Annotated in this window: 48 protein-coding genes (1 of these 48 only partly in view); 33 read left to right on the top strand and 15 right to left on the bottom strand. The window is 73.0% G+C overall.

The window, feature by feature from the left end; all coding sequences use genetic code 11:
* Window positions 1–1041 carry the 5' portion of an MFS transporter gene (locus tag ACFWIA_RS17425; protein WP_387005529.1) on the bottom strand. It extends 249 nt beyond the left edge of the window, so 1041 of the gene's 1290 nt are visible here — the first part of the coding sequence; the start codon lies at window positions 1039–1041; its stop codon lies beyond the left edge, outside the window.
* A gap of 97 nt (window positions 1042–1138) precedes the next feature.
* Here ACFWIA_RS17425 and ACFWIA_RS17420 point away from each other — a divergent pair, with 97 nt between their 5' ends.
* The 13 genes from ACFWIA_RS17420 (at window position 1139) to ACFWIA_RS17360 (ending at window position 18606) form a co-directional block, all read left to right on the top strand.
* Window positions 1139–2062 carry a LysR family transcriptional regulator gene (locus tag ACFWIA_RS17420; protein ID WP_387005526.1) on the top strand — a complete coding sequence of 308 codons (924 nt, stop codon included), beginning with the start codon at window positions 1139–1141 and terminating at the stop codon, window positions 2060–2062.
* Window positions 2063–2805: 743 nt separating this feature from the next.
* Complete coding sequence (gene asnB, locus ACFWIA_RS17415; RefSeq protein WP_387005523.1) at window positions 2806–4665, top strand: asparagine synthase (glutamine-hydrolyzing); 1860 nt, start codon at window positions 2806–2808, stop codon at window positions 4663–4665.
* 80 nt (window positions 4666–4745) lie between these two features.
* Window positions 4746–6116, top strand: a complete 1371-nt coding sequence (locus ACFWIA_RS17410) for an aspartate aminotransferase family protein (RefSeq protein ID WP_387005520.1) — start codon at window positions 4746–4748, stop codon at window positions 6114–6116.
* 3 nt (window positions 6117–6119) lie between these two features.
* Entirely contained in the window at window positions 6120–7145 is a 1026-nt protein-coding gene (locus tag ACFWIA_RS17405) for an ABC transporter permease (RefSeq protein WP_387005518.1), read from the top strand.
* A complete protein-coding gene (locus tag ACFWIA_RS17400; protein WP_387005515.1) occupies window positions 7142–7978 on the top strand; it encodes an ABC transporter permease in 837 nt (278 codons plus the stop codon). Before ACFWIA_RS17405 ends, ACFWIA_RS17400 begins: the two co-directional genes overlap by 4 nt.
* The gene (locus tag ACFWIA_RS17395) at window positions 7975–9738 is read left to right on the top strand and encodes an ABC transporter ATP-binding protein (RefSeq protein ID WP_387005512.1); all 1764 of its coding nucleotides are present in this window, start codon (window positions 7975–7977) and stop codon (window positions 9736–9738) included. Before ACFWIA_RS17400 ends, ACFWIA_RS17395 begins: the two co-directional genes overlap by 4 nt.
* Window positions 9735–11342 (top strand): ABC transporter substrate-binding protein, encoded by a 1608-nt coding sequence (locus ACFWIA_RS17390; RefSeq protein WP_387005509.1) that lies wholly within the window; start codon window positions 9735–9737, stop codon window positions 11340–11342. Before ACFWIA_RS17395 ends, ACFWIA_RS17390 begins: the two co-directional genes overlap by 4 nt.
* A 41-nt stretch (window positions 11343–11383) precedes the next feature.
* On the top strand, window positions 11384–12748 hold the full coding sequence (locus ACFWIA_RS17385) for an LLM class flavin-dependent oxidoreductase (RefSeq protein WP_387005507.1): 1365 nt from the start codon (window positions 11384–11386) through the stop codon (window positions 12746–12748).
* Between the two features lie 115 nt (window positions 12749–12863).
* Entirely contained in the window at window positions 12864–13568 is a 705-nt protein-coding gene (locus tag ACFWIA_RS17380) for a hypothetical protein (protein ID WP_387005504.1), read from the top strand.
* A 5-nt stretch (window positions 13569–13573) separates the two neighbouring features.
* Window positions 13574–14767 (top strand): 3-deoxy-7-phosphoheptulonate synthase, encoded by a 1194-nt coding sequence (locus ACFWIA_RS17375; protein WP_387005501.1) that lies wholly within the window; start codon window positions 13574–13576, stop codon window positions 14765–14767.
* A gap of 31 nt (window positions 14768–14798) precedes the next feature.
* Window positions 14799–15875, top strand: a complete 1077-nt coding sequence (locus ACFWIA_RS17370; RefSeq protein ID WP_387005499.1) for an AMP-binding protein — start codon at window positions 14799–14801, stop codon at window positions 15873–15875.
* The gene (locus ACFWIA_RS17365) at window positions 15876–17288 is read left to right on the top strand and encodes an aldehyde dehydrogenase family protein (protein ID WP_387005497.1); all 1413 of its coding nucleotides are present in this window, start codon (window positions 15876–15878) and stop codon (window positions 17286–17288) included.
* Between the two features lie 280 nt (window positions 17289–17568).
* Window positions 17569–18606, top strand: a complete 1038-nt coding sequence (locus ACFWIA_RS17360) for an NUDIX domain-containing protein (protein ID WP_387005495.1) — start codon at window positions 17569–17571, stop codon at window positions 18604–18606.
* A gap of 129 nt (window positions 18607–18735) precedes the next feature.
* On the opposite strand, the gene ACFWIA_RS17355 is transcribed toward ACFWIA_RS17360, so the two are convergent.
* The gene (locus ACFWIA_RS17355; protein WP_387005492.1) at window positions 18736–20091 is read right to left on the bottom strand and encodes a dipeptidase; all 1356 of its coding nucleotides are present in this window, start codon (window positions 20089–20091) and stop codon (window positions 18736–18738) included.
* 198 nt (window positions 20092–20289) lie between these two features.
* Between ACFWIA_RS17355 and ACFWIA_RS17350 the strand changes: the two genes are divergently transcribed.
* The 7 genes from ACFWIA_RS17350 (at window position 20290) to ACFWIA_RS17320 (ending at window position 27276) form a co-directional block, all read left to right on the top strand.
* Entirely contained in the window at window positions 20290–21492 is a 1203-nt protein-coding gene (locus ACFWIA_RS17350) for a geranylgeranyl reductase family protein (protein WP_387005489.1), read from the top strand.
* 109 nt (window positions 21493–21601) lie between these two features.
* On the top strand, window positions 21602–22888 hold the full coding sequence (locus tag ACFWIA_RS17345) for a histidine kinase (protein ID WP_387005486.1): 1287 nt from the start codon (window positions 21602–21604) through the stop codon (window positions 22886–22888).
* The gene (locus ACFWIA_RS17340) at window positions 22885–23550 is read left to right on the top strand and encodes a response regulator (protein WP_387005483.1); all 666 of its coding nucleotides are present in this window, start codon (window positions 22885–22887) and stop codon (window positions 23548–23550) included. The genes ACFWIA_RS17345 and ACFWIA_RS17340 overlap by 4 nt, the downstream gene beginning before the upstream one ends.
* A 112-nt stretch (window positions 23551–23662) precedes the next feature.
* Entirely contained in the window at window positions 23663–24619 is a 957-nt protein-coding gene (locus tag ACFWIA_RS17335; RefSeq protein ID WP_387005480.1) for a hypothetical protein, read from the top strand.
* Window positions 24620–24810: 191 nt separating this feature from the next.
* Complete coding sequence (locus ACFWIA_RS17330) at window positions 24811–25206, top strand: MarR family winged helix-turn-helix transcriptional regulator (protein WP_387005477.1); 396 nt, start codon at window positions 24811–24813, stop codon at window positions 25204–25206.
* 257 nt (window positions 25207–25463) lie between these two features.
* Complete coding sequence (locus ACFWIA_RS17325) at window positions 25464–26738, top strand: nitrous oxide reductase family maturation protein NosD (RefSeq protein WP_387005474.1); 1275 nt, start codon at window positions 25464–25466, stop codon at window positions 26736–26738.
* Window positions 26739–26784: 46 nt separating this feature from the next.
* Window positions 26785–27276: a MarR family winged helix-turn-helix transcriptional regulator gene (locus ACFWIA_RS17320; RefSeq protein ID WP_387005471.1), complete on the top strand. Its 492-nt coding sequence runs from the start codon at window positions 26785–26787 to the stop codon at window positions 27274–27276.
* A gap of 23 nt (window positions 27277–27299) precedes the next feature.
* Here the strand turns inward: ACFWIA_RS17320 and ACFWIA_RS17315 are convergent, their stop codons facing one another.
* Window positions 27300–28466 (bottom strand): MFS transporter, encoded by a 1167-nt coding sequence (locus tag ACFWIA_RS17315; RefSeq protein ID WP_387005556.1) that lies wholly within the window; start codon window positions 28464–28466, stop codon window positions 27300–27302.
* A gap of 292 nt (window positions 28467–28758) precedes the next feature.
* Complete coding sequence (locus ACFWIA_RS17310; protein WP_387005469.1) at window positions 28759–29538, bottom strand: DeoR/GlpR family DNA-binding transcription regulator; 780 nt, start codon at window positions 29536–29538, stop codon at window positions 28759–28761.
* Window positions 29539–29689: 151 nt separating this feature from the next.
* Here ACFWIA_RS17310 and ACFWIA_RS17305 point away from each other — a divergent pair, with 151 nt between their 5' ends.
* The 4 genes from ACFWIA_RS17305 (at window position 29690) to ACFWIA_RS17290 (ending at window position 33739) form a co-directional block, all read left to right on the top strand.
* Window positions 29690–30574, top strand: coding sequence for an SIS domain-containing protein (locus ACFWIA_RS17305; RefSeq protein WP_387005466.1), 885 nt, complete (start codon window positions 29690–29692; stop codon window positions 30572–30574).
* Between the two features lie 136 nt (window positions 30575–30710).
* Window positions 30711–31583 carry a ketose-bisphosphate aldolase gene (locus ACFWIA_RS17300; RefSeq protein WP_387005463.1) on the top strand — a complete coding sequence of 291 codons (873 nt, stop codon included), beginning with the start codon at window positions 30711–30713 and terminating at the stop codon, window positions 31581–31583.
* A gap of 162 nt (window positions 31584–31745) precedes the next feature.
* Complete coding sequence (locus ACFWIA_RS17295; protein ID WP_387005461.1) at window positions 31746–32276, top strand: two-component system response regulator; 531 nt, start codon at window positions 31746–31748, stop codon at window positions 32274–32276.
* Between the two features lie 221 nt (window positions 32277–32497).
* Window positions 32498–33739 (top strand): ROK family protein, encoded by a 1242-nt coding sequence (locus ACFWIA_RS17290; protein ID WP_387005458.1) that lies wholly within the window; start codon window positions 32498–32500, stop codon window positions 33737–33739.
* 35 nt (window positions 33740–33774) lie between these two features.
* Here ACFWIA_RS17290 and ilvY read toward each other — a convergent pair whose 3' ends face one another.
* Window positions 33775–34632 carry an HTH-type transcriptional activator IlvY gene (gene ilvY, locus ACFWIA_RS17285; protein ID WP_387005455.1) on the bottom strand — a complete coding sequence of 286 codons (858 nt, stop codon included), beginning with the start codon at window positions 34630–34632 and terminating at the stop codon, window positions 33775–33777.
* Window positions 34633–34844: 212 nt separating this feature from the next.
* Here ilvY and ACFWIA_RS17280 point away from each other — a divergent pair, with 212 nt between their 5' ends.
* Window positions 34845–36269, top strand: coding sequence for a ketol-acid reductoisomerase (locus ACFWIA_RS17280; RefSeq protein WP_387005553.1), 1425 nt, complete (start codon window positions 34845–34847; stop codon window positions 36267–36269).
* Window positions 36270–36284: 15 nt separating this feature from the next.
* Here ACFWIA_RS17280 and ACFWIA_RS17275 read toward each other — a convergent pair whose 3' ends face one another.
* Window positions 36285–37445 (bottom strand): NAD(P)/FAD-dependent oxidoreductase, encoded by a 1161-nt coding sequence (locus tag ACFWIA_RS17275; RefSeq protein WP_387005550.1) that lies wholly within the window; start codon window positions 37443–37445, stop codon window positions 36285–36287.
* Window positions 37446–37882: 437 nt separating this feature from the next.
* Between ACFWIA_RS17275 and ACFWIA_RS17270 the strand changes: the two genes are divergently transcribed.
* Window positions 37883–38191, top strand: a complete 309-nt coding sequence (locus tag ACFWIA_RS17270; RefSeq protein WP_387005454.1) for an SHOCT domain-containing protein — start codon at window positions 37883–37885, stop codon at window positions 38189–38191.
* Window positions 38192–38232: 41 nt separating this feature from the next.
* On the opposite strand, the gene ACFWIA_RS17265 is transcribed toward ACFWIA_RS17270, so the two are convergent.
* On the bottom strand, window positions 38233–38748 hold the full coding sequence (locus ACFWIA_RS17265) for an ATP-binding protein (protein ID WP_387005452.1): 516 nt from the start codon (window positions 38746–38748) through the stop codon (window positions 38233–38235).
* A 216-nt stretch (window positions 38749–38964) separates the two neighbouring features.
* Window positions 38965–39318 (bottom strand): hypothetical protein, encoded by a 354-nt coding sequence (locus ACFWIA_RS17260; protein WP_387005450.1) that lies wholly within the window; start codon window positions 39316–39318, stop codon window positions 38965–38967.
* A gap of 220 nt (window positions 39319–39538) precedes the next feature.
* Between ACFWIA_RS17260 and ACFWIA_RS17255 the strand changes: the two genes are divergently transcribed.
* Window positions 39539–40762, top strand: coding sequence for a PLP-dependent cysteine synthase family protein (locus ACFWIA_RS17255; protein WP_387005448.1), 1224 nt, complete (start codon window positions 39539–39541; stop codon window positions 40760–40762).
* Between the two features lie 5 nt (window positions 40763–40767).
* Here ACFWIA_RS17255 and ACFWIA_RS17250 read toward each other — a convergent pair whose 3' ends face one another.
* Complete coding sequence (locus ACFWIA_RS17250; protein ID WP_387005446.1) at window positions 40768–41241, bottom strand: SRPBCC family protein; 474 nt, start codon at window positions 41239–41241, stop codon at window positions 40768–40770.
* 80 nt (window positions 41242–41321) lie between these two features.
* Window positions 41322–42161 (bottom strand): DeoR/GlpR family DNA-binding transcription regulator, encoded by an 840-nt coding sequence (locus ACFWIA_RS17245; RefSeq protein ID WP_387005443.1) that lies wholly within the window; start codon window positions 42159–42161, stop codon window positions 41322–41324.
* A gap of 379 nt (window positions 42162–42540) precedes the next feature.
* Between ACFWIA_RS17245 and ACFWIA_RS17240 the strand changes: the two genes are divergently transcribed.
* Window positions 42541–45033, top strand: coding sequence for a hypothetical protein (locus tag ACFWIA_RS17240; RefSeq protein ID WP_387005441.1), 2493 nt, complete (start codon window positions 42541–42543; stop codon window positions 45031–45033).
* A 32-nt stretch (window positions 45034–45065) separates the two neighbouring features.
* Here ACFWIA_RS17240 and ACFWIA_RS17235 read toward each other — a convergent pair whose 3' ends face one another.
* The 3 genes from ACFWIA_RS17235 to ACFWIA_RS17225 all read right to left on the bottom strand — a co-directional run bounded on the left by ACFWIA_RS17235 (window position 45066) and on the right by ACFWIA_RS17225 (window position 49023).
* A complete protein-coding gene (locus ACFWIA_RS17235) occupies window positions 45066–47516 on the bottom strand; it encodes a right-handed parallel beta-helix repeat-containing protein (RefSeq protein WP_387005438.1) in 2451 nt (816 codons plus the stop codon).
* A 174-nt stretch (window positions 47517–47690) separates the two neighbouring features.
* Complete coding sequence (locus ACFWIA_RS17230) at window positions 47691–48515, bottom strand: MOSC domain-containing protein (RefSeq protein ID WP_387005435.1); 825 nt, start codon at window positions 48513–48515, stop codon at window positions 47691–47693.
* A 61-nt stretch (window positions 48516–48576) separates the two neighbouring features.
* Entirely contained in the window at window positions 48577–49023 is a 447-nt protein-coding gene (locus ACFWIA_RS17225; RefSeq protein ID WP_387005432.1) for a DUF6643 family protein, read from the bottom strand.
* 340 nt (window positions 49024–49363) lie between these two features.
* On the opposite strand from ACFWIA_RS17225, the gene ACFWIA_RS17220 reads away from it, so the two are divergent.
* Window positions 49364–50614, top strand: a complete 1251-nt coding sequence (locus ACFWIA_RS17220; protein ID WP_387005547.1) for a TerD family protein — start codon at window positions 49364–49366, stop codon at window positions 50612–50614.
* A 54-nt stretch (window positions 50615–50668) separates the two neighbouring features.
* On the opposite strand, the gene ACFWIA_RS17215 is transcribed toward ACFWIA_RS17220, so the two are convergent.
* Window positions 50669–51853, bottom strand: a complete 1185-nt coding sequence (locus ACFWIA_RS17215; RefSeq protein ID WP_387005545.1) for a glycosyltransferase — start codon at window positions 51851–51853, stop codon at window positions 50669–50671.
* A gap of 67 nt (window positions 51854–51920) precedes the next feature.
* Here ACFWIA_RS17215 and ACFWIA_RS17210 point away from each other — a divergent pair, with 67 nt between their 5' ends.
* Window positions 51921–52727, top strand: a complete 807-nt coding sequence (locus tag ACFWIA_RS17210; protein ID WP_387005429.1) for a glutamate racemase — start codon at window positions 51921–51923, stop codon at window positions 52725–52727.
* Window positions 52728–52800: 73 nt separating this feature from the next.
* Complete coding sequence (locus tag ACFWIA_RS17205; RefSeq protein ID WP_385494450.1) at window positions 52801–53364, top strand: hypothetical protein; 564 nt, start codon at window positions 52801–52803, stop codon at window positions 53362–53364.
* Window positions 53365–53385: 21 nt separating this feature from the next.
* On the opposite strand, the gene ACFWIA_RS17200 is transcribed toward ACFWIA_RS17205, so the two are convergent.
* The gene (locus ACFWIA_RS17200; RefSeq protein WP_387005426.1) at window positions 53386–54381 is read right to left on the bottom strand and encodes an O-antigen ligase family protein; all 996 of its coding nucleotides are present in this window, start codon (window positions 54379–54381) and stop codon (window positions 53386–53388) included.
* A gap of 252 nt (window positions 54382–54633) precedes the next feature.
* Between ACFWIA_RS17200 and lnt the strand changes: the two genes are divergently transcribed.
* Complete coding sequence (gene lnt, locus ACFWIA_RS17195; protein WP_387005423.1) at window positions 54634–56259, top strand: apolipoprotein N-acyltransferase; 1626 nt, start codon at window positions 54634–54636, stop codon at window positions 56257–56259.
* A gap of 51 nt (window positions 56260–56310) precedes the next feature.
* Window positions 56311–56784 carry an NUDIX domain-containing protein gene (locus tag ACFWIA_RS17190; RefSeq protein ID WP_387005421.1) on the top strand — a complete coding sequence of 158 codons (474 nt, stop codon included), beginning with the start codon at window positions 56311–56313 and terminating at the stop codon, window positions 56782–56784.
* Window positions 56785–57671 lie beyond the last annotated feature (887 nt).

Genomic DNA, 57671 nt, shown 5'->3' with positions numbered 1-57671 from the left:
GTGCTCGACGCGGTGCGGCGCGGCCTGGGTCATCCAGATCTGGCAGGCCACGGACAGTCCGCCGTAGGCCAGGCCCCACAGTGCGACGCTGATGCCGGTGAGCACGGAGACGGTGCTGAAGAGGGCGAGCAGCGCGATGGCCGCGCCGATGCCGGCCGTCAGCCCGAGCACCGTGCCCAGCGCGCGGCGTGCCGCCACGGCGCCGGCGGCGAAGTTGCCGACCAGCCCGAACAGGCCGTACACCAGCAGCACCAGGGCGATGGGGCCGGGGGACAGTTCGGTGCGCTCTTCGAGGACCGGCCGTACATAGGTGTAGGCGGCGAAGTGCGCGGTGACCAGGAACAGGATCAGCACCAGCCCGATCACCACCGCCGGGGTGCGCAGGAGTGGTTCGTGGCGGCCCTGCTCGTCCGAGCCGGGCGCAGCGGCCGGGCGGGGCAGGCGGGGCAGGACCAGGACCAGTCCTACGGCGAGCGCCACCGCGGCGACGGAGAGCGCGCCGAAGGCGACGCGCCAGCTGAACGCGTTGCTGACGAAGGTGCCCAGCGGCACACCGACGACGGAGGCCGCCGCGACCCCGCTGACCACGGAGGACACCGCCAGCGCGATGTTGCGCTGGGCCACGAGCCGGGTCGCCACCGCGGCCGAGAGGCCCCAGACGGCTCCCATTCCGAGGCCCAGGACGACCCGGGAGACCACGAGCAGCCCGAAGCCCTGGGCCACCGCGCTCAGGGCGTTGCCCGCCGCCAGCACCACCATGGCCACGGCGAGCACCACGCGTCGATCGAGCGCACCCAGCAGACGGGGGACGGCCGGGGCGGTGACCGCGGTCACCAGACCGGTGATGGTCAGGCTGAGACCGGCCGTTCCCGGGGCGACGTCCAACCCGTCGGCCATCGGGGTCAGCACTCCCACCGGCAACATCTCGGAGGTCACGACCACGAACGTACTCAACGACAACACCAGGACCCCTAGCCATTGCCAGGGGGTCGTGCGATCCGGTTCCGAGCCGGTGCGTGGCACCGGTGCATGCGCGTCCATGCCACCAATCAAGCAGCGCACCGGGGCCGGAACAACAGCGATCTCCTCAAGGTTCCATGAGCTAGAGTAATCAATCACGGGTGCTGAAGGGGATGCGATGAACCAGGTCCACATCCAGGAGATCGAGTGCCTGCTCGTCCTCTCCGAGGAACTGCACTTCGGCCGGACGGCGACCCGGCTCGGGTGTTCGCAGAGCCGGGTCAGTCAACTCGTGGCCGCTCTGGAACGCCGGGTCGGCGTGCGGCTCGTCGACCGGACCAGTCGCAGCGTGGCCCTCAGCCGGTTCGGCGCCCAGTTCGTCAACGAGGTGCGCCCCGCCTACGACACCTTGACGACGGTGATCGCCCAAGCCCGTGAGCGCGCCAGCAGCGGTGCCCTGCGTCAGCTGCGCATCGGCTTCCACGGCAGCGTCTACGAGGAGGTCACCGAGGCGTTCCGCAAGCTCCGGGCCCAGGACGACGTCACGATGGCGCTGAGCGAGATCCCCCTGGGCTCGCCCTTCACGGCGGTGCTCAGCGGCCGGCTCGACGCGGTGGTGGTGGAACTCCCGGTGAACGAGCCCGCGTTGACCGTTGGCTACCGCTTCCCCCCGCAGGACCGACTGCTCGCCGTCGCCAACTCCCACCCGCTGGCCGAGGCCCAGCGCGTGCACGTCGAAGAGCTCGCCCGACTGGACGTCCTGCATCCCGTCGGGGACGCCCCCGACTACTGGATGGCGGCGCGGGTGCCCCGCTCCACCCCCGCCGGCGCGCCGATCCGTTCCACTACCGGGATCACCACCGTTCAGGAGGGGCTGGCGCTGGTGGCCGGGGGTGAGCACGGGATGTTGGTCTGCCGTCCATTGGCGGAGCGGGCCACCCGCAGCGACGTGCAGTACCTGCTGATCGACGGTCTTGACGAACCGTCACAGATGGCCCTGGTGTGGCGGACCGATCGCGGCAGTCGGCAACTGCTCTCGCTCGCGCGTCTGTTGGACGGGGAGTTCGCCCGGGAGAGGATTCCGGAGGGGCTTCCCGCGTGAGTCAATTCCCCTGCTGACCTGGGTAGTTGTGGCAGAGGACGGTTGGCTGGGGGTGCCGTGCGAGCCCCGTTCCTGAGGCGCCGTGATGCGTGCGGCGGGTGAGTGCGGAGCAGGCGACGGGGCGTTCCCCGCCCCCGCCAACTCCCTTGATTCCCCGCCATCTCACATTGTGGAAAGCTCAAGAGAAGTCCTTGTGCCGGCCAATCATGCACTGCGATCATCGCCGCATGAGCACTCCGACCCGCATCGCTGACACGCCATCCGGCGTGCACCGCGGCTCGGTCCTGTGCGTCTGTTGTTGGGCCTGAACCCCCTTTCTGCACGGTTCGGTTCCCGATCTCTGCTGGTCAGCCGCGCATCATCGCGCCGCATCAGCACTGACGCACTCGGAGTCACCACGGTGAACGGCATCGCCCACATAGGTATACCCCCCTGGTCAGCCGGGCGGGCGCCGCACCATCACCCCACGGCCCGTCACTCGGGTGGCGCCGTCCGGGTCCGTTCCCTGTCCACCGATGCGCGCGCGGGGCGGAACTCCGGTCCCGGATACGAGTCCTGTTGTCGCCCCGCGCTCCGTCAGCTCCGCCCGACGGAGCCTGACGCCTTCGTGCTCACGCCGGACGAAGGACGGCGTCGCCCCTAAGGGGCCTCGCACGACACTCACCGGTTCCCCCTGTGCCGATGCCACGGCACCCCCAGCCCACATGCGGGTTCGCGGGCCATGAGAAACGAGAGGATCCTTCATGTGCGGCATAGCCGGCTGGGTTGACCTAGCAGGACTCGGTCCGGACGCCCGGGCCATTGCCGAGAAGATGAACGACGCACAGGTCCACCGGGGCCCGGACGGCTCCGGTGTGTGGCTCTCCCGGCAGGCGGTGATCGCCCACCGAAGGCTTTCGGTGATCGACATCGAGAACGGTGAGCAGCCGATGCTGTTCCCCCCGTCGGGCCCCGAGGCCCGGTTCGCCCTCTCCTACAACGGCGAGCTGTACAACCACCGGGAACTCCGGGTGGAGTTGGCCGCCCGGGGCCACCGCTTCCGCACCTCCAGCGACACCGAAGTCGTCCTCGCCGCCTGGGTGGAGTGGGGGGTGCGCGCCGTCGAACACTTCAACGGCATCTTCGCCTTCGCAATCTGGGACGACCGGGAAGAGACGCTGTGGCTGGTGCGCGACCACCTGGGCGTGAAGCCGCTGCACTACCACCGCGACGGCGACCGGCTGATCTTCGGCTCCGAGGCGAAGGCGATCCTCGCCCACCCCGACGTGGTCACTTCGGTGGACGAGGACGGACTACGGCAACTGGTGCTGCCGTTGCTGAAGTTCCCCGGAACCAACCCGTACCGCGGAATCTCGGAGGTGCTGCCCGGACAGGTCCTGGAGTTCTCCCGGTACGGCGTTCGCACGATTCGCTACTGGGACGTCCGGGACTTCATCGGTCGACCGGCCCGGGCGGACGACCTCGACTCCGCGGTGGAGGGGCTGCGCACGCTGTTGCACGACGCGGTCGCCCGGCAGACCATCGCCGACGTGCCGCTGTGCACGTTCCTCTCCGGCGGGCTGGACTCCTCGGCGGTCACGGCCCTCGCGAACGGCCTGCCGGGGCGCACCTCCCCGGTGAGTTCCTTCTCGGTGGACTTCACCGACGTCGCGGACTCGACCGACTCGCGCTCCGCGCTGGACCGTCGTTACGCACGGGAAGCCGCGGACCACATCGGCTCGCGCCACTCGAACATCGTGCTGGACAGCCAACTGCTCGCCAGCGGCGCGGTGCGGGACGCCACGGTGCGCGCCCGGGACCTCCCCAACGGCTTCGGCGACCTCGACACCAGCCTGCTCCTGCTGTGCCGCGCGGTCCGTGAACACGCGACCGTCGCCCTGTCCGGCGAGGCGGCCGACGAGATCCTCGGTGGCTACCTGTGGTTCCAGGAACCCCGGGCCGTGGAGGCGCAGACGTTTCCGTGGATGGCGGACAGCCCCGCCCACGGCTATCTGCACCAGCGCGTCCTCAGCACGATCGATCCGGGGCTCGCGCGCCAACTGCGCCTGGACGAGTACCTGCGCGACGAGTACGCCACCGCGATCGGCGGCCTCACCTTCGACCCGTCGATCAGCGCGCGGGAGCGCCGCCACCGGGAGATCATCCACCTGGCCATCACCTACTTCCTGCCGATGCTGCTGGACCGCACCGACCGGCTGAGCATGGCCGGCGGCCTGGAGGTCAGGGTCCCGTTCTGCGACCACCGGATCGTCGAACACCTGGTGACGCTGTCCCGGCACGTCCACAACGCGGGCGGTCGGGAGAAGGGCGTCCTGCGCGACGCGGTGGCCGACCTGCTCCCGCCCGGTGTGCTGGAGCGCCGGAAGTCGCCCTACCCGACCACCCCGGACCCCGACTACTCGCGCCAGCTCGACCGGCAGCTCACCGAGGTCCTCGCCGACCCGCCGGACGGGCTCGCGGACATCTTCGCCCCGCACGTACTGACCCCCGGCGGCCTCACCGACGCGGCGAGGTCACACGGCCTCGTCAGCAACTTCGAGGGCGAGGTCGTCCTGAACTTCGCCTCGTGGCTGCGCCAGTACGCACCGAAGCTCGCGATCTAGAACTCCACCCCTACCGCTCGAACCACCCACGAGTACACCGCTGTTCGTCCACCACGGAATGACACCCTGGGAGTGCGACCTTGTCCACCTCTGACATCCAGCAGCAGACCCGTGACCACCTTTGGCTGCACTTCACCAACCACGCGAAGCTCTCCGCCGGCGGCGAGGTCCCGGTCATCACCCGCGCCGAAGGCGCCTACCTCTGGGACGACCGGGGCAACCGGTTCCTGGACGGCCTCTCCGGGCTGTTCGCGGTCAACGCCGGCCACGGACGCCCCGAACTCGCGGAGGCCGCCGCCCGGCAGATCCGCGAACTCGACTACTTCCCCATCTGGAACGCGGTGCACCCGCGCGCGGCGGAACTGGCCGAGGCACTCGCCGAGCGGGCCCCCGGCGACCTGAACCGGGTCTTCTTCACCAACAGCGGCAGCGAAAGCGTGGAGACCGCCTGGAAACTGATCAAGCAGTACTTCAAGGCCATCGGACAGCCCGGCCGCCACAAGGTGATCAGCCGCACGATCGCCTACCACGGCACCACCCAGGGCGCCCTGGCCATCACCTCCCTCCCCGGACTGCGGGCCCCCTTCGAGCCACTCGTACCCGGCGCCCACAAGGTGCCCACCAACGACATCTACCGCGCCCCCGAGCACCTGCGCGACGACGAGGAGGCGTTCGGGCTCTGGGCCGCGGACCGGATCGCCGAAGCGATCGAGTTCGAAGGACCGGACACCGTCGCCGCGATCTTCCTCGAACCCGTGCAGAACTCCGGTGCCGCGATCCCGCCGCCCCGCGGCTACTTCGAACGGGTCCGCGAGATCGCCGACCGGTACGGGGTGGTCCTCGTCGCCGACGAGGTCATCACCGCCTTCGGCCGCATCGGCGACTTCTTCGCGATCAACCGCTACGGCATCACCCCCGACATCATCACCGGCGCCAAGGGCATCACCTCCGGGTACATACCCGCCGGCGCGACGATCGTCAGCGACCGCCTGTTCGAGCCGTTCACGAAGAAGGAGAACACCTTCGTCCACGGACTCACCTTCGGCGGGCACCCGGTCGCCGCCGCCGTCGGGCTGGAGAACATCGCGATCTTCGAACGCGAAAAGCTCAACGAGAACGTCCGCGCGAACGAGGACCTGTTCCGCACCACCCTGGAGAAACTCCTCGACCTGCCGATCGTCGGCGACGTACGCGGCGCCGGCTACTTCTGGGGCGTGGTGCTGGTCAAGGACAAGCACACCCGGGAACCCTTCACCGCCCCCGAACGCCGCCGCCTCCTGGACGAACTGCTCGCACCGGCGCTCCGCGAGGGCGGACTCCACGCCCGGCTCGACGAACGGGGCGACCCCGCGATCCTCCTGGCACCCCCGGCCATCGTCGGCGAAGCCGAGTTCACCTTCATCGAACAGGTGCTGCGCGCGGCCCTGACCGAAGCGTCCCTGAGGTTCTGAGGCATGGCGAAAACCCTGCACCCGGCACCACCCGGGAACACCACCCCGAAACGGCTGCCCGCGAGCCGGACCACCGCCGCGTACGTGCTGCGCCGCTGCGGCTACGGCGTGGTCGTGGTGTTCTCGGTCTACACCCTGTCGTTCTTCCTGCTCTACGCCCTGCCCAGCGACCCGGTCGCCCTCATGCTGGAACGCCGGTCCGCGGGGGCCGGCGGCGGCACGGCGGAACAGGTCGCCGCACTGCGCGCCCAGTACGGGCTCGACCAGCCGTTGTTCGTCCGCTACCTCGACACGCTCGGGCAACTCCTCCGCTGGGACCTGGGCACCTCCTTCCAATCGGGCAAACCGGTGCCGGAGGTCCTCGCGGCGGTGGCCCCGAACACCATCAGCCTCGCGGCCGGCGGCCTCGCCCTCGCGGTGCCGCTGTCCCTCGCGCTCGCCCTGGCCACCTCCTGGCGGCGCGACGGCTTCCTGCACCGCACCCTGGTGAACGTTCCGGCGCTGATCGCGTCGATCCCGGCGTTCTGGCTGGGCCTGCTGCTGGTGCAACTGTTCTCCTTCACCCTCGGGTGGGTGCCGTCAGCGGGCGGGACCGGCCTGTCCGGCCTGGTGCTGCCCGCGGTCGCGCTGGCCTTCCCGGTGTCCGCGTCGTTGACGGCCGTCCTCGTCCGCAGCCTCGACGACGTCCAGCAGGCGGCCTTCGTCGAACTGCTCCGGGCCCGGGGGCTGCCCTGGGGCCGGGTGTACCTCGCCCACGTGGTGCGCAACGCGCTGCTGCCCTTCGTGACCCTCGCCGGACTGACCGTCGGCGGAGTGCTGGTCGGCACCGTGATCACCGAGACGGTGTTCGCCCGGGCGGGCCTGGGCCGGCTGCTCGCCTCCTCCGTGGAGACGCAGGACGCCCCGGTGATCCTGGCGATCGCGGTGCTCGCCGCGCTGGTCTTCGCCGCCGTGAACCTCGCCGTCGACCTGCTGTACCCGGTCCTCGACCCGAGGACCCGGCACCGCAGCGGGGGAGTGCCCGCATGACCGCGACGACCGTTCCCCCCGCACCGGCACGGACCCGGACCTCCGTTCCGTGGGCGGCGCTGATCACCCTCGGCCTGGTGGCCGTCGCCGCGCTGCTCCCCCGGAGCATCGCCCCTGCAGACCCGTACGCCCAGGACGTCTCCCGACGTCTGCAACCCCCGTCCGCCGAGCACTTCTTCGGCACGGACGAACTCGGACGCGACCTGTTCAGCCGGGTCGTCCACGGAACCCAGGCCAGTCTGTCGATCGCGCTCCTCGCGCTGGCGTTCGCCTTCGGCCTGAGCATCGTGGTCGGCCTGGTCGCGGGCTACTTCGGGGGCGTCGTGGACCGGGTGCTGATGGCCACGGTGGACGTCCTGCTCGCCCTGCCCTCCCTGCTGATCTCGCTGCTGATCGTCTCGGGCCTGGGCACCGGCCCGGTCAACCTCGCCGTCGCCGTCGGCATCGCCTCGGTGCCCGCCCTGGTCCGGGTCACCCGTGCCGAGGTGCTGCGCGTCAGCGCCCAGACCTTCGTGGAGGCGGCGAAGGGCTTCGGGCTGCCCCGGTACCGCATCCTCCTGCGGCACGTCCTGCCCCACGCCCGGGGACCGATCACCGCGCTGGGCGCACTGGAGTTGGCGACGATGGTGCTGTCGGTCTCCGCCCTGAGCTTCCTGGGGTACGGCACCCAACCGCCGGACCCGGAGTGGGGGAGCCTGATCGCCGGTGGCCGCAACCACTTCGCCACGGCGTGGTGGCTCACCACCCTGCCCGGCGTGGTGCTCGCGGGCGTGGTGCTCGCGCTGCACCGCCTGGGACGGGCGCTCGGCGCGTCGGAAGCGGGGCTCGCATGAGTGCCCCCACCCGGCCGACGACCGGGCCCGATCCCCTGCTCCGCCTCGAAGGGCTCCGGGTGGCCTACCCCGGAGGCCGGGGACGCGCCGCCACGGTCGCCGTCGACGACCTGTCCGTCACCGTCCCGCGGGGGCGTGCGGTCGCCCTCGTCGGTGAGTCCGGCTCCGGCAAGTCCACGACCCTGCACGCGCTCCTCGGCATCGCGGCGCGCACCGCCCGGGTCGACATCGCCCGGCTGGAGTTCCAGGACGCCACCGGTGAACTCCGCCGGATCACCGACCCCCGCTCCCTGCGCGGCCGGTCGGTCGGACTCGTCCCCCAGGACCCCATCCGCTCGCTCGATCCGCTGATGCGGATCGGCGCGCAGTTCGCCGAGCTGTACCGGCACTTCCTGCGCCTCACCGACAAGGAGGAGAGCCGCGCCCGGACCGTCGCCGCGCTGGAAGCCGTCGGCGTCGACCGGCCGGAGCTACGACTGCGCCAGTACCCGCACGAACTGTCCGGAGGACAGCGGCAACGCATCCTGATCGCCCTCGCCCTGATCGGCGAGCCCCGTCTGCTGCTCGCCGACGAACCGACCTCCAACCTGGACGCCACCGTCCAGCGGCGGGTGCTGGACCTCTTCGACGAGGTGCGGGAGAGCCGGGACCTGTCGATGCTGCTGGTCACCCATGACATCGCGGTGGCCGGTGAACGCGCCGAGCACGTCCTGGTGATGCGGGACGGTCGCGTCGTCGAGTCCGGGCCGACCCAGCAGGTCCTCGGCGACCCGCAGGACGCCTACACCCGACAACTGCTGACCTCCCAGCCCAGCAGGTTGCCGGCCCGCCCCGCGGCGCAGGTCGCCGAGGACGCGCCACCGCCCGTGCTCGAAGCGCGCGGGCTCGGCAAGTCGTTCGTCAGCGAACGGGGCCACGAACGGGTCCACGCCGTGCAGGACGTGAGCCTCGGCCTGCACCGCGGACGGACCGTTGCGATCGTCGGCGAGTCGGGGGCGGGGAAGTCCACCCTGCTGCGGCTGCTGACCGGACTCGAAGCCGCCGACAGCGGCACCGTGCTCCTCGACGGTCAGGAACTGCGCCCCGTCCGACGGGCCCGCGCGGAGTTCGCCCGCCGGGTGCAACTCGTCTACCAGAACCCCGCGCGCAGCCTGAACCCCTCGCTGGCCGTCGGCCGCGCCGTCACGGAACCGTTGGAAGCGCACGGCGTCGGCAGCAAGCGGTGGCGCGCCCAGCGCGCCCGGGAACTCCTCGAACAGGTCGACCTGCCGGCAGACCTCGCCGACCGCCGCCCCACCCAACTGTCCGGCGGACAGTTGCAGCGGGTGGCGATCGCCCGGGCGCTCGCCCTCGACCCGGACGTCGTCGTGCTCGACGAACCCGTCTCGGCGCTCGACCAGGCCGTGCAGTTCGCCCTGCTGGAACTCCTCGGCGAACTCCAGGCCCGCCGCGGCATGGCCTACCTCCTGGTCTCCCACGACCTCGGGGTGGTCCGCGCCGTCGCCGACGAGGTGCTGGTCATGCACCGGGGGCGGGTCGAGGAACGCGGCCCCACCGAGGCCGTGTTCGAGGCCCCCACCAGCCCGCACACCCGGGCCCTGCTGGACGCGGTCCCCGCGCTCCGGCTCGCTCCGCCCGCCGACCCCACCACCACTGCCCGTCCCTCCACCGCTTCCGACCCTGCCGTCCCCTCCACTCCTCTGACCTCTTTCACCTCCCCTACCTCTCGCACCTCTCCAGACAGGACACCTTCACCATGACCCGCGCGCCCCTGACGCGCCTGCTCGCCGCCACCGGAGCAGCAACTCTCCTCCTGACGGGCTGCTCCGCCGGAGTCGATGCCTCCTCCGGCAACACGGACACGACCCATCTGCGCGTGGCGTACGGCTGGTACCCGACCTGCTTCGACTACGCGCAGTCCAACCCGTTCGCGCTCTTCGGCCGACAGGTGCTGGACACCCTGCTCAGCGAGGACCCCACCACCGGCCAGCTCGAACCGTATCTGGCCGAGTCCTGGAAGACCCTGGACGGCGGACGCGCCTACGAGTTCACGATCCGTGACGGAGTGACCTTCAGCAACGGCGAGAAGCTGACCGCCCAGGTCGTCGCGGACAACTTCGAAAAGCTCTGGGACCTGGCCGAGCAGGGCGTCTCCCAGACGCCCGGCGCCTACCTCCGCGGCTACGAACGCGCCCGGGCCGTCGACGGGCGCAAGGTGCGCATCGAGTTCAAGGAGCCCAACGCCGGCTTCCTCCAGGCCAACAGCGAGGGCCAGTTCGGGATCATCGCCCCCGAGTCCCTGGCGAAGAGCCCGAAGGAACGCTGCGCGGAGGGCACCGTCGGCTCGGGACCCTTCGTGCTGGACGAGGCCGTGCAGGACGAACGCGTCGAGTACGTCCAGCGCAAGGACTACGACTGGGCCCCCGAGACCTACGGACGCAAGGGCGCGTCCGCACTGGAGCGGGTGACCGTCCAGATCGTGCCCGAGGAGAGCCTGCGGGCCGCCGGTGTCGTGTCGGGGGAGTACGACCTCGCCTACTCGATGACCGAGACGGGACTCGCCCAGGCCGAGAAGCAGAGCGGCGTCACCACCGTCCTCGCCGCCAACCGCGGCGTGGTGAACACCTTCGTCGCCAACACGGCCGACCCGGTCATCGCCGACCCGGCGGTCCGTCAGGCCATCCAACACGGCATCGACCGCAAGGAGTTCGTCGACACGTTCTACGGCGAGGGCGTCGAACCCGCCACCAGCGTGGTGTCCCGCGGGCACCCGTCGTACGAGGAACACGGCGATCTGCTCCGTTACGACCCCGACCACAGCCGCAAGCTCCTCGACCGGGCCGGCTGGAAGAAGGGCGACGACGGCGTCCGGGCCAAGGACGGCCGCCGACTGAAGGTGTCGCTCACCTTCGCCGGCACCGACATCGGCACCGCCGCGTCGGGCTGGGAGTACGTGAAGGACAACCTCGCCGACCTCGGCATCGCGGTCGAACTCAACCGGGTGTCCGAGGCGGAACAGGCGGACCTCCGCAAGTCCGGTGACTGGCAACTCGCCGTCTACCAAGGGGCCAGCCGCGGCGACGCCGACGGCATCGCCGCCTTCTACCACACCGATCTCGCCCCCTGGGGCGGGCAGGCCCCCCGACCGGCCGTCGACTCGCTCCTCGCCCGACAGGCCGCCACCGCCGACCCGGCGAAGCGCCGCGCCCTGGTCGACGACGCGGTGACCAGGATCCTCAAGCAGGCCTACGGCATCCCGCTGTTCGACTCCGCGCAGGTCCTGTTGGCGCGGACGAACGTCAAGGAGCTGACGTTCCCCGTCAACTCCTGGGAACCGATCTTCCACCGCGTCAAGAAGAACTGACCCGCGCAGCACCCGAACAGACCCCACAGCGAGAGGGAAAGATGTCAACCTCGTCACCGGCCGCCACCTCGGCGGCCGGGCCCCCACGACAGACCGGAAGCGGCCCGACGGTGCTGCTCAACGCGCAGTACCTGCCCACGAGTCGGGACTGGCGGACGGCGGCGGGCCGCGCCGACTCCCCGTTCCGGGTGGACACCTTCCTGCGGGCCGCCCAGCAGGCGGAGGCCGCAGGAGTGGACGCCCTGTTCCAGGCCGACTTCTCCGGAGTGAACCGTGCCGGGCTGCGCGCGGGCCCCCCGCTGACCGTGTTCGAGCCGTTCCAGATGGCGGCGCTGATCGCCAGCGCCACCACCCGGATCGCGGTGATGCCGACCGTCTCCACGATGTACACGCACCCCTCCGCGTTCGCGCGCAGCCTCGCCAGCCTGGACCGGATATCCGCCGGGCGGGCCTGGGTCAACGTGGTGTCGTCCTTCCGGTCGGGCACGGCCCTCGGCGTCCAGCGCCAGGTGCCCCGGGACCGACGCCACGTCCAGACCGAGGAGTTCATCCAGGTGGCCCGTCAGCTGTGGGCGAGCTGGCCGCCGGAGGCGAACCGGCCCGACCGGGCGACGGACCGCTTCGTCCGCGAGGACCTCATCACGGACGTCACCCACCACGGCGAGTTCTACGACCAGACCGGCCCCATCGACATGGCGCCCTACTCGCCCGCGTTCCCGTTCACCCTGGAGGCCACTTCGTCGCTGGAGGGGCTGCGGCTGGCCGCCCGCACCGCCGACGGCGTCTTCGCGGGAACCGCCACCCTCGGCGCGGCGAAGGAACTGCGACGCATCCTCCGCCGCGAGGCACGGGCAGCAGGACGCCCCGAGGACGCGGTCGCCCTGCTGCCCGGCAGCTACGTGCACATCGTCGGCACCGAGGACGAGGCCGAACGCCTGCTCCGCGCCCAGCGCGCGCACGCCGGCGCCCACGGCGGGCGGCTCGCCCTCGACGAAGTGCGGGCCCGGTACCCCGGACTCCACCTGGACGGCCTCGGTCCGGCCGACCGGCTGCCCGCCCGGGTGCTCCCCGAGGACCCCGACGAGGTCTTCGCGACGCACGGTTCGCGGTACCTGCCGCTGTGGGACCTCGCCCGGGCGGGCGGGCGGACCGTCGGGGAGTTCGCGGCGGCGGCGGTCGGCCTCGCCGAGCACGCACGGTTCGTGGGCACCCCCGAGCAGATCGGGGACGAGATGCGCCGGTGGTACGACGAGGGCGGTGTCGACGGCTTCCAACTGATCCTCGGCAACGACTTCGACGCGCTCTGCGAAGGCGTCGTCCCGCGACTGCGGGGGAGCGGCACCCCGGCCCCGCACGGCGCTCCGCACCGCCGACCGGCCACCACGGGCTCCTCCCCGCGACTCTAGGAGACCGGCGCCCACCCGAACGCTCCGGTGTCCCGACGGACCCGTCGGGACACCCGGGCGTGCGCGATCCGTCCACCCGCAGAGCACGTCCAGGAAACAGGAGAGGTAGCCACGCATGACCGATTGCAAGCGGGCGTCCACCGTCGACGCGGACACGCGCGCAGTGCCCCCCGAGGAGACGCCCCCCGACGCCGCCCGCACCGCCCTGTGGAAACGCCGCCTGTTCGAAGGGGAGGCCGGCCTGACCCGGTTCGTCGTCGAGGCCCGGGCGGGGCTCCACATGCAGGACCTCCTGAGGGTCAAGCACGCCATCTTCGAGGGACTGCCGGAGGGCGAAGGGGAAGAGGAGTGGAAGGCGGCCTTCTTCCGCGGGCAGGCCCTGATGGAGAAGTTCGTCGTGGGGCACTTCGGCCTCGACGACCTCGCCTCCTGGGCGGCGTCCAACAGCACGATCTACGCGGCCGTCGACCCCGCCCCCAAGCACGACGCCGTCGTCCCGCTGGAACGGCTCAACGCCCAGGCGGACCTCTACGGCTCCGACACCGAGTGGGTCGAGAACGGACCCGAGCGCGCCGTGCTGCGCATCCGGCGCTGCGCCATCTGGGAGTACCGCGAACTGGCCCGCGAACGCGGTGTCACCTTGACGCTCCGGTCCCCGTGCGAGTACTGCGTGCCGGCGACCACCGGAATGATCACCAAGAAGGGACTGCGCGCCGCACACGAACTGACCGAGGGCCCGAGCGGCAACGGATGCGTGTGGACCACCTCCCGTGCACGCCCCCGACCCGCCGGCGGCCACCACCCCGATTCCGAAGGATGACTTCCATGACCGGACCCACCACCGGACTCGACAGCCACGCACTCGCAGAGACGAACTGGGACCGATTCCGCGGGCTCCCCGCACGCCAACAGCCCGACTGGCCCGACCGCGAAGCCCTGCGGGCCACTCTGCGCGCCCTTCCGCCCCAGGACCTCGTCAGCCCCCGATCCGTCACCGAACTCCGCAGCGAACTGGCCCAGTTGGACGCCGGAGGAGGGCTGATCCTGCAACTCGGCCACTGCGTCGAGAACATCGACGACGACGTGGACGCCGACACCCGCAGCATGATCGCCTTCCTCACCCACTTCCGGTCACACCTACGGACGCACACCGGGCGCCACGTCATCGGCGTCGGGCGCCTCGCCGGCCAGTACGCCAAGCCCCGTTCCCAGGACCACGAGGTGGTGGGCGGAGTGAGCCTGCCCAGCTACCGCGGCCCCATCGTCAACTCCCCCCGCCCCGACCGGAAGGCCCGCAGACCCGCACCGGCCCGCATCGCCCAGGCCCACGCCGCCGCCCAGACCTCCTACGCGGCCATCGCGGACCACCACCGGGCGACCGCGAACCTCGATCCGATCTGGACCAGCCACGAGATGCTCCTGCTCGACTACGAGCTGCGCTTCCTCCGCCGCGGCGAGTCGGGGCACCACCTCGCCACCACCCACTGGCCGTGGATCGGCGCCCGCACCCGACAGCCCGACGGGGCGCACATCGCCGTCGCGGCCACCCTGAGCAACCCCGTCAGCGTGAAGGTCGGACCCGACCTGACGCCGGACGAGGCGGCGGAGTTGGCGGTCCGGCTGAATCCCCGTGACGAGCCGGGCAAGCTCACCTTCATCGCCCGCATGGGACACCGGAACATCGAGCAACTGCGCCCCCTCGTACGGAGCGTGCACCGCCGGGTCGAGAACGTGCACTGGATCAGCGACCCGATGCACGGCAACACGGTCACGGGCACCCACGGCTTCAAGACCCGCCACGTCGAGCACGTCGTCGACGAGCTGACGCAGTTCCAACGCATCCTCGTCGACGCCGGGCACCGCCCCGCCGGACTCCACCTGGAGGCCACGCCCGAGGACGTCCACGAGTGCACCCAGGACGGCCACGAGCCGCACGACCCGGCCCGCTACCGGACCTTGCTGGACCCCCGTCTCAACCCCGAACAGACCGCGCGGGTCCTGGGCAGCTGGTTCGTATGAGCCGACACCGGCCCCCGACAAGGAGCACCCCATGACCGCTTCGTTCCTCGCCCTCGAAGACTCCGCGACGATCGACCCCGACGCGTACCTGCACGCCGCCCTGCACTGGCACTTCTCGCCCGACACCGGCTCACCGCTGTGGCTGGAGCTGGCCAAGACGCTCGACTTCGACCCCCTCACCGACATCCGCTCCTACGCCGACCTCGCCAGGTTCCCCGACATCGCCGAGCACCTGCGGGACCGGCCCGTCGCCGACCTCGTCCCGCAGGGACTGGCGCACGAACCCGTCCCCTCCGTGTTCGAGACCGGCGGAACCACCGGTGCGCCCAAACGCCTTCCCTACACCGAGCGTTGGGTGCGCCGGGCCCTCGAATGGAAGACCGCCGAACTGCGCGAGGCGGGCTTCCCCAGCGGCCGGCCGTGGCTGGTGGCGATGCCCTCGGGCCCGCACGCCTTCGGACACACCACCCGCCTCCAGGCCAAGGCCCTGGGGTCCGTCCTGCACACCGTGGACCTCGACCCGCGCTGGGTGAAGAAGCTGATCGCCGCGGGCGAGAGCCCCGACCCGTACCTCGCGCACCTGGTCGACCAGCTCGGCCACGTCATCCGCAGCCAGGACATCGCCGCCATCACGACCACCCCACCGATCTTCTCCGAACTGCTCCTCCACGACGAACTCGCCGACCGGCTGCGGGGGACCCTGAAGTACCTGGCCTTCGCCGGAGCGCACCTCGACGACGACACGTACGACCTCATCGCGGACGCCCTGCCCGACACGGTGATCCAGAACATCTACGGCAGCACCATGGTCCTCACCACCGCACGGGCACGCCCCACCGAGGACGCGTCCGACACCGTCTACGACGGCTACTCCCCGTTCGTGGTCTTCGCCGTCGTCGACCCCGAGACCCGGCTCCCCGTGGCCTACGGGGAACGGGGACAGGTACGCATGACGCACCTCAGCAGCGGGGTCTTCATCCCCAACAACCTGGAACGGGACTCGGCGATCCGGGTGCCCGCACCGGAAGGGGCCGTCGGGGACGCCCTAGGGTCGCCACAACCGCTCGCCGCGTTCGACGGGGAGCCGGTCATCCAGGGGGTGTACTAGATGGGGGCCCCGTCCCGCGTCCCGTCCCGCGTCGCCCCACAGGCCGAAGACGTCCTGGAACTCCCGCTGTTGACGCACCGAGGACGGCTCAGCACCCGGGCCCGGGAGACCGTCCACGCCCTCGACGGTTCCCCGCTGGCCTCCCTCTCGCTCAGCCCCGACCTGCTCCTCTCGCAGAGCGTCCGGGCCCAGGCCGCCGCCGCCCCGCTGCCCGCCGGGGAACGCGCCGCAAGGCTCGTCGAGGCGTCCCGACGGTTCCTGGACGACGTCCTCGGCGGACTCTCGTTCGCGGAACACTGCGCGTACGTCAACCGCGTGTCCGGCCACAACGCCCCGCTCACCGAGGAGTTGGGGCGCGCCGTCGCCGTGGCCATCGCGGAAGCACCCGACCGGGCCGACCGCGCCCGGCCCCACGGCTCGGTCCGCACCTGGCAGGAGGCCGCCGACGGAACGGGCAGCGGCGTGTGGACCCGACGGGGCGAGACGCTCGCCGCCGTGCTCTCCGGCAACACGCCCACGATCCAGAACGGCTGGCTCCAGGCGCTGGCCCTCGGGTACCGGGTCGCGGTGCGCCCCTCGCGCCGTGAACCCTTCACCGCCCACCGGGTCATCGAGGCGCTCCGGGCGGCGGGCTTCCCGGACACCGCCGCGGTGTACCTCCCGACCACGCACGGGGGAGTGTCCACCCTGCTGCGCCGCGCCGACCTCGGTCTCGCCTACGGCGGCGACGAGATCGCGCACGCCTACGGCTCCTCACCGACGGTCAAGGTCGGCGGGCCTGGCCGTTCCAAGACGCTCGTCGCCCGCGACCGGCTCTCCCCGGCGACCCTCGCCGCCGTGGCCGACTCGGTGAGCGCCCTCTCCGGCTCCGCCTGCGTGAACACCACCGCGGTGCTGGTGGAGGGCGACCACGAACAGTTCGCCCGTGACCTCGCGGCGGTGCTGCGGGCGCGCGCCGGCGCACACCAGACTACCCCCCGGCACCTGGGCCCCCGGGTGTCCCGCGAGTCGGCGGACGCGCTGATCGGGCACCTGAAGCGCCACGCCTCCCACGCGCGCCCGCTGATCCCCCTCCAGGAGGTGACCACCGACCATCCCGACGGCGGCGTGGTGCTCGGCCCGGCGGTGTTCGCCGTCGCGGACCCCCGGGACCGGCTCCTCGCCACCGAACTGCCCTTCCCCTGCGTCTGGGTGGCCCCCTGGACCGCGGCGGACGGCATCGGTCCGCTCCGTGACTCACTGGTCGTCAACGCCGTCACCCGGGACGAGGACCTGATCGGTGCACTGCTGCGCGACCCGAGCGTGCGCAACGTCCACGTCAACGCCCCCACCGTGCACAGCGACGGGAACCTGCCCCACGAGGACTACGTCGGTGACTTCCTGATGCGGAACAAGGCCGTCGTGTCCGTCTGACACGTGCCCGACCGGCATCCGGCCGAGGATGTCCGGACCGGGCGCCGTGGAGGAGGTCGGCCGACCCCGTGCCTCCTCCACGGCCCCCGTCCCGCTCCCATCGGGTCCCGACCCGCCTCCTGGTCCGACCGTCGGCGCAGGTCACCACCGGTTCGACAGGTGGCTACGAGGGTGCCGTGATGCTCCTCAGGAACTGCGGGTACGGTCCCCTCGGCGCATCCTGGTTTCCGTGACAGGGTGTTGCGGGCAAGCCTCAGGGGCCGACAGAAGAGGGGGAACCGTGATCGTCTGGATCAACGGTGCGTTCGGTGCGGGCAAGACGACCACCGCACGGGAACTGATCGAGCTGATCCCGAACAGCACGCTCTTCGACCCCGACGTGATCGGCGGTGCGCTGTCCCAACTGCTGCCGCCCAAACGCCTCGACGAGGTCAGCGACTACCAGGACCTGCCGATCTGGCGCCGTCTGGTGGCGGACACCGCCGCGGCCCTCCTCGCCGAGGTCGGCGGGGTCCTCGTCGTCCCCGTGACCCTGCTGCGCCAGGACTACCGGGACGAGATCTTCGGCACGCTCGCCTCCCGGCGGATCGCCGTGCGCCACCTCCTGCTGGCACCGGCCGAAACGATCCTGCGAGAGCGGATCGAGCAGCGGGAGGTCCCGTCCGGCCCGGTGGACCGGGAGACGTCCGTCCGACGGTGGAGCCACGACCACGTGGAGCCCTACCTGGCCGCCCTGGGATCGTGGCTCACCGCGGACGCCCACCTCATCGACAACGGCAGGCTCAGCCCGCACGAAACGGCGGTCCGGATCGCCGAGGCCGTCCGCAGCGGTGCCGCACCCGCCGTCGACATCGTGCAGACACCCCGACCCACCGCGGAGACGGTGGCCGCCGGAGTGCTCCTCTTCGACGCCCGCGATCGCGTCCTCCTGGTCGATCCGACGTACAAGGCCGGCTGGGAGTTCCCCGGCGGGATCGTCGAACCCGGAGAGGCGCCCGCCCGCGCGGGGCTGCGCGAGGTGGAGGAGGAGACCGGGCTCCGCCTCGACGGCGTGCCCCGGTTGCTCGTGGTCGACTGGGAGCCGCCGGCGCCGCCCCGCTACGGAGGGCTGCGCTTCCTCTTCGACGGCGGTCGTCTCGACCCCACCGCGACGGACCGGTTGCTCCTGCCCGACACCGAGTTGCGCGACTGCCGCTTCGTCACCGAGGACGAGGCCGGGCGGCTGCTGCCCCCCGAACACCACGCGCGCCTGCGGTGGGCGCTGCGCGCCAGGGAACAGGGCGCGCCCGTCTACCTGGAGGCCGGCGCCCCGGCCTAAGCCCCCCGCCGATGCCCGTCGCCCCCGGTACCCGCGGGGCGGCACCACCGACGCCGGACGGGCTTCCCTCGGCACCGGACCGGCCGTCACCGAGGGGCGCGGGGGCGACGACCCCCGCGCCCACCACCGTCACACGTGCGCGTACCCCGTCAGGAACAGGGCCTCCGCCAGGGCCAGCCGCTCCAGTTCCTGTGGGGACACGCTCTCGTCGGCCGCATGGATGCGGGCCTCCGGCTCGCTCAGCCCGATCAGCAGGATCTCCGCCTGCGGATACAGGGTGGCGAGCGTGTTGCACAGCGGGATCGAACCCCCCTGCCCGGCGTACTGCATCCGCTCGCCCGGGTACGCCGTGCCCATCGCCTCGGCCATGGCCCGGTACGCCGGACTCGACGGGTCCGCGCGGAAGGGCTGGCCCTCGCCGCTCTGCTCCACCCGCACCCGCGCCCCCCACGGCGTACGGGACTCGACGTGCGCGACCAGCAGCCGGGTCGCCTCGGCGGCGTCCACGCCCGGCGGCACCCGCAGGCTCACCAGGGCCCGCGCACGCGCCTGCACCGACGGCGTCGCCTCCGCCACCGACGGGCAGTCGATGCCCAGGACCGTCACTGCCGGCCGCGCCCAGATCCGGTCCGCGACCGTGCCCGAACCGATGAGTTCCACCCCGTCCAGCACCCGGGCGTCCGCGCGGAACGACTCCGGCGGATACGCCAGGCCCTCCCACACCCCCTCGCCGGACAGTCCGTCCACCGTGGTCGAACCGTCCGGCGCGCGCAACGAGTCGAGGACGCGGATCAGCGCACCGAGCGCGTCCGGGGCCGCCCCGCCGAACTGCCCCGAATGCAGATTGCCCGCCAGGGTCTCCATCTCGATCCGGACCATCGTCATCCCGCGCAGGGTCGTGGTCACGGTCGGCAGCCCCACCCGGAAGTTGCCCGCGTCACCGATGACGATGCTGTCCGCGCGCAGCAGCTCGGGGTGCTGCTCGGCGTACCGTTCGAGCCCTCCGGTGCCCTGCTCCTCGGAGCCCTCCACGATGATCTTCACGCCCACCGGCACCCCGCCGTGCTCCTTCAGCGCCCGCAGCGCCACGAGGTGCATCACCAGCCCGCCCTTGCAGTCGGCGGCGCCGCGCCCGTACCAGCGGCCGTCCCGCTCGGTCAGCTCGAACGGCGGAGTCGACCACGCCGACTCGTCGAGCGGCGGCTGCACGTCGTAGTGCGCGTACAGCAGCACCGTCGGCGCACCCTCGGGACCGGGCAGGTGGCCGTACACCGACTGGGTGCCGTCCGGCGTGTCGAGGAGGGCCACGTCCTGGAAGCCCTCGGCGTGCAGGGCGGCCACGATCCAGCGCGCGGCGGCCTCGCTCTCGCCCTTCGGGAACTGGGTGAAGTCCGCCACCGACTTGAAGGCCACCAGTTCGGCGAGGTCGGTGCGGGCCCTCGGCATGAGCGAAGCGACGGTGGCAGCGAGCGGATTCGGTGACATGGGCACGCTCCTGGAGGGTGCGACGTTGGTACTCGTGTACGGGGCGGGACGCTGGGGTCCGTGGGAGGTGCCCGTGCGATGCCGGTGGAGGGCACGTACCGGGCGCCGATGATCCTCCCACAGCGGCAAGCGGCGGCGCCCGCCGTAGGATGCCTGATGGAAGCGCGGCAAGCTGTGGGATCGGAGCGGTAGACCAACGTGAGCAGCGAGAACACTTCGGACGAGGCCCGTCACGTCTGGGACGTCGTCGTGGTCGGGGCGGGACCCGCAGGGGCCTGTGCCGCCTATGCGGCGGCAGTGGCGGGGCGCAGCGTCCTCGTGCTGGAGAAGGCCGAACTGCCCCGTTACAAGACGTGCGGCGGCGGCATCATCGGCCCCTCGCGCGACGCACTGCCGCCCGGCTTCGAACTGCCCCTCCAGGACCGGGTGCAGGCGGTGACCTTCACCCTCGACGGCAAGTTCAGCCGGACCCGCAAGTCGAAGCACACCCTGTTCGGCCTGATCAACCGTCCCGAGTTCGACCAGCAACTGGTGGAGCACGCGCAGAAGGCGGGCGCCGAACTCCGTACCGGGGCCACGGTCACCCGGGTCGAGCAGCACGGCTCGGCCGTTCCCGACCGGCGTACGGTCGCCGTGGTCCTCCAGAGCGGCGAGACCCTGCTCGCGCGGGCCGTCGTCGGCGCGGACGGCAGCGCCAGCCGGATAGGGGCACACGTCGGGGTCAAGGTCGACCAGGTCGACCTGGGGCTCGAAGCCGAGATCCCGGTGCCGCCGACGGTCGCCGAGGACTGGAAGGGGCGGGTCCTCATCGACTGGGGCCCCATGCCCGGCAGTTACGGGTGGGTGTTCCCCAAGGGCGAGACCCTGACCGTGGGGGTCATCTCGGCCCGCGGCGAGGGCGCCGCCACCAAGCGGTACCTGGAGGACTTCATCGCCCGCCTCGGGCTCGCCGGTTTCGAACCGAGCATCTCCTCGGGGCACCTCACCCGTTGCCGCAGCGACGACTCGCCGCTGTCCCGGGGGCGCGTGCTGGTCTGCGGTGACGCGGCGGGGCTGCTGGAGCCGTGGACCCGTGAGGGCATCTCCTTCGCCCTGCGCTCGGGCCGACTGGCCGGCGAGTGGGCGGTGCGCATCGCCGAGTCGCACGACGCCGTCGACGCACGGCGGCAGGCCCTCAACTACGCGTTCGCGGTCAAGGCGGGCCTGGGCGTCGAGATGAGCGTCGGCAAGCGGATGATGTCCCTGTTCGAGCGCAGGCCGGGGATGCTGCACGCCGCACTGACCGGATTCCGACCGGCCTGGAAGGCGTTCACCCGGATCACCCGGGGCACCAGCACCCTCGGGGAGATCGTGCGGACCCACCCGATGGCGGGACGCGTGCTGTCGTCGATCAACCGCTGACCGCGGCCGCCCGCCCGCGGCCCGGGCGTCCGGGTACTCCCCGGGGAGTACCCGGGCCCACCTCGTCCGGTCGACGCCCCGAGCACCCCGGACGTCTAGCGTGAGCGCCATGGGAGAGCGGCGCGTGCACGAGGACGACGGCCCGGACCGGGAGGGCCCGCCGTGGCGGTGGTGGACCGGGCCGGGGCGGGGCGACGGGACGGACGAGGGCCCGACGGAATCCGGGGCCGGCGCGCGGTGGCCCTGGCGCTCCACCCTCCTCGTCACCGCGGTCGTCCTCATCGGCACCACCTTCGCCGCGCAGGCCCAGCCCGACCGGGAACCCCTCGGAGTCGCTGGTCGACTGCTGCTGGCCGGGTGCGCACTGCTCCTCCTGGCCCGGTGGCGCCACCCCGTCGCGGTCGTCTTCGGCACCGCCCTCGGGGCGCTCGCCTACCTCGCCGCCGGCTACCCCTACGGTCCGGTGTTCCTGACCTTGGCCGTGGCCTGCTTCAGTGCGGTGGTGGCCGGTCACCGGCGCGCCGCGTGGACGGCCGTCGGCCTCTGGTGGGCGGGGCACCTGCTGGTGTCGCACGCATTCCACCGCTGGCTGTCGCCGACCGGCGACGCAGCCGCTCCCTGGGGCAGCGAGGTGATCGTCGGTGCTTGGCTGGTGGCCATCCTCGCGGTGTCGGAGCTGGGCCGGGTCCGCCGGGAACAGTGGCACCGCGAGCGGGCCGAGCGCAGGGCGGCGGCGCGCCGCCGGGCCGACGAGGAGCGCCTGCGGATCGCCCGTGAACTGCATGACGTCCTCGCCCACAGCATCTCCGTGATCAACGTGCAGGCGGGCGTGGGCCTGGCCCTGCTGGACTCCGATCCGGAGCAGGCCAGGACCGCGCTGACCACCATCAAGGGGGCGAGCAAGGAGGCCCTCGGCGAGGTCCGGCAGGTCCTCGACGCGCTCCGCACGCCGGGCACCGCCCCGCTGGCGCCCGCCCCCGGCATCGACCGGCTCCCCGAACTGGTCGAGCAGGCGGCCCGTGCCGGACTCGCCGTCGAGGTCACCACCGAGGGCACGCCCCGCCCGCTGCCGCCCGGGACGGACCTGGCCGCGTTCCGGATCGTCCAGGAAGCACTCACCAACGTGGTGCGGCACTCGGGTTCGCGGCGGGCCCGGGTGCTGGTGCACTACGGGGACGACCGCCATCTGCTGCTGCACGTCGACGACGACGGTCCGGCGACCGCAGCGGAGGCGGGCGGCAGCGGCAACGGACTCGCCGGGATGCGGGAGCGGGCCGCAGCGCTCGGTGGCACGATCGAAGCGGGGGCCCGGCCGGACGGCGGGTTCCGGGTGGGAGCCGACCTGCCCTTCGCGACCCGGCAACCGCCCGTCGAGCCGCCCCGGGAGGGCCCGTGATCCGCGTACTGCTGGCCGATGACCAGGCCCTGGTCCGGGCGGGGTTCCGGGCGTTGCTGGACGCACAACCGGACGTCGAGGTCGCCGGTGAGGCCGCCGACGGCGAGCAGGCCGTGCGGATGGTCCGGGAGCTACGGCCGGACGTGGTCCTCATGGACATCCGCATGCCGCGGCTCGACGGCCTGGCGGCGACCCGCCGCATCGCCGGTGACCCGGACACCGGTGCGGTCCGCGTGGTCATGCTCACCACCTTCGAGCTGGACGAGTACGTCTTCGAGGCCATCCGGGCGGGTGCCTCGGGGTTCCTGGTCAAGGACACCGAACCGGAGGAACTGCTGCGCGCCGTGCGGGCGGTGGTGGCCGGGGACGCGCTGCTGTCGCCCGGGGTGACCCGTCGGCTCATCGCGGAGTTCGCGGCCCGTTCCAAGGTGCCGGAGGCGGCTGCGTCGTTGGACCCGCTCACCGACCGGGAACGCGAGGTGATGGCCCTCGTCGGGATGGGCCTGTCGAACGAGGAGATCGCCCGGCGGCTCGTCGTGAGTCCGCTCACCGCCAAGACGCACGTGAGCCGGGCGATGGTGAAGCTGGCGGTCCGGGACCGTGCTCAACTCGTCGTCCTGGCCTATGAGTCCGGACTGGTCCGGCCGGGCTGGCTCGGCTGAGGTTCCCTTGCGGACTCATCCCAGGTGATGACAGGGATGCGACCGACGGTTGACGCCCGCGGGTGCGATGCTGAACGAGGCTGGAACTCCTTTGGCAGGGACGGGAGTTCAGGTGATCCGGTGGGATCGGGTCGGGCAGTGCGCCGCGTACGGGGCCGCGTTGGCGTTGGCGCCCTACTTGCTGATCAAGGTGTCGTGGGTGGCCGGTTCGCTCGCGGGGCTGCTGCCGGTCGGGGCCGGCTTCGGCAAGGCCGAGTGGGTGGTGCTCAACAGTGCGACGATCGGCATGGCCGGGATCGGGATCGCGGTGGCACTCGCGCTGGTGCGGCCCTGGGGGATGCGCATTCCGGGGGCGCCGTTCGTCTTCTGCGCCTGGGTCGGGACGGGATTCCTCGTGCCGGTGCTGCCGTACGCCGTGTTCAGTTCGTTCCCGGGCCCGGCGGACGACGGTCGGGAGACGGGGACTGACCCGGGCCCGTCGATGCCGGACTGGGAGGCCGCGCTGGTGCAGTTCGGATGCGTCGGCATGGGGCTGGGGCTGGCCCTCGCGCTGCCCGCGTACCTGCGGCGGCGCTGGCCGGACGCGTTCGCCGGTCGGCTCGGGCGCGGCGGAAGGGAGACGTCGGGGGCGCCGCCGTGGCGGGTGGTGGTCGGCGTCACGGTCGGTCTCGTCTGGCTGTACTGGGCGGTCGGCGGCACCGTGGCCGTCGCCCGCCCCGGGGAGCGGGACTTCGCCTGGAGCACGCTGTCCGGCCTCCTCGGGTTCTGGGCCCTGGTCGCTTCTGGCGCCACCTGGGCCGTCCTCGGGGGCCGGCCCGCGGGGGTCCCCCGGTGGGGCCCGATGGTGCTCGGCTGGCTCGGCTCGGGCTCGTTGTTCGCCTGGAGCGGATGGAAGCTTCCGTTCACCCTGTACCTGGCGGTTGCGCAACCGGCCGATGCGACCCTCCCGGAGGACCTCGCGCTCGCGGCCGTCCTCCACCTCGCGGCGGTGGGCGCGGGTGCGGCGATGCTGAGGGCGCTCCTTCGTGCCCGGAAGCCGTCTCGGGGCCCTCGGCGCGCACACGGGTGATGAGGAAGTTCTCACTGGTGTACAAGGGGTCGAGGGGGCCGATCCGTACCGCTGACCCCGTCTCAACGGGGCGTATGGACGTTGGGGCACACCGGATGAGAAGGACCCCAGCCATCACGAACCGGCCAGCTGTTGTGTACGCGTCGAAACCTCACACCTCCTTCACCCACCCCCTGCTACGGTTGCCCGCCATGACCGTGAAGTCCTCCGAACACCCCCTCGTGGACCGCTGGCGGGAGATCCTGACGCTGCACGCGCGCACCATGTGCGAGTTGGACCGGGAACTCCACCGGTACGGCCTGGGCGTCAGCGACTTCGAGGTGCTCGACGTCCTCGCCGAGTACGAGGAGCAGGGCAGAGTCGGGGAGCACCGCGTCCAGGAGATCGCCGCGCGCGTCCATCTCAGCCAGAGCGCGCTGTCCCGGCTGATCGGCCGGCTGGAGCGGGACGGGCTCGTGGAGCGCGGCATGTGTGCGCGGGACCGGCGGGGCGTCCAGGTGCGCTTGACGCCCAAGGGACGGGAAGCCCACGCGGGTGCGCTGCCGGCGCAACGCGCGGTGCTCGGAAGGACGTTGCGCGAAGCCTGAGCCGTGCCCCGGTCTATGGGCGGGGCGTCGGGGCGCCGTGGGAAGTGTTCGGTGAGCGGGCACCGCAGCCGCACGGCGAACGGCGATCCGGTCATCCTACGCCCGCCGTAGGCCATTCTTTGCCGCCTCATTTCCTTGTGGATGCTTTCGCTTGACCCTGTGCGAAAGGCGGGCCGTCCGTCTCGTCGTGCCCCGCAAGGGGTCCGTGCCCGACCAACGAGGCCGGTCCGCAACGCCACGGCAGAAGGAGTCCCGGCATGATCCGCGTTTCCCGGATGCTGTCGTCAGGGTGGTTCGCGGCGGTGGGGGCCGCCGCGCTCCTCACCGTGTTGACGCCCGCGCACGCTGCGCACGCCTCGCCACTGTCCTGCGGCCAGACCGTCACGACCAGCGTCGTCCTCACGGCCGACCTGCTCAACTGCCCCGGTGACGGCCTGGTCGTCGGCGCCGTCGGGATCACCGTCGACCTCAACGGGCGCACGGTCGACGGCGTCGGTCTGGGCGTCGGCATCCGCAACGACGGCTTCGCCAACGTCACCCTCACCAACAGCAGCAGCACTCCCGCCCGCGTGCAGGAGTTCGACCACGGCGTGCGGCTCAACCCCGGAACGTCGGGCAACATCGTCGAGAAGGTCACCGTCCAGAACAACGAGTTCTCCGGCATCGAACTCAACAGTGCCGTCAACAACAACCGGGTGCGCAACAACCTCGTCGAACGACAGGCCAAGAGAGGCATCCTGATCTCCGGCGGATCACGGGACAACGTGATCACCGGCAACACGCTCAACGCCAACCAGGGCGAAGGCGTGTTCGTGCAGAACTCCCCCAGCAACCGCCTCGAAGGCAACCAGGTCACCGGCAGCGGCGGCGCCGGCCTGGTCCTGGAGGGCTCCAGCGGGAACAGCCTGCTGACCAACACCGTCGGCGGCAGTAGCGACGGCGCGATCGTCCTGCGGCTCGGCTCGAACGACAACCTCGTCCAGGGCAACTCGTCCACCCGGAGCGCGGACGCCGGGCTGACCGTCGCCGACTCCACCGGCAACCGCATCCTCTCCAACACGGTCCGGGGCAGCGGCGACAGCGGGATCGTCCTCCAGTCCTCTCACGGCAGCACGGTCACCGGCAACGACGTCAGCGCGAACACCGGCGGCATCGAGCTGAGCTTCGCCCACAACAACCTGATCCAGTCCAACACCGCGAACGACACCACCGGGGACGGGATCAGCCTGACGCAGTCGCTCAACAACGGTCTGGAGCTCAACCAGGCCAACCGCAACAACTCACGGGGCATCTACGTGGTCGGCGACGCGACCCCCGGCAACGGCAACCGGTTGCTCCGCAACACCGCCAGCACCAACAAGGGCGACGGCATCGCCGTCTCGAAGGCCGGCCACACCGTCCAGGGCAACACCACCCGGAACAACAACAGTTGGGGCGTCTCCGCCGACCCGGGCAATGTGGACGGCGGCGGCAACCTGGCCAGCGGCAACGGCCAGGCCGCCCAGTGCAAGGGCGTGGTCTGCACCCCCTGAGCCCCACCGACGCGCACCGCGCCCGCCCGCGGGTAGCGTCGTGACCATGGACTCCTCGAACGGCGCAACCACCGACCAGGCACCAGGCAATCCGGCCGCCACCGACGACGAGTTGGCCAGCCAGCCCATCGGCTACTGGAGCGGCCGGGTCCACGCACTCGTCACCCGGCAGCTGCGTGACGCGATGGCCGGGATCGACGTCACGCAGCCGCAGTACTGGGTGCTCAACACCGTCAAGTACAGCCCCGAACCGCCGAGCCCGGACGAGACGTCCGCCCGACTGTCGCCCCTCGCGGACGATCCGCACGAGATCCCCCGCGTCGTCGCCCAGCTGCTCCACCGGGGGTGGCTGCGCACCGACGCCGGAGCCCGCCTCCACCTCACCGACGCGGGGGAAACCGCCAGGGTGCGGCTGCGCACGTTGGTGGGCGAACTCCGTACGGTCGTCCACGACGGCATCAGCGACGAGGAGTACGTCGTCGCGCTCAAGGTGCTGCGCAGGATGATCGCCAACGTGGACGGCGCCGGGAACCCGTAGCCCGGGGTCGGGGCCGCTGCGCCTCAGTCCCGGTCCGTCGACCGCGTCGCGTAGGCGATCAGCGCGGCCACGGCCGACAGGACCGCGACGCTGGTCAGTGCCGAGGGCAGGGTGAACCAGTCCGCCATGAAGCCGATGGCGGGCGGGCCCAACAGGAGCCCGCCGTACCCGAGGGTCGAGGCCACCGCGATGCCGTTCGGGCCGGCGAGGGCTCCGGCGCGCTCGATGGCCACCGGGAAGAGGTTCGCGAGGCCCAGACCGGTGACGGCGAAGCCGAGGAGCGTGCCCCACACGGTCGGCGCGAGCGCACCGGCGAGCATCCCCACCGACGCGGTCACCCCGCCCGCCACCAGGGTGCGGGTGCGCCCCAGCCGTTCCAGGAGCGCAGTACCCGAAAAGCGGCCGATCGTCATGGTCAGGGCGAAACACGAGTAACCGGCCGCAGCGACACCGGGATGGGCGCCCAGGTCGTCCTCCAGGTGCAGGGCGCCCCAGTCGGCGAGCGTGCCCTCGCCGTACGCCGTGCACAGGGCGATCAGACCGAGCACCAGCACCAGGCGTCGGGTCCGACGGTCCATGCGGCGGTGCGCCGTGCGCTGGGCGGTGCCGTTGCCGGCGACCGGTTCGGGCGTCGGATCGGGGATGCCGTGGCGGAGCAGGGGGCGTGCCGCGACGACGGTCACCGCGATGCCGATCGTCGCCAGCAGGATCAGGTGGGGGGTGGGGGACAGGGAACCCGCGAGCAGCGCGCCGAGCCCCGCGCCGACCATGCCGCCGAGGCTGTACGCGGCGTGGAACGCGGGCATGAGCGGGCGCCGGACCGCGAGCACCACGTTCACCGCCGCGCTGTTCAGGGCCACGCTCAAGGAGCCGTAGGCCGCACCGAACAGCAGGAGCACGATGCCCAGCGCGGTCGCGGACCGGGCCAGCGGCGGCAGGAGCACGCTCAGGGACATCAGCGCCGCGCACGCGATGGTGACCCGGAGGCTGCCGAAGCGGCGGCAGAGCCGGCCGGTGAGCGTCATCGTGACGACGGCGCCGGCGGAGAGGCACAGCAGGGCGAGGCCGAGCGAGGTGGCGGAGGCGCCGGTCTGTTCCTTGATGGCGGGGATCCGGACGACCCATCCGGCGAAGACGAAGCCGTCCAGGGCGAAGAAGGCGGTGAGGGCGGTGCGGGGGTTGGACCGCAGGGGGGTCGACCCGCCGGCCCGGGAGGGGGCGGCGAGTTTGTTTAGTATCGGCACAAAGTCAGGGTAGGGGCCGACTCGGGCCCGAACAAGGGTCGTGCGTTTGATTGTGCGAGTGCCTGGGGGTTCCCCTGGGTGGTCGTGTGGGCTTGTGGGGGCGCGGCCCGGGGCGGGGTCTGCCGCCTGGTCCTCCGCGGGGACTTCCGCAGGGCCTTCGGCGGCGGGCGCCCACGGGTGGGAGCGAACGAGCCGCCCCGTCGGCGTGGGCGGCGATGGCCCTCGGCGGGCGGCGGCCTCAGACCGCCAGGACGGTGATGCCCGCTTCCTCGAAGCGGCTGAGCACGGCGGGGTCGGCGGCCCGGTCGGTGACCAGGGTGTCCACCCCGGCCGCGGGTCGGATGTGGGCGAACGCCCGGGCCCCGAGTTTGCTGGAGTCGGCGGCGACCACCACCCGCTCGGCCCGTTCGCACAGCAGCCGGTTCGTGGCCGCCTCGCCCTCGTCGTGCGCGGAGGCTCCGTGCCGCACGTCGAAGGCGACCACGCCGAGGACGGCGACGTCGACGGTGATCTGCCGCAGCACCGCGTCCGCCAGCGGGCCGATCAACTCGTAGGACTGCGGACGCGCCACCCCGCCCGTGAGCACGATCTTGAACTGGGGGCGGACCGCCAGCTCGTTGGCGATGTTCAGGGCGTTGGTGACGATCGTCAGTGCCGGGGCGCCGGACGCCAACTCGGGTCGCACCGCCAGGGCGCGCGCCACCTCGGTGGTGGTGGTCCCGCCCGTGAGGCCGACCGCCTCCCCGGGGGTGACCAGCGCGGCGACCGCCTCCGCGATCCGCTGCTTCTCGGGCGCCCGGCGTGCGGACTTGTAGCGCAGCGGAAGTTCGTACGACACCCCGTGCGCCACCGCCCCGCCCCGGGTCCTCACGAGCAGTTGCTGCTCGGCGAGCCCGTCGAAGTCGCGCCGGATGGTCGCGGCCGAAACCTCCAGGGCCGTGGCGGCCTCTTCCACGTCGAGGCGTCCCCGCTCCACCAGCAGTTCCAGCAGTGCCTTCCATCGGGCGTCGCGGGACATCGACATGCTCCGTTCAAGTCCGTTCGGTGGGCCGGGTCGCCGGATCGTTGGGGTGACCCTAGCGTAACTTCCTGCAAAGGAAATGCTTGAAGATGCTTGAAAGTGCGCTGTATCTTGCAGAAATAAGCATTCATGGGAGAGGGGACCCGGCATGAGCCATGTCGAGAACGAACTGAACAGCCAGCCCGAGTGCTGGACCCGCGCCGCCGCGCTCGCCGCCGAGCACACCGCGGCGCTGCCCGCGCCCGGAGAGCGCGTCGCCCTCGTCGGCTGCGGCACCTCGCTCTTCATGGCGCAGGCAGCCGCCGCCCTGCGGGAAGGAGCCGGCCAGGGCGAGACCGATGCGTTCGCCGCCTCCGAGTTCCCGCACCACCGCCCCTACGACCGCGTCGTGGCGCTCACCCGCTCCGGCACCACCAGCGAGGTCCTGGAACTGCTCGGAGCGCTGCCCCGGGGCACCCGCACCACCGCCGTCACCGCCGACCCCGAAACGCCGGTGATGCAGGCCGCCGACGCCGTCGTGGTCCTCGACTTCGCCGACGAGCGCTCCGTCGTGCAGACCCGCTTCGCGACCACCGCACTGACCCTGCTCCGCGCACACCTCGGGCTGCACTCCGAAGCCGTCGTCGCCGACGCCCGCACCGCACTGGCCGAGCCGCTGCCGGAGGGGCTCGTCGACCGGACGCAGTTCACGTTCCTGGGCCGCGGCTGGACGGTCGGCCTGGCCAACGAAGCCGGGCTGAAGATGCGGGAGGCCGCCCTCGCCTGGACGGAGGCGTACCCGGCGATGGAGTACCGGCACGGCCCCATCAGCATCGCCACCGAGGGAACCGCCACCTGGATGTTCGGCGAGGCGCCCGAGGGGCTCGCCGAACAGGTGCGGGCCACCGGCGCCCAGTGGATTCCCGGTGGCCTCGACCCGCTCGCCGAACTCGTGCGCGCCCAGCGGCTCGCCGTGGCCGTGGCCGCCGCCCGCGGCCTCGACCCCGACCGCCCCCGCCACCTCACCCGCTCGGTGATCCTCACCGCCTCCTGACACGTCACACCACGCCCCCAGCCCCCGGGCGTGGTGGGCTCCCGGGCCGCCACGCCCGTCCGGGAGCCCACCGCCCCGGCGCCACCGGGGCACCGCACGGAACCAACAGCACGGACGAAGAGGAAGGAGGGGCCCGATGCCCCTCGCAGCAACAGGTGACCTCGTCACACAGGCCGTCGCCGCCCGCGGAGCCGTCGCCGCGTTCAACATCATCACGCTGGAGCACGTCGAGGCGGTCATCGCCGGCGCCGAGGCCGTGGACGCCCCCGTCGTCCTCCAGATCAGCGAGAACGCCGTCAAGTTCCGCTACGGGCGACTGCTCCCGCTCGCCCGGGCCGCCGTCGCCGCCGCGGAACGGGCCGCCGTCCCCGTCGCCCTGCACCTGGACCACGTCCAGAGCGACGACCTGCTGCGGCAGGCCCACGACGCCGGGTTCAGCTCGGTGATGTACGACGCGGCCCGACTCCCCTACGCCGAGAACCTGGCCGCGACGCGGGCCGCCGCCGAGTGGGGCCACCGACGCGGACTGTGGGTCGAGGCCGAACTCGGCGAGGTCGGCGGCAAGGACGGCGAGCCCCCGCTCGACGCACACGCCCCGGGCGCCCGCACCGAGCCTGCGGAGGCCGTACGGTTCGTGGCCGAATCCGGAGTCGACGGGCTCGCCGTGGCCGTCGGCAGTTCGCACGCCATGACCCGCCGCACCGCCGTCCTCGACCACGCCCTGCTCGCCGACCTGGCCACCGCGCTCGACGTGCCGTTGGTGCTGCACGGCTCGTCCGGCGTGCCCGACGAAGAACTGCGCCGGGCCGTCGCCGGGGGGATCGCCAAGGTCAACGTGGGCACGGCACTGAACGCGGCGATGACGCTGGCCATCCGTGACTTCCTCGCCGCGCACCCCGAGGCCGTGGACTCGCGCAAGTACCTGAGCGTGGGCCGGGAGGCGATGGCGGCCACCGTCCGCGAACTCATCACCGTCCTGCGCTCCGCCCCGACCCCGGTGAACGTCTGACGCCACCCCCGGGACGGTCGCCCGTCCCGGGCGGAACGCGCCGTCCCCGACGAAGGCGGCGACGGCTCCGTTCCGGACGGGATACTGACCGATGTCCCACGCTCAGTATCCCCGCTGTCGCTCTGGGCATATGCTGAATGGCCCTAGCGAGGGGAATGCGGCATGACGTCGGACGCCAAGATCCTCATCGTCGCCGACCATGAGGACACGCTCTACGCGCTGGAGAGCGCGTTGTCCCCGCTCAGCCACGAGGTCGTCTGCGCCACCAGCGGTGACGCGGCACTGAAGGAAGTCCTGAGAGGCAACACCGGCCTGCTGCTGATCGACGTCAGGATCCCCGACGCCGGCAGCCTGGAGGTCGTCCGCTACATGCGACGGGTCGAACAGACCCAGTACATACCCATCGTCCTGGTCACCGGCTTCGGGCCGGACGCCGCACTGTCGTCGGCCGCGCTCCGGCTCGGCGTCGCGGACCTGGTGCCCAAGCCCGTCGACCCCTGGGCCCTGCGCACCAAGGTGGACTTCCTCTTCCGAACCCATCAACGACTACGCGCACTGGAAGCCGAGTTGCGCGAGTTGCGGGCCCGACCCCCGTCGCGGACCCTGTCCGTCCGGGGTCGGGCCCGCAGCTCGCGGGCGGCCGTCCCACGGGAACTACCGCTCCAGCCGGACTCGGCACCCCAGGGCGGCTGATCCGGTCGAGCCGTCCGCACCGCCCGTCCGCCGCCCTTCCGCACCGCCGGTCCCGCCGTCCGGACACACCGCCCGGACGGAGGGACCGACGGCCCGACGGAGACCTACGGGGTGGAGATACGGGGGAGAACGCGCCATGAACGGCCGGGTCCCGGCCGAGACCCGTACCCAGGGGCCGCATGCGGAACGCGCGGCGCGCCGATCATGACAGACTCGCTCCCATGAGCGGCAAGACGGCACCGAGGTCGGTGGGTGACGGGTCCACGCGCACCCGACTCGAACGGGGGCGCGGCGCCCTCGGACCAGCACTGGAGCTCGTGCACACGGGACGGGCCCCCACCCGGGCCGTCCTCACCGCGGAACTCGGCGTCACCCGGGCCACGGCCGGCGCGGTCGCCGCCGAACTCGAATCCCTCGGGCTGATCCGCGTCGACTCGCACCCGAGCGCACCCACCGGTTCCCAGGGCCGTCCCTCCCACCGCCTCCACCTCGCCGACGACGGGCCGGTGGTGCTCGCGGCGCAGATCCACTCCGACGGGTTCCGCGCCGCGTTGGTCGCGCTCGGCGGACGCATCGTCGCGACCGCGCCCGGCTGCGGGACGGTCGGCGCGGACCCGGCGGGCATCCTCGGCGCGGTCGTCGCCGCCGGCGCCGATCTGCTCGCCGCCACCGGGCGGCGCTGCGTGGGCGCCGGCCTCGCCGTACCGTCCGCGGTCGCCGAGCCCGAGGGGACCGCGCTCAACCCCGTGCACCTCGCCTGGCCGCCCGGCTCCCCGGTGCGGGACGTCTTCGCCGAGCAGGTGCGGGCCGCCGGGATCGAGGGACCCGCGCTCACCGGCAACGACGTCAATCTCACCGCACTCGCGGAGTACCGCCACGGGGCCGGCCGGGGCGCCCGTGACCTGCTGTGCGTGGCCACCGGGCACACCGGTGTCGGCGGGGCGCTGGTGCTCGACGGCAAGCTGCACACCGGTAGTTCGGGGCTCGCGCTGGAGGTGGGTCACCTCCGGGTGGACCCCGAAGGACGGCCCTGCCACTGCGGGGGGCGGGGCTGTCTGGACGTCGAGACCGATCCGCTCGCGTTCCTCATCGCCGCGGGCCGTACCCCGGGTCCCGAGGTCTCGCACCTCCAGCAGGCCAAGGACCTCATCCGGGACGCGTACGCAGACCCCGCGATCCGGCGGGCCACCGAGCGGCTGATCGACCGTCTCGGCCTCGGCCTCGCCGGGCTCGTCAACATCCTCAACCCGGACCGGATCATCCTCGGCGGCCTGCACACGTCGTTGCTCGAAGCCGATCCGGAACGGCTGCGCGCGGTCGTCGCCGACCGCAGCCTGTGGGGCCGCAGCGGAGGCGTGCCCATCCTGCCGTGCGTACTGGACCACAACAGCCTCGTCGGCGCCGCGGAACTCGCCTGGCAGCCGGTGTTGGACGATCCGTTGGCCGCACTGGGCCACGACTGACCGGCGCGACGCGGGCGTACGGGGTCGGGTGCCGGTCAGCCGCGCGGGGCCGTCCCGCTCCACAGCGCCGACACCAGGGGCCGCCGCAGATCGACGCGACGTACACACAGGCCGATGGTCAGCGCCTCGGGTTCGGGTTCCACGGGAACGACCGTCAAGACGTCGCGGACCGCGCTGTGATCGAGGACCAGCCGGGGGACCACGCCCGTTCCGCAGCCCAGTGCCACCAACGCCAACAGCCCCTCGTGCCCGTCCGGTTCGGCACTGATGCGCACCGTGCGGGCGTGCGCACGGAACCAGCGCTGGGCGGCCTCGCGGACCAGCCCCCGCCGGGGCAGGACGAACGGACCGGTCAGCTCCGGGTCCGGGCGGTCCCGCGCGGTGACGAACACCAGCGGGGTCCGCGCCACCGTGCGGCTCGCCAACGGGTCCGGCACCCTGACGGGAACGCCCGCCACCGCGATGTCCACCTCGCCCTCGTCCAACCGGGCCAGCGCGGTGGCCGCATCCCCGGTCCGTAGGTCGATCCGGACCTGCGGATGCGCTGCCCGGAACGGCGCGAGCAGGTCGGGCAGCAGAGTCTGACAGGCCGTCACGGTCGCGAACACGCCCAGCGTTCCCGTCAGTTCGACCGGATCGGCATGCCCGGCGCGGTACTCGTGCCACAGATCGAGGGCGCGGGCCGCGTACTGCCTGAAGCGTTGCCCCTCCGTCGTCAACGCCACCCCGCGCGGGCCGCGGTCGAAGAGTCGGGCCCCCGCGCGGACCTCCAGCCGCTGCACGGTCCGGGTCAGCGTCGCCGGACTGAGGTGACAGTCCAGACTGGTCCGCCCGAAGTTCAGCGTCCCCGCCAGGTGCAGGAACACCCGCAGCTCCTCATGATGCTCGGACACCCTGCCACCTGGGCCTTTCTCCTAGCGGAACGCCCCGCTGCACAAGTTGCGCTTGCTGCAACGGTGTGCCGGAGCCTACAACCCTTGGCATGACACCGAGCAACCACGCCCACCCGGCCCCACCCACCCGCCAACCCGCCGCGACCGCCCAGGACCCGACGACCCCGCGCCCGACGAACACCTTCACCTCCGCCGTCTTCGCCCCCGAGACCATGGACGTGCCCGGCGGCACCGAAACCGTGCTGCGCGGCGGACGCCACCTCTTCCCCCTGCTGCCCGAGGCGTTCGCCGGAGTGCGCCGCATCGGAGTGATCGGCTGGGGTCCGCAGGGCCGCGCCCAAGCCCGCAACCTCCGCGACTCCCTCGCCGGTACGGACGTCCGCGTCACGGTGGGCCTGCGCCCGGGTTCGGCCTCCGCCGCCGATGCCCGCGCACACGGCTTCACCGAGGCGGACGGCACCCTCGGCGACTGGCTCGACGTGACCGCCGGGAGCGACCTCGTCATCCTGCTCATCGCGGACGCCGCGCTCGCCACCCACCACGAGCGGATCTTCGCCGCGCTGAAGCCCGGCGCCACCATCGGGCTCTCCCACGGGTTCCTCCTCGGCCACCTACGGTCCCGCGGCGCCGACTTCCCGGCCGGACACGGCGTCATCGCCGTCTGCCCCAAGGGGATGGGCGACTCCGTGCGGCGCCTGTACGAACAGGGCACCGAAGTCAACGGCGCCGGCATCAACAGCAGTTTCGCCGTCCACGCCGACCCGGACGGCCGTGCGGTCGACCGCGCCCTCGCCTGGTCCGTCGCGCTCGGTTCCCCGTACACGTTCCGCACCACGCTGGACAGCGAGTACCTCTCCGACGTCGTCGGGGAGCGCGCGATCCTGCTGGGCGCCGTGCACGGCCTGGTCGAGGCGCTCCACCAGCACTTCCGGCTCGCCGGCGACGACCCGGTGACCGCGTACGAACGTTCCTGCGAGAACGTGACAGGACCGCTGGCCCGCACCGTCTCCCGCGAGGGGCTACGCGCCGTCCGCGAGGGCTTCGACGCCGCCGGCCGCGGCGCCTTCGACCGGGCGTACACCGCCGCGTACGGGCCCGCGCGCGAGATCGTCGCGGAGATCTACGACGAGGTCGCCGACGGCACCGAACTGCGCAGCGTGATCCTCGCCGAGTACCGGCTCGCCGCCCGACCCATGACCGAGATCGGCCGGTCCCCGATGTGGGCCGCCGGGCCCGCCGTGCGCGAACGCAGGAAGACCCGTCCGGTGGCCGTCGACCCGCTCACCGCGGGGATGTTCACCGCCACGACGACCGCACAGATCGACGAGTTCGTCGAGCGCGGCCACCCCTGGTCCGAGATCGTCAACGAGTCCGTCATCGAGGCCGTCGACTCCCTGTTGCCCTACATGCACGCCCGCGGCGTCGCCCACATGGTCGACAACTGCTCCCGTACCGCGCGGTTGGGCGCCCGTCGTTGGGGACCGCGGTTCCAGGCCGCGTACCAGCAGATCGCGCTGCCCGCCGTCGAAGAACCCGCCGACCCCGCGCTCCTGGAGGCGTTCACCTCCCACCCGGCGCACCGGGCCCTGGCCGCGGCGGCGGCGCTGCGTCCCGCGGTGGACATCGCCGTGCGGTGAGCCGGGCCGCGCGGATCAGACGACGTGCGACTCCGGGCGCGGGGCGGCGGCGCCCGGAGCGAAGCGCCCGGCGTGCAACGGGCCGACGTCGACGAACGGCGCCCGCCCCAGGCACAGGTCCCGGACGATCTCGCCCACCGCCGGAGCCTGGAGGAAACCGTGACCGGAGAACCCGGTGGCGTACACGAAGTTGGCGGGGGCGACCGATCGACCGAGCACCGCGTTGCCGTCGGGGCTCATCTCGTACAGGCCCGCCCAGCCGCCGCCGAGCCCCACGTCCAGCAGCGCCGGCGCGCGTCGGGCCATGGCGGCGCCGAGCCGGGGCAGCCAGCGGGGCGAATAGGAGGTGTCGAAACCTGGCTCCTGCATCGGGTCGGACATGCCGATCAACAGACCGGGGCCCTCCTGGTGGAAGGAGAACGACGTGCCGAAGTCCACGGTGAACGGCAACGGCTCCGCCAGCTCCCGCAGGCTCCGCATCGGGCCGGTGCACAGCATCTGCCGCCGTAGCGGGGTCACCGGCAGGTCGACCCCGGCCATCGCCCCCACCGCGCCGGACCAGGCACCTGCCGCACAGACCACGGTGTCCGCCGTCACCCGGCCCCGATCGGTGACCACGGTGCGGACCTCGTCGCCCCGGAGTTCCAGGTCGCGCACCGTCACCCCGGTGTACAGCCGGGCCCCCAGCCGCCGGGCCGCCCCGGCGTAGCCGAGGACCACGGACTGCGGGGTGCAGTGGCCGTCGTGGGGGGAGTGGACGGCGGCGAGCAACCCCTCGGTGGTGATCAGCGGGGACAACCGGCGCGCTTCGGCCGGGTCGACCAGCCGACTCTCCACGCCCAGCGCGTTCTGGAGGGCCACGCCACGGGTGAACGCGGCGACGTCGGCCGGCTCCGAGAGGAGGAACAGGTGGCCGACCCGGCGCAGTCCGATCTCCTGACCCGGCCGTTCCCCGAACCGGGCGTACGCATCGAGGCTGCGGGCGCCGATGAGGACGTTCAACTCGTCGGAGAACTGGGCGCGGACCCCGCCCGCCGCCTTGCACGTCGACCCGGAGCCGAGGGCGCCGCGCTCCAGGAGCACCACGTCCCGGACGCCGGCCTCCGCCAGGTGGAAGGCGATGCTGGTCCCGATCACGCCGCCGCCGACGATCACGACGGAGGCCCGGCGCGGCAGCGGCGCGCAGGAGGCGGTGGCAGCCAGCGCCAGGGCGGTCGGCGGGAGCGGGGAGACGGGGGCGGGGGCACGGGTGCCCGGCCCCGCGGTGTTCGCCCCTGCGGGGCCGGGGGCGGGCACGGGGCGCGCGGAGGGTGGTGGGGGAGTGGCCAAGGGGAGGTCCTTTCCGCTCGGAGCGACCGGCGGTCATGGCCCCATGGTCCGCCGGGACCCCGACCGCCGTCCACCGAGCCACGCCCGGTTCCGCCCGCGACCGCACTCCCGGTCCGCGGGGGAGGGGGAGCAGGGCGCTGCCCCGTGCGGTACTCCCCGCGCGGTACCCGCAGTGCCGCTGGACGTACGACGCCCGGAACCCCCCTGCCGCGGGAGGCTCGAAGCATCCGCACCACCACCGGGCACGGCGTCGACCGGGCCCGTCTTCGAGGAGAGGAACCGTCATGGTGACACTGGCCGACTGGGGCGGCGGCGGGCCCGGCCCCTGGATCCTGCTGATGCCGCTCGTCTGGGCAGCCGTGGTGATCGGCGTGGTCACCGCCCTGCGCCGCACCGGCCGGGGCGGCGGGCCCGGGCCGTGGGGGTACCGCGGGGACCGGCGACCCCGAGTCGCTCCGCACGCCGACGCGGGCTCGCCCCTCGCCGTCCTCGGCCGCCGTTTCGCCGCCGGGCAGATCGACGAGGACGAGTACTGGCGACGGCAGTCCGTCCTCGCCCCGGACTTCGGCGCCCGACCGGACGACGGTTCCTGACCCGAACGGGTGTGACCCGGTGCCCGCGCACGGGGACCGGGTCAGCCCGGCAGCGCCGAGTGCGCCGGCACGGAGGTGACGGTCACCCACTCGTCCAGGGGGCCGGTCGTCACCGACCCGTACACCGCGTGCTCCGCAACGGTGGCCACCACGGGGGCCGGAGCGACGGCCGGGAGGGTGAACCAGACGATCTTGCCGGAGGTGCCGAACGGCCGTGCGCCCCAGCTCTCGCTGACGGCTGCGACCATCGCCAGCCCCCGCCCACTGGTGTCGAACGGGCCGGCCGGCCGCACCTGTGGCAGTCGCGGGTCGTGGTCGAGCACCGACACGGTCAACCGGTCGAACAACAACTCCATGTCGACGGTGCACGTCTTGTCGGGCTCGGCGTGGCGGTGGACGTTCGCGAGGAGCTCGGTGACACCGAGCGACGCATGGTCGATCAGAGCGTCCACATGCCAGTAGCGCAGTTGCGCGGAGACGATTCTGCGGATCTGTCCGATCCGCGACGGCAGGGCTTGTAGCTCCACCGTGCAGTGCCTGCTTGGCTCGCTGATCACGGCAACGACTCCCCGAATTGAGGTCCGGAAGAGGACGGAGTACCGATGCCAGCAGAACGGCTCCCCACCACCGCCTGCTGTCTGTCCGGCGGGCTGGTTCGCAGCGTCATCGCCGGTAAACCCTGAGTAACCTGAGTGAGGTGAGACCAGCGTGCCGCAAGGGGCCCGGCGCCGCAACTCACGACCACCGCGGACCGGCGGAGCGGGGCGCCGCCCTCAGGTGCGCCGTCGCACCCGGTCGGTCCGGTCGCCGGCCCGGCGCACGGCCTCCACGAACCGACGCGCCGCGGAGGAGTCCGACCGCTCCGCCGGCTGCTGCGGCTGCTCCTCGGCGTCCAGGGTGAGCACGTACCGGGTGCCGTTGACATCGGCATGGGCCCGGTCCCCCGGTGCGAACCAGGAGGTGCCCGCGCGGACCGTCCCCACCGGTGCGCTGTCGATCTCGCTGCCGTAGCTGGTGAGCAACTCCAGCCTGCCGCCGGTGATCCGCACCTGGCCGGCGCGGGTGAGGGAGCGCAGTCGCTTCTCGATGCGCACGCCCCGTGCCGTGAACTCCGGTTCCGTCGCCATGCCCTGGCCCCCTCATCGCCCCGTGCTGGTCCCGCAGTGGCAGTGTGCCCCCGCGCGAGGCTCCCGCGCCAGAGCGCGTCCCAAGGTTTGCCTTGAGCCTACCCAAGCGGTGTTTATGCAGGTGAGATGCGGTACGCAGACGCATATGATCGAGGCATAGGGCCCGCCACACGGGTGGGTTTAGCCGGCGCCCCGGCACCGGGTGCCCCGAGGAGACGCGATGAGCACCCCCCGAGCGGAAGACCTCCCCACACCGCCGCCGCACGGTGGTTCCGTGCCGACCGCGCCCCCCTCCGCCGGCCTCCCGGACCCCGTTCCCGCGGGCGGTGCCCCGGCCGGCGCGGGCCCGCGCCCCACCCTCGACACCGACCGCTCCGACGACGGGTACCGGGGCTGGCTGAAGGACGCCGTCCGCAAGGTCCAGGCCGACGCCAACCGTTCCGCCGACACCCATCTGCTCCGCTTCCCGCTCCCCGACGCCTGGGGCGTCGACCTGTACCTCAAGGACGAGTCGACGCACCCCACCGGAAGCCTCAAGCACCGGCTGGCCCGCTCGCTGTTCCTGTACGGGCTGTGCAACGGGTGGATCAGGCCCGACCGTCCCGTCATCGAGGCGTCGAGCGGCTCGACGGCGGTCTCGGAGGCGTACTTCGCCAAGCTGATCGGTGTCCCCTTCATCGCGGTGATGCCCCGTACGACCAGCGCGGAGAAGTGCCGTCTGATCGAGTTCCACGGCGGCCGGTGCCACTTCGTGGACGACCCGCGCACCATGTACGAGGAGTCCGCCGCGCTCGCCCGGGATACCGGTGGCCACTACATGGACCAGTTCACCTACGCGGAGCGGGCCACCGACTGGCGCGGCAACAACAACATCGCCGAGTCGATCTACCGTCAGCTGGAGCGCGAACGCTACCCGGAACCCGCCTGGATCGTCGCCACCGCGGGCACCGGCGGCACCTCGGCCACCATCGCCCGCTACGTCCACTACATGCAGTACGACACCCGGATCTGCGTCGCCGACCCGGAGAACTCCTGCTTCTACGAGGGCTGGACGACCGGGAACCCGGAGGTCACCACCGACCGCAGCTCACGGATCGAGGGCATCGGGCGCCCCCGGATGGAGCCCAGCTTCCTCCCCGGGGCCGTCGACCGGATGATGAAGGTCCCCGACGCCGCCTCCGTCGCCGCCGTCCGGGCGCTGGAGGACGCCATCGGCCGCAAGGCCGGGGGATCGACCGGAACCGGGCTGTGGAGCGCCCTGAAGATCGTCTCCGAGATGGTCGCCGCGGGCCGCACGGGCAGCGTCGTCACCCTGCTCTGCGATCCCGGCGACCGCTACCTGGACAAGTACTACTCCGACGACTGGCTGGCCGCCCAGGGCCTCGACATCGCCCCGTACCGGTCGGCGATCGCCACGCTGTTCAGCACGGGACGGTGGCCGTAGGGGGCTCAGCCGTCGAGGCCGGCGAGCCGTTGCGCCAGCTCCTCCATGGCGTCCCGGAAGGACCGCCCCAGTGCCGGGCGCGCCCGCCGCATCACGAACCGGAACACCGCCGTACCGTCCGCCGCCACCGTCCACTGCACCCGGGTGCCGTCCGGCGTCCGCGTCAACACCCACTCCTCCAACAACCCGTGCACCCCGGGCGCGTTGGTGAGGTCGACCCGATAGGCGTACTGCGCGGGCGCGTCGGAGGCGACGACCGTCTCCTCGAACCGGCCCCCGCCGCGCAGCCGCACCAGGCGACCGCCGTCCGTCGGTCGTGCCTCGGTGACCGCGCGGAACCACAACGGCCACTGCTCCACGTCCCTCGCCAAGGCCCGGAACACCACGTCCGGAGCGGCCGGGACCTCCCGTGCGAAGACCAGCCGCACGGGCGCGGTCGTGGTGAAGTCGAGCCCCACCGGGCTCAGACGGCGTGCCATGAGGACCCCCTCACAGATTCCGGCGCCGCGTGGGACCCCGGGTCGAGCGCCGAGCTGACGTCACCCTAACCGGCTGCCCGTCAGCTGTCTGTACCGTCCAGTTCGTCGTCCAGCTCGCCCGCGACGATGAGCCGAGGCAACACCTCCGCGACCTCCGCACGGGCCTCGGCGCGCAGCCCCGAGTCCGTCACCAGCGTGTCCACCTGATCCAGGGACGCGAACGAACTCAGTCCGACCGTGCCCCACTTGGTGTGGTCCGCGACCACGACCACCCGACGCGCCGAGCGCACCAGCCGCCGGTTCGTCTCCGCCTCCGCCAGGTTCGGCGTCGACAGTCCGGCCCCGGCCGATATGCCGTGCACCCCGAGGAACAGCACGTCGAAGTGGAGCGAGGCGATGGCCTGGTCGGCGACCGGACCCACCAGGGAGTCCGAGGGCGTACGCACCCCACCGGTCAGCACCACCGTGGCCGACCCCTGCCGTTGGCCCGAGCCGCGCTGCGCCGAATGGAAGACGTCGGCGACGCGCACGGAGTTGGTGACCACGGTCAACTCCGGTACGTCCAACAGGTGGTGGGCCAGCGCGAAGGTGGTGGTGCCGCCCGACAGGGCGATCGCCGCTCCCGGCACGACCAGGTGCGCCGCCGCCCGTGCGATGTCCTCCTTGGCGGTCAGCTCCAAGGCGGACTTCGCCTCGAACCCCGGTTCGTGCGTGCTCGCCTCGACCACCGGGACCGCGCCGCCGTGCACCTTCTCCAGCACGCCCTGCCGGGCCAGGGCGTCCAGGTCCCGGCGGACCGTCATGTCCGACACGCCCAACCTGCGCGTGAGTTCGTTGACGCGGACCCCACCCCGGCGTCGCACCTCGTCGACGATCAGGGCCCGACGTTGCTCCGCGAGGAGGTTCTGGTTCTCGGTCACGGCCCACTCCACCCGTTCGGCATCCGTCTGTCCCTCGCTGTCCATCACCGGTGCGGGCCGACTCGCTGCCACGCGTCCCCGCGGCGGGCGGGACGCTACCGGCCGATCGGTCCGACCGGGTCCGCACGCGTGCTCGGGCGGCACGGCGCGTCGACTCCCTCTCCCGGGGCACACGGGCTCACGGCAACCCCAGGGTCACCCATCCTCGCACGCGCCACTGACCGTCGTGTCGGCGGCGTTCCCTCCCGGTGCCCACGACGACCCCGCCGACCGGAAGTGCTCCCCCCAATCGGGGAGATTCCGTCAGGACCGGTGTGCAAGGACCCGGCCCGCGCGATTCTGGGCTCCTCACACGACACACCCCCCGGGGGGAAGCGCCATGAAGCGTGCGCGCACACCGTCCTCACCACCGGCGGACGCTCCGTCGCACCCGCCCGGAGCCGCACTGGAACTCCTCGTCCACGGAGTGGGCGGGGCCAGCGCACCACAGATGCTCAACGATCCGCGGACGGTCCGGGTCACCGGCGACGACACGGCGGCCGTCCACCGTCGGGCGGGTGACCTGGACGCCGAACGGCGGCCCGCCGGCGACGGCCGCCCGGTACCGGAGGCGTACGTCTGGTCGAACCTCACCTCCGGCAGCGGCAGCCGCGCGCTGTGGCTCCTGTTGCTGCCGTTCATGGTCGTCAACCTCGCGCACTGGATGCGCCCGGCCTCCGACGGGGGCGGTGGTGCCGCCCGCGGCTACGCCCTGTGCGTGCGCCTGGTCGCGCTCACCCTCACCGTGTTGTTCGTCGCCGCCGCCTGCGAAGTCGCCCTCGACCTCGTCGCCTGGCAGTGCGCGGGGTCCCGGCGCTGCGCCGCGGAGCTGCCGTGGTTCGGGTTCCTGTCGCCCGACCTCTCACCGGGCGGCTGGTGGACCCAGCCCGGCCGCCGCCTCGCCCTGGCCGCCCTCGCCCCGACCGCACTGACCTGCCTGCTCTGGTACCTGTCGCACCGCACCTGGAACGCCTACGAGTCCCAGCAGCCCCCGGACCTGCACTCCCGTGCCCCGGCCGCCTCGGACACCCTGTCCGCTGCCGAGGCCGAGGACCCGGTGGAGCGGCCGGACGACCGGACACCGCTGGCCCGGCCCGGCTTCTGGTACGGGCGCAGGCTGGTCGCGCGCTTGCGGGCCGCCCACACGGCCGCCGCGCTCCTCACCGTGGCAGCGACCGTCACCGCGCCCGCCCTCGGCTTCGACCACCGCAGCGGGGATTCAGGGCCGTTGACCGTCCTGGGCGTCGTGGTGACGGGAGTCATCGCCACCGGCACGGCGCTCACCGTCGCCGTGGTCGCTCGGCGGGGGCGCAGCGAACGACTGCCGGACCGCCGCCGGGACCGGGCCCGGGTACGGTTCCTCCCGCTGGTGGCGGTCGGCGTCCTCGCCTTGGCGGTCGGCTACGCGGGCTGGTCGCGGCCCGGGTGGCGCTCCCACGGCCGGCTGCCGGGGGACCTGGCGTTCGGCGCGCTCGCCCTGCTCCAGTGGGCGCTGGTCCTGGTGTTGGCCGTGGTCGCACACGCCCTGTACCGCCGGGCCCCCGCCACCCGGACCGCGTTGCGCGGCTTCGGCGGACCCGCCGCCACCGTGCTCGCCTGCGCCCTCGCCGGGGTCATGGCCGGCGGTGGCGCCCACCGGACCGCCGTTTGGCTGGACGACACCGGGCCCCCCGCCGGAGGCGACGCTCCCCTGCCGGGCCCGCCGGTCCTGCTCAGCTGGCAGGCGGCGGTACTGCCGCCGTTGTTGCTCGTCGTCGTGCTCGTGCTGGCCGGGCTCTCGGCGGTCACCCTGCACCGCGCCCGCACGGGGACGGCCGACGTCCGCGCGGACTATCCGGAGGAGCATCCGCCGGGCCCGCGCACCGGGCTCGCCGGGCAGGCGGCGGACGAGGGCGCCGCCGCCGCGGCACCCGGCGGCCCGCCCGACACCACCCCCGAGGACGCGGTGCGGGCCCGGCACATCGCCCTGGCCCGCGCCGGAGCGGCCCTCACCGATCGGGCCCCGCTCGTGGTCGGCACGCTCGCCGCGGCGACCCTGGTGTGCCAGGTGACCGCCCTCAGCGCCGCCTGGGCCACCCGCGCGGTGCCCACGGAGGCCGCCGCCGGGGCACCGGAGGTGGTGGCCGGCGCGGTGGAGCTGGCACAGACCGGGGGGTCGTGGCTCGTCGGGGCCGGGTTCCTGCTGCTCGTGGTCGCGGCCCGGCGCGCCTACCGGGACCCGAAGGCCCGGCGCACCATCGGCATCCTCTGGGACGTCGGCACGTTCTGGCCCCGGGCCGCCCATCCGTTCGCCCCGCCCTGCTACGCGGAACGCGCCGTCCCCGACCTCACCTGGCGGGTCCACACCTGGACCCGGCGGACCCGGGGGCGCCTGATCATCTCCGGCCACTCCCAGGGCAGCGTCCTCGCGGCGGCGGCGGCCTGGCAACTCGCCCCCCGCAGCCGTGAACGCGTCGCCCTGCTCACCTACGGTTCCCCGCTGGAGCGCCTGTACGGGCGCTGGTTCCCGTCCTGCTTCGGCTCGGCCGCACTGGCCGACCTGCACCGCGACGTGGACTGCTGGCGCAACCTCTACCGGCGGACCGACCCCATCGGCGGGCCGGTCCTGTTGCCCGGGGGCCGCGGCCCGGAGGTGGACGGGAGCCCCCTGAAGGACCCCCTCGCGTACGGTCGTACGTTCACGCATCCGCTGCCCGCACCGATCCTCGGGCACTCCGACTACCAGGCCGACCCGGTGTTCGCCCGGGAACGCGAACGGCTCCTGGACCGGCTGCGGCCGTCCGCCGTTCCGTCGCCCCGGCCGGACGGGGAGGCGGGCGGTCCGAGCGGCTGACCCACCGGCACGCCTCCCCGGGTCTTGCCCCGTCAGGGCAGTGCGGGCAGGTCTCCCGGGTAGAGCAGGGTGAGGTCGTCGGTGCTGGGTTCGGCGATCTGCGCCACCCGGCCCGCGTGCCGCTCGACCATCGCCTCGAACGTCTGCCGCGCGGTGCGGCCGTTGCCGAACGCGGGGCCCTTGGGAAGTGCCGTGAAGTACTGGACCAGTGCCTGCGGCGTGTCCTCGCCGAGCCGGTACTCGTGCTCCTCGGCCTGCTGCTCGACGATCCGCAACAACTCGTCCGGGACGTAGTCGTTGAAGGTGATGGTGCGGGAGAAGCGGGACGCGACACCGGGGTTGACGGTGAGGAACCGCTCCATCTCGGCGGTGTAGCCGGCGACGATGACCACGACCTCGTCCCGGTGGTCCTCCATCAGCTTGACGAGGGTGTCGATCGCCTCCCGTCCGAAGTCCCGCCCCGAGTCCTCCGGCGACAGTGCGTACGCCTCGTCGATGAAGAGCACTCCGCCGCGGGCGCGGTCGAACGCCTCCTGGGTGCGGATCGCGGTCGAGCCGATGTGCTCGCCGACCAGGTCGACGCGGGACACCTCCACCAGGTGTCCCTGGTGGAGCACTCCCAGCGAGGCGAGGATCTCGCCGTACAACCGGGCCACCGTGGTCTTGCCGGTGCCGGGGGAGCCGGTGAACACCAGGTGGCGCCGGGCGGACGCCGCCTTGAGTCCGGCGAGTTGGCGCCGTCGTCCCACTTCGATCATGTCCGTGAGCGCCCGGACCTCGCGTTTGACGCTTTCCAGGCCGACGAGGGCGTCGAGTTCCCCGAGCACCTCGTCGGCGGACCGTACGGGCTCGGCGGGGGCCTCGGAAGCAGCCGCCGCCGAGCCGGGTATCGCCGCGCGCGGGGCGGGCAGGCCCGACAGCAGGCCGACCGGCTGGGTCGCGGGGGTCGCCCGCTCGGCCGTCGGAAGGGCGGCCTGCGCGGTGGCCACCGCGGGCGCCGTGGGCATGCGGAGTCCGGCGCTCTCGTCGCTGGTGCAGTCCTCGGCGACGGGCCCTTCCTCGGCGAACTCGAAGCCGCCGCGGGCGCAGCGCTCCGTACGGCACTTCCGCAGCGTCGTGCGGCAGCCGTCTATCACGTGGAAGCCGTAGCCGCCGCTGCCGGTGACCTTGCAGCCGGTGAAGGTGCCCCGCCCGCCCGCCGACACGTAGAAGCCGGCCTCGGCGGGGGAGGTGACGGTGCAGCGTTCGATGGTGGGATCGGCGCCCTTGGTGACGATCACCCCCGTCTGGACGGCGTCCACCGTGCAGTTCGCCAGGGTGCCGCCGCTGCCGTGGTCACGGAACCACGCTCCGGTCGCGGCCTCCCGGATGCGGCAGTCGTCGAGCTGGGCCGTCGCCCCGTCGCTCACCGACACGGCCGTGTTGCGGACCTGGGTGAGGTCGGTGTCGACGACGTCCGCACGGGACCCGCGGTCGAGCACGAACAGCGCGTCGGGCACGTCCCGCACCCGGCAGGAGTCGAGCACGACGGCGGCGCCGTCGCTGACCCACACCGCCGGGTAGTCGCCGGTGCTGTCGTGGATCTCGCACTGGTGGGCGTCCACCCGGGTGCCGGGGTCCCACACGGACAGTCCGTTGCGGCCGAAGCGGCTCACCGTGGACCGGGTGAGCGTCAGCACGGAGCGTGAACGCAGGTCCACCGCGTTCTCGGGGACGTCGTGGATGCGGCAGTCGGCGAGGGTGAGCACCGCGTCCGTGTCGAGGGTGATCCCGTCGGCGGTCGTCCGGTGCACATCGCAGTCCGTGAGGTGGGCGGTGGCCCGTCCGGTGACCTGGACGCCGGAGCCCTTGACCTCGTACACCTCGCAGCCGACGGCTTCCAGGGCCGAGCCCTCGCCCGTCACCGACAGGCCCGAGCCGGAGGTGTGGTGCACCCGGCACCGGTCCAGCCGGGGGTGTCCGCCGCTGCGCACCGCGACCCCGGACTGACCGGCGGCGACGACCTCGCAGTCCTCGAAGACCCCGCCGCCGCCGTCGAGGACGGCGATCCCGATGCCCGCCGGGTTGTCGACGGTGCAACGGCGCACGGTCGGGCGGGCGTTCCCCCGGACCTCGATGCCGACCGCGGACCTGGTCACGATCCGGACGTCGGTCAGCTCCGGCACGGACTCCTCCACGAGCAGTGCGGGGGCGGCCGAGTCCTGACCCTCCAACACCAGCCCGTGGACGGCCGCGGGCGCCCGCACCGTCAGCGGCACGCCGTCGACGGGGGCGATGCGCACCGAACCCGGTGCCCCCTCGGGCCCACGGAGCGTCACCGCCCGTTCGATCACCAGGTTCTCCCGGTAGGTCCCGGGGGCGACGGTGAGCACGTCGCCGTCCCCCGCGGCTTCCAGGGCCGCGGCGAGGGAGCCGTACTCACCCGTGCGGCGTCGCCACCGCGATGTGCCCGTGTGCGTCACCTGGACCGTGCCCTGTGCCATGGCGCTGTTCTGTCCCCACCTCGTCGGATGCGCGGGTGTCGCGAGTGCTGCCGAAGACCTCGGCCGCTCCACCGTAGCGTGTGCGGGGCAGCCGAGTTGACCAGAGCGAAAGGCCGGTCAGCGGCCCGTGCCGGTCCGGTGGCGGGGGCTCGCGACGGCCCCCGGCCGGAGCCGTCACCCGAGGACGGTGAGGGGGTCACCGACCCGGAGCGTGCCGGGGTGTTCCGGGACGAGGTTCTGGCCGAAGACGAGCTTCCCGTCGATGCGGCGGTGGCGGGCGAGCGTGCGCAGGGGTTCCCGGCCGCGGACGGCCGTGTGCTGGTCGGTGGTGGTCACCGCGCAGCGCCCGCACTTCTTGGCGACCCGGAAGGTGACCTCGCCGACCGCTATCCGCGACCAGTGGTCCTCCGCCCACGCCTCGGTGCCCGTCACCACGAGGTTCGGCCGGAAGCGGTTCATCGGCAAGGGGCCCTCCGCTGCGTGGTCGCCGTGCGCGATCAGCGCGTTGAGGGCGTCGAGTGAGGCGAGGCTGGTGACCAGCAGGGGGAACCCGTCGGCGAAGGAGACGGTCTCGCCGCGGTGCGCGTAGTCCGGGTCGATGGGTCGGCTGGTGGCGGGGTCGGCCAGGTGCACCAGCCGGAGCTCGGTGCCGAGGAACTCGCTGAACCAGTCGCCCGCCGCCTCGTCGGCGGGTACCGCCTCGACCTTGTCCCCCCAGATCTGCACGGACGTCCGGTGCACCGGGTCGGGCACGGTGACCGTCAGGGGCGCGCGGCCGGGTGCGGACAACCGGACCGCGCCCCCGGGCAACGGCTCGGCGCGGGTGAGCGCCAGCCGGGCGTACTGGCGTTGGGTGACGACCTTGGCGGAGCCGTCGACGAGCATCCAGCGTCGGTCGCCCGAGATCCCCCATGGCTCCACGAACGCCTCGTCGGGCGCGTGGCCCTGGGCGGCCTTCACCGGAAAGACATGCAGGGACGCCAACACGGGACTCGCCATGCATCCATCCTGCCAGCAGCGTTCACCGGGCGGGAGGGGACGCCGTCCGTGCCGGCGTCCGTCAGTACCCGCGGTAGGGGCGGTGGTGCGGATCCTCGTAGGAGGCCGGTCCCGGGGCGGGCCGCGGGGTCGCCGGGCGCATCGCCTCGTAGCCGACGGGCGGGGCGGGCCGCGGCGGCTGGGGCTGGGCACCGGGGTAACCGCGCGGCACGCCGGTCGCCTGCTGCGGGAAGTGGGGCGCGGCCTGCTGGAGCGGCGCCGGTTGCTGCTGCTGCGGTGCGTACCCGTACTGCGGCGGGTACGGCTGCGGAGCGGGCGCCGCGGGCAGCGCCGGCAGTGCCGACGGCAGCGCGGGCAGATGGCTGCCGGTGTCGTACGCGGCGGGGACCCGGATCGGGGCGATCTGGGGAGTGCCCCGTTCTGCGACGAGGGAGTCGTAGATCGGAGTGTCCTTGAAGGACGGCGCGGAGTAGTAACCGCCGCCATAGGTGGAGCGGGGGGAGGTCATGGCACCTAAGTTAAGCCCACGATGTGCTGGTTGGGGAGACAGATAAGAGGGTTGTTTTCCGTGCCGGACGTAGCCGCTGATCGCCAATACGAGTGAATTCGGAAAAAACGGTCGCACTATGGCGTAAGGATCGTGTAAGGAGGGCGATTCCGAGGGTGGTTACCGGTGGTTGACCAGTGATCATCCGCATTCGCCGGAGTCCACCTCCGCTTGCCCGTGGGGCAAGGGACCGGCTCCGGGAACGAACGAACAGGGGCCGCGTGCACCGGGGACCGGGTCGGCCGTGGACGCCCGGCTGCGGTGTGCGGCGGCGGACGCTCAGGAGGGGGCACACATGACCATGTCGAAGGGCACCAACGCCGTCGTACCGACGGCCGCCGTGCGGGTGGAACTGGAGTGGGGGGCGGGGCCGGGCGTCCCGCGGGTGGACTCCGTGGCGCTGCTCCTGGCGGGAGGCAGGGTGCGCGGAGACGGAGACGTCATCCGGCCGGGCCGCCCGGCCACCGCGGTCCGGTACGAGGACGGGCGCGGCGGGAACGACCGGCTCACCGACACCCTGGCCGTGGACCTGGCCCGCGTGGACGACGCCGTCGAGCGGATCGTGCTCGCCGTGTCCACTGCGAGCGGCACCTTCGGGCAGGTGTCGCGGCCCGGCGTCCGCGTCCTCGACGCGGCACACGGAACGGAACTGGCGCGCTTCGACTGCGCGGACGCCACCGTGGAGACCTCGTTGGTCCTCGGCGAGCTGTACCGCAGGGGAGGCGGCTGGAAGTTCCGCGCGGTCGGCCAGGGCTACGGAGAGGGGCGCCGGGCCCTCGCCGAGGACTTCGGGGTCACCCCCACCGCACTCGCCCCCGCACCCGACGCCCCGCCCCCGGTCACCCCGACCCCGCCCGCGGTTCCGACTCCGACCCACGCACCCGCCCGGACCCCCGACCCGCCCGCCACCCCGGTACGGCTGAGCAAGGTCACGCTCACCAAGGACGCCCCCGCGGTGTCGCTGGCCAAACAGGGCGGCACCGGCGGAACGCTGCGCGTGAACCTCAACTGGGGCGTACGGGAACGCCCCCAGGACCGCGGCTCCCGGTGGCGCAGGCCCCGCGGCCCCCACCGGAACCTCGACCTCGACCTGTGCGCCCTGTACGAACTCACCGACGGGCGCAAGGGAGTGGTGCAGGCCCTCGGCCACGCGTACGGCGCCCTGCACGAGCCCCCGTACGTCCACCTCGACGGCGACGACCGCACGGGCGCCGCGGAGGGCGGCGAGAACCTCACGATCAACCTCGACCACCGCACCGCACTGCGCCGGGTCCTCGTCTTCGTGATGATCTACGAGGGCGCCGACTCGTTCGCGGACCTGCACGCCACCGTGACCCTGCGACCCCAGCACGGGGCACCGGTCGAGTTCTTCCTCGACGAGTGCACCGTCACCTCACCGGTCTGTGCGCTCGCCCTGCTCACCCAGGAGGACGGCGACCTGGTGGTCCGCCGCGAAGCCCGCTACCTGGTGCCCGAACCGGGCATCGGCATCCAACGGACCGTGGACCACGCCTACGGATGGGGCCTCACCTGGACCCCCGGCCGCAAGTGACCCTCGCGCACCGCCCGGGAACGCACCGGGGGAGCGGGGCGCGCGACCTGCGCGTCACCGCTCCTCCGGAGCCACCTGCGGCGCCCGACCGGGGCCCGCGTACGTCCGGCCCTTCCACGCCGCGCCGCGCCCGCGGTGGTGCCGCACCGCCGAGTCCACCGTCATCAGCAGGTACAGCAGCGCGGTGAACGGCAGCGTCGGGGCGAGCCAGAGGCTCTGCCGGTAGTACCGCAGCACCGGGACGTACGTCACCGTCATCACCAGCCACCCGAACCCCCCGAGCAGGGCCGGCGCCACCGACGGCGGGCGGGCCCAGAGCCCCGCCACCACCACCGCGGGCGGCACCAGGTACACCACCACCAGACCCACCACCGTCCCCACCAACAGCAGCGGCTGGTAACGGAGCTGGCAGTAGGCGCTGCGCGCCACCATCCGCCACAGGTCACCGAGGCGCGGATAGGGCCGCACGCTGTGCACCCGGTCGGCGAGCCCCAACCAGATCCGGCCGCCGGTGGACTTCACCGCCCGCGCCAACGACACGTCGTCGATCACCGCGTGCCGGATCGCCTCCGGCACCCCCGCCCGCTCCGCCGCCGCCGACCGCAGCAGGACACAGCCGCCCGCCGCCGCGGCCGTCCGGCTCCCGGCCCGCCGCACCCGGCGGAACGGGTACAGCTGCGCGAAGAAGTACACGAACGCCGGAACCACCAGCCGCTCCCAGGCGCTCGCCACCCGGAGCCGGGCCATCAGCGACACCAGGTCGTGACCGCCCGTCTCGGCCGCCGCCACCAACTCCCGCAGACTGCCCGGTGCGTGGGCGATGTCGGCGTCCGTGAGCAACAGGTACCGCGGGGCGCCCCCGCGGGCCAGCCGCATGCCGTGCCGCACGGCCCACAGCTTGCCCGTCCAGCCGTCGGGCGGCTCGCCCGGTGAGGCCACGGTCAGCCGCGGCCCCCCGTACCGCTCGCCCAGCTCCCGGGCCAGCGCCCCCGTACCGTCCGTACTGCCGTCGTCCACCAGGAAGACCTCGAACGGCCCCGGGTAGTCCTGGGCCAGCAAGGAGGGCAGGGACAGCGGCAGCATCCCGGCCTCGTCCCGCGCCGGGACGACCACCGCGACCGGGGGCCACACGAGCGGCGCCCGCCCCGGCGGCAGCCGCACGTCGGTGCGCCAGAAGAACCCCTGGCCGAGCAGGAGCCACCCCCAGGCGGCGGCGGACACCACGGCAATCCAGACCATCGCGCTCACCCGCGCAGTGTCCCCCACGGCCCCCAGGCCGCACCGGCCCATCGTCTATGGTGACCGGGTGAAGATCGCGCTCATGGACTCCGGAATCGGACTGCTCGCCGCCGCCGCGGCGGTACGGAGACTGCGCCCCGACGCCGACCTCGTGCTGTCCAGCGACCCCGACGGCATGCCGTGGGGACCGCGCACCCCCGAGGACCTCACCCGGCGTGCCCTCACCGTCGCCGGGGCCGCCGCCGAGTGCGGCGCCGACGCCCTGATCGTCGCCTGCAACACCGCCACCGTGCACGCCCTGCCCGCGCTGCGCGCCCGGCTCGAACCGGCGCTCCCGGTGGTCGGCACCGTCCCCGCGATCAAGCCCGCCGCCGCCGGCGGCGGACCCTTCGCCATCTGGGCGACGCCCGCCACCACGGGCAGCGCCTACCAGCGCGGCCTGATCGCCGACTTCGCCTCCGGCGCGCAGGTCACCGAAGTGCCCTGCCCGGGCCTCGCCGACGCCATCGAGTACGCCGACGAGGACGCCGTCGACCGGGCGATCGCCGCGGCGGCGGCCCGTACCCCGGACGGAGTAAGGGCCGTCGTCCTGGGCTGCACCCACTACGAACTGGTCGCCGAGCGGGTCAGGACCGCCCTGGGACGCCCGGGGGACGAGGGCGGGCTCCAGGACCCGCCGGCCCTGATCCTGCACGGCTCCGCGGGCGCCGTCGCCGCCCAGGTGCTCCGCCGCCTCGGCGCGTCCCCCGCCCCGGACGCCGCCCCTGTCGGATCGGTCACAGTCCTGCACGGCGGACGGCCCGCGACCCTCGCCGAGCGGGCCCTCGCCTACCCCGAGGGACGGCTTCTGGCGGCGCTCAGCCAGGCCCGCTGACCTCCGGCGACACCCCGCAGTCACGCTCCGTGCTCCGGTGCCGGGCCGGCGGGTCGTCTGTACTCTCGACACCATGAGGGACCACCCGCAGGGCGACCGGGGCCCCATCGAGGCCCCCGTCGAGATCTGGACCGGACGAGCGAGCAACCGCGTGCAGTGGCTGCTCGCCCTCGCGGGCGCGGCCTGTGTGGCGCTCGGCATCGAACTGGCCGTCGTGTCCGAATGGAACAGCGGCGTCCTCGCCCTGGTCATGTCGGTCGTCGGCTGCATCGCCGCCGGCCTGCTCGTGCTGTTCGGCACGCTGGCCTTCGTCCACGTCGCGGTCCGCGTCGACCAGGACTCCCTGGAGGTCCGCTGCGGACACATCGGTCTGCCGCGCCGCCGCATCCCGCTCGCCCAGGTCGTCGACGCGGACTTCGCCCCCACGGTCACCCCCCGCCAATGGGGCGGCTGGGGCTACCGCTGGCGCCCCGAGATCGGCACCGCCGTGATCGTCCGCCGCGGCGAGGGCGTGGTCCTCAGCCTCGGCGACGGCCGCAAGTTCACCGTCACCGTGGACGACGCGGAGGCCGCCGTGCGGATCATCCGCGACCGACTGCGCCCGCCGACCACGCCCCCGGCGCCCACCGCCGTCTGACCGGCACCCGGCCGCCCGCACTCACCACCGCTCCAGGGCCAACGGCCGGGCGGTCGCCATCCCCGCGAGCAGACCGCTGCCCACAGTGACCGCCGTGAAGCTCAGGGCGTCACCGATCGCCGCCAGCGCCGCCACCGCGGTCAGTGCGGCCCCCGCCGTCACCGCCACCACCGTCGGCCGCGGCGAGCGCAACAGGGCGAACAACACCCAGCCGAACGCCAGGGCCAGCAGTGCCACGCCCACGAAGCCCTGCTCGGCCGCCTGCTGGAGCAGCGCCGAGTGCGGACGGCCGTCCGGGACCAGGGACTCCGCCACCGTCGGACTCAGCTCCCCGAAACGGTCCGGTCCCACCCCGAGCACCGGATGGTCCTGCGCCATCTCCAGCGCGTCCCGCCACAGCAACACCCGGTACGGCGTGAGCTGGCCCTCCAACAAGGACATCAAGCCGTCCGGCAGCGCATCGTCGGCGACCGCCCACGCAGCGGCGGCCACCCCCGCCGCCCCCGCCGCCAGGGCACCCAGACCGAATGCCCGACGGGCCAGCCGGGCCGCCGCCAGCGAACAGAGCAGGATGCCGACACAGAGCGTCAGTCCCGCCATCGAATCGAGCACCGGTGCCGCCGCCGTGATCAACAGGGCCAGGGCCCACAGCGCGCGGCGCGCCAGCACGCTGTGCGTCACCCACGCCGCACAGCACGCCGCTCCCGCGGCCAGGGCGAGCAGCGCCGCGGTGGCGCCGCCGTGGCCGAGCGGGGACGAACCCTCCGGCGCGGTGCGCACGTGCGGCAACAGGAACGCGAGGACCAGGCCCACCAGGGCGGTCGTGACGAGGGCGCCCACCGGGAGCAACGCCCCGTAGATCCGCCCGAACGCGTACGCCGCCGACACGGCCAGCACCGCGAGCAGCACCCCCTCGGGACGGCCGCCGCTCGCCGCGGCGCTCATCAGCGCCCAGCCCGCGCAGACACCCAGCAGCACCATGCCGACGGGATCGGAGACCGTACGGGCGTCCGACACCAACGCGGGAACCTCCGGCCCCCCGCCCGGGGCACCCCGGGTCCGCCCCGTGTGGCCCGCGGCCCCCGTGTTGCTCCATGTCCCCATCCGTCGTCCCCCCGACGTCATGACGGGCCCCGGCGGCCCTGGGATGTGGCCGTTCGTGCGGGGCTGTGGCTCACGGTAACCGCTGGTGCCGTGGTTTGTGGATGGGTTCGGCGAGATCGTCTCGCGGGGTCCGGGGGCGCCGCGGCCGGGTCGTAGACTCCTGGGGTGACCGTCATCGCCACTCCGACCGACGAGCCGGAGCGCCTCACCCCGGAGCCCGCGGACACCGCGCGGCCGTCGTTGACGAGGCGCGTGGCGCTGCGGCTCGTACCCGCCGTGGTCGCGGCGCTCTCCGGAGTGCTCCTCTACGTCAGTTTCCCGCCGCGCACCCTGTGGTGGTTGGCGCTGCCCGCGTTCGCGGGGTTCGCGTGGTCGGTCCGCGGACGGTCCTGGAAGGCCGGACTGGGCAGCGGGTACGCCTTCGGCCTCGGCTTCCTGCTGCCGCTGCTCGTCTGGACGGGCGTCGAGGTGGGGCCCGGGCCCTGGCTCGCACTGGTGGCCATCGAAGCGGCGTTCGTGGCACTGGTCGGCGCCGCAGCCGCCGCCGTGTCCCGGCTGCCCGCCTGGCCGGTGTGGGCCGCCGCCCTGTGGATCGCCGGAGAAGCGGCCCGCGCGCGCGTGCCGTTCCACGGCTTCCCCTGGGGCAAGGTGGCCTTCGGGCAGGCCGACGGCGTGTTCCTGCCGCTGGCCGCGCTCGGCGGGACCCCCGTCCTCGGCTTCGCCGTCGTCCTGTGCGGATACGGCCTGTACGAGGCGGTGTCGCTGGGGGTTGCCGCACGGCGCGGAACGGCCCTCCGGCGGGTCACCGCCGCCGGTGCCGCGGTGGCGCTCGCCCTGCCCCTGCTGGCGGCCCTCGCCGCGCGCCCGCTGGTCAGCTCCGCCGCCGAGGACGGCACGACGACGGTCGCCGCGATCCAGGGCAACGTCCCCCGGCTGGGGCTCGACTTCAACGCACAGCGCAGGGCCGTCCTCGACAACCACGTCAAGGAGACGGAACGCCTCGCCGCGCAGGTCGCCCGGGGGCGCGTCGAACAGCCGGACCTCGTGCTGTGGCCGGAGAACTCCTCCGACATCGACCCCTTCCGCAACGAGGACGCACGTGACGTCATCGAGCGTGCGGTGGCGGCGATCGGCGTGCCGATCGCCGTCGGCGGGGTCGTCACCACCGAGGACGGCCGGCTCCTCAACCAGCAGATCCTCTGGGACCCGGAGAAGGGCCCCGTGGACACCTACGACAAGCGTCAGATCCAGCCGTTCGGCGAGTACCTTCCGCTCAGGTCGATCATCAGCGCCGTCAGCAGCGACGCGAGCATGGTCCGCAAGGACTTCAGCCGGGGCTCCGAGCCCGGGGTCTTCACCATGGCGGGCGCCCGGGTGGGCATCGCGACCTGCTACGAGGCGGCGTTCGACTGGGCGGTGCGCGACACGGTCACCGAAGGGGCCCAGCTGCTGTCGGTGCCGAGCAACAACGCCACCTTCGGGCGCAGCGAGATGACCTACCAGCAGCTCGCGATGTCGCGGGTCCGGGCCGTCGAGCACAGCCGCACCGTCGTGGTGCCGGTCACCAGCGGGGTCAGCGCCGTGATCATGCCCGACGGCCGGGTCGCCGACCGCACCGGGATGTTCACCCCTGACACGCTGGTCGCCGAGGTGCCGCTGCGGTCGAGCAGCACCCCCGCCACCCGGCTGGGCATCCTGCCCGAGGTGCTGCTGGTGCTGGTCGCGGCCGGTGGCCTCGGCGGGGCGGTCGCCGTCCGGCTTCGGACGCGCCGGGAATCCACCACCGGGTGAACCGGCCGACCGGCGGGCGCCCTTGGGCGCCCAGGCCCTATCGTCGGTCGCATGGCTACTCCTGAATTCATCTCCGCCCTGCGGGACACCGCGGGTCATCAACTGCTCTGGCTCCCGGGGGTGACGGCCATCGTCTTCGACGACGAGGGCAGGGTGCTCATCGGGCGGCGCAGCGACAACCGCGCGTGGTCGGTCGTCGGCGGCATCCCGGAGCCGGGAGAGCAGCCCGCGGCCTGTGCGGTGCGCGAGGTGTACGAGGAGACGGCCGTGCGCTGCGTGCCGGAGCGCGTGGTGCTCGTCCAGGCGCTGGAACCGGTGTCCTACCCCAACGGCGACGTGTGCCAGTACATGGACATCACGTTCCGGTGCCGGGCCGTGGGCGGCGAGGCGCGGGTCAACGACGACGAGTCGTTGGAGGTGGGCTGGTTCCCGCTCGACGCGCTGCCGGACCTCAACGAGTTCAGCCTCACCCGGATCAAGCACGCGCTCGCCGACACGCCCACCTGGTTCGAACCCACCGCGTGAACCGGCGCGGTGCGCCCGCGCTCATCCGTCCGGGTGAGCGCGCGGTGCGGGCGCGGGGCCGCCGGGCGACCGGCCCGGCTTCGGCCACCGCGTCGGTGACGGCCCGGGCGATCCGGGTGATGCCGGGGGAGCCGACCCGATAGGGATTCGGGTCGGCCGTCGTCTGCGCCAGGCAGAAGTGCGGGTGGTCGTCCTCGCGGGGGAGCGCCCCCCCGGTCGCGGGCCGGACCGGTGCAGGAGGCGTCCGCGCGTTCCGCCGCGGTGCACGGCAGGGAGCGCGTCCCGACGTGCCGGGCGCCGGGTGCGCTGACCGCGGGCCCCCGCGTCCGCCAGCCGGTCGCCGGAACGCGCGGCCCGCGCCCGGTGGACCGCGTTCACCTCGCGGATGCGGTGCTTACCGTGCGCGCGAGGGCGGCGGCCTCGTCACGGGCCGGGACGAGGGATTCCTCGCCGGCACCCTCCAGACAGTCAGGTGGTCGCACGGGGTGGTGCCCGAGGCGGGGGCGCGGCGCCGCGCCCACTCGGGGTGGGGGCCGCGGGTCGGTGCCGGGGTGTCGACCCGGGAGCGTCGCGGGCGTCGTTGCGGACCGGAACCGGGGCCGGGCCGTCCGAGGTCGGATCACCGCACCCGACGGCCACCAGCAGGTCCAGCAGACGGCCCACGGTCCATGACGTCAGCATGCGCGGCCCCGCCCCGGTGACTGACGGGGAACGGCTTCCGGTGATCCCGCCGCCCCGGCAAGGGCCGCACCGCCGATCCGGCCACCGGGGGCGCCGAGAACACGCCATCACCGTCGGCGCCCCACTTGCCCGGGTCCGGCCGCCCGCCGCCGCGTCAGCGTCCCGTCAGGGCGCGGGGGTTCACCGTATGCGTCGCGTCATGGACC

The sequence above is a fragment of the Streptomyces sp. NPDC127068 genome (genome assembly GCF_042724695.1).
Taxonomy (GTDB): Bacteria; Actinomycetota; Actinomycetes; order Streptomycetales; family Streptomycetaceae; genus Streptomyces.
Note: the sequence above shows the minus strand (reverse complement) of the source record. Positions and strands in the feature narration are given on the sequence as shown.

Excerpts from the sequence above, each read along its gene's own strand:
- ACFWIA_RS17270 (WP_387005454.1), top strand. The coding sequence starts at position 37,883 with ATGGTGACACTGGCCGACTGGGGCGGCGGCGGGCCCGGCCCCTGGATC.
- ACFWIA_RS17190 (WP_387005421.1), top strand. The coding sequence starts at position 56,311 with ATGGCTACTCCTGAATTCATCTCCGCCCTGCGGGACACCGCGGGTCAT.
- ACFWIA_RS17240 (WP_387005441.1), top strand. The coding sequence starts at position 42,541 with ATGAAGCGTGCGCGCACACCGTCCTCACCACCGGCGGACGCTCCGTCG.
- ACFWIA_RS17215 (WP_387005545.1), bottom strand. The coding sequence starts at position 51,853 with ATGGTCTGGATTGCCGTGGTGTCCGCCGCCGCCTGGGGGTGGCTCCTG.
- ACFWIA_RS17370 (WP_387005499.1), top strand. The coding sequence starts at position 14,799 with ATGACCGCTTCGTTCCTCGCCCTCGAAGACTCCGCGACGATCGACCCC.
- ACFWIA_RS17375 (WP_387005501.1), top strand. The coding sequence starts at position 13,574 with ATGACCGGACCCACCACCGGACTCGACAGCCACGCACTCGCAGAGACG.
- ACFWIA_RS17235 (WP_387005438.1), bottom strand. The coding sequence starts at position 47,516 with ATGGCACAGGGCACGGTCCAGGTGACGCACACGGGCACATCGCGGTGG.
- ACFWIA_RS17295 (WP_387005461.1), top strand. The coding sequence starts at position 31,746 with ATGACGTCGGACGCCAAGATCCTCATCGTCGCCGACCATGAGGACACG.
- ACFWIA_RS17310 (WP_387005469.1), bottom strand. The coding sequence starts at position 29,538 with ATGTCCCGCGACGCCCGATGGAAGGCACTGCTGGAACTGCTGGTGGAG.
- ACFWIA_RS17405 (WP_387005518.1), top strand. The coding sequence starts at position 6,120 with ATGGCGAAAACCCTGCACCCGGCACCACCCGGGAACACCACCCCGAAA.
- ACFWIA_RS17345 (WP_387005486.1), top strand. The coding sequence starts at position 21,602 with ATGGGAGAGCGGCGCGTGCACGAGGACGACGGCCCGGACCGGGAGGGC.
- ACFWIA_RS17380 (WP_387005504.1), top strand. The coding sequence starts at position 12,864 with ATGACCGATTGCAAGCGGGCGTCCACCGTCGACGCGGACACGCGCGCA.
- ACFWIA_RS17260 (WP_387005450.1), bottom strand. The coding sequence starts at position 39,318 with ATGGCGACGGAACCGGAGTTCACGGCACGGGGCGTGCGCATCGAGAAG.
- ACFWIA_RS17280 (WP_387005553.1), top strand. The coding sequence starts at position 34,845 with ATGGACGTGCCCGGCGGCACCGAAACCGTGCTGCGCGGCGGACGCCAC.
- ACFWIA_RS17300 (WP_387005463.1), top strand. The coding sequence starts at position 30,711 with ATGCCCCTCGCAGCAACAGGTGACCTCGTCACACAGGCCGTCGCCGCC.
- ACFWIA_RS17365 (WP_387005497.1), top strand. The coding sequence starts at position 15,876 with ATGGGGGCCCCGTCCCGCGTCCCGTCCCGCGTCGCCCCACAGGCCGAA.
- ACFWIA_RS17400 (WP_387005515.1), top strand. The coding sequence starts at position 7,142 with ATGACCGCGACGACCGTTCCCCCCGCACCGGCACGGACCCGGACCTCC.
- ACFWIA_RS17205 (WP_385494450.1), top strand. The coding sequence starts at position 52,801 with ATGAGGGACCACCCGCAGGGCGACCGGGGCCCCATCGAGGCCCCCGTC.
- ACFWIA_RS17390 (WP_387005509.1), top strand. The coding sequence starts at position 9,735 with ATGACCCGCGCGCCCCTGACGCGCCTGCTCGCCGCCACCGGAGCAGCA.
- ACFWIA_RS17320 (WP_387005471.1), top strand. The coding sequence starts at position 26,785 with ATGGACTCCTCGAACGGCGCAACCACCGACCAGGCACCAGGCAATCCG.
- ACFWIA_RS17250 (WP_387005446.1), bottom strand. The coding sequence starts at position 41,241 with ATGGCACGCCGTCTGAGCCCGGTGGGGCTCGACTTCACCACGACCGCG.
- ACFWIA_RS17305 (WP_387005466.1), top strand. The coding sequence starts at position 29,690 with ATGAGCCATGTCGAGAACGAACTGAACAGCCAGCCCGAGTGCTGGACC.
- ACFWIA_RS17385 (WP_387005507.1), top strand. The coding sequence starts at position 11,384 with ATGTCAACCTCGTCACCGGCCGCCACCTCGGCGGCCGGGCCCCCACGA.
- ACFWIA_RS17355 (WP_387005492.1), bottom strand. The coding sequence starts at position 20,091 with ATGTCACCGAATCCGCTCGCTGCCACCGTCGCTTCGCTCATGCCGAGG.
- ACFWIA_RS17420 (WP_387005526.1), top strand. The coding sequence starts at position 1,139 with ATGAACCAGGTCCACATCCAGGAGATCGAGTGCCTGCTCGTCCTCTCC.
- ACFWIA_RS17255 (WP_387005448.1), top strand. The coding sequence starts at position 39,539 with ATGAGCACCCCCCGAGCGGAAGACCTCCCCACACCGCCGCCGCACGGT.
- ACFWIA_RS17220 (WP_387005547.1), top strand. The coding sequence starts at position 49,364 with ATGTCGAAGGGCACCAACGCCGTCGTACCGACGGCCGCCGTGCGGGTG.
- ACFWIA_RS17395 (WP_387005512.1), top strand. The coding sequence starts at position 7,975 with ATGAGTGCCCCCACCCGGCCGACGACCGGGCCCGATCCCCTGCTCCGC.
- ACFWIA_RS17325 (WP_387005474.1), top strand. The coding sequence starts at position 25,464 with ATGATCCGCGTTTCCCGGATGCTGTCGTCAGGGTGGTTCGCGGCGGTG.
- ACFWIA_RS17225 (WP_387005432.1), bottom strand. The coding sequence starts at position 49,023 with ATGACCTCCCCCCGCTCCACCTATGGCGGCGGTTACTACTCCGCGCCG.
- ACFWIA_RS17230 (WP_387005435.1), bottom strand. The coding sequence starts at position 48,515 with ATGGCGAGTCCCGTGTTGGCGTCCCTGCATGTCTTTCCGGTGAAGGCC.
- ACFWIA_RS17290 (WP_387005458.1), top strand. The coding sequence starts at position 32,498 with ATGAGCGGCAAGACGGCACCGAGGTCGGTGGGTGACGGGTCCACGCGC.
- ACFWIA_RS17330 (WP_387005477.1), top strand. The coding sequence starts at position 24,811 with ATGACCGTGAAGTCCTCCGAACACCCCCTCGTGGACCGCTGGCGGGAG.
- asnB (WP_387005523.1), top strand. The coding sequence starts at position 2,806 with ATGTGCGGCATAGCCGGCTGGGTTGACCTAGCAGGACTCGGTCCGGAC.